This is a genomic window from Aquiflexum lacus (assembly GCF_015476655.1).
Taxonomy (GTDB): domain Bacteria; phylum Bacteroidota; class Bacteroidia; order Cytophagales; family Cyclobacteriaceae; genus Aquiflexum; species Aquiflexum lacus.
Genome location: NZ_JABFHF010000021.1, coordinates 1 through 56419 on the forward strand (window position 1 = coordinate 1; position 56419 = coordinate 56419).

Below are 56419 nucleotides of genomic sequence, written 5' to 3' on the forward strand. Positions count from 1 at the left end.
TATATAGGTTTACAATTTTAAATTAAATTGTGTCAACCTATTTCAGTACACGACCTGCGAAGCGAGAGACAAAGCCTGTCCCGATGCATATCGGGGAACCAAGAACCAAGAATTACAACAGGTCCGAAAATCAGGGATACAAGAACTGCTGTTGACATTTGATCATTGTGGAGTTTGGAATCCTTGGATTCCTGCATTCGAAACGAACATAAACCTTTAATTACCATGAATCAACAAGAACAGGAAAAGATCAGGTTGATTATTGTTGAGAAAATCAAAGAGTTGGAGTTGGAGACAGAGGGTCTGCGTGAATCGACCAAGCCCCAAGGTCTGGATTCTGCAATTGGTAGGATCAGCAGGATGGATTATATCAACAACAAATCGATTAATGAGGCGCAGATCAAGAAAAATGAAAACAAGCTCAGAGGGCTCAACAATTGGTTGGGTAAATTGGGAACCTCTGATTTTGGGAAATGTATCCGTTGCGGTAATGAAATTAACATCAACCGTCTTTTGTTTTTGCCGGAAAGCAATCATTGTATAAATTGCGCATCAAGAAGATAGGGGAATATTTTATTGTAGATTTGTATCTGATTTAGAAATATTCTTTTTCATCAATCTATTTGCCATTGAACTATCTTCAGTTTGTCAGAAAAAATACTGTTATGGTCATTTTTGGGATCATCATGACAGCCTTATCGAGCTTTGGGCAGACATTTTTATTGGCGCTGTATGTACCTTTTCTGATGGATGAGTTCACACTTTCCAATGGGCTGATTTCCACATTTTACGGCGTAGCGACCATTGTCAGCGCAGCCATGTTGCCCAAGGTTGGCAAACTGATCGATACCATTCCATTAAAAACATTCACTTTAGGGACAACAGGATTATTTGTCCTGTCCCTATTGTTTTTAAGTGCTTCGCAGGCTTGGTGGTATATTCCTGTGGCTTTTTTTGGGCTTAGGTTGGCCGGGCAGGGTTTATATTCCCATATCGCGATTACTTCCATGTCTCGTTATTTTGATGTGAACAGGGGAAAGGCCATCTCCTTGGCTTCCTTGGGCCATCCTTTGGGACAGGCTATTTTACCTGCCCTTATTCTGATTTTGATTGGGATTGTGGGATGGAGGGAATCTCTTTGGCTTAATGCAGGATTGGTGTCCTTTGTGGTCATATTGTTCACGATTTTTGTACTAAAGTCTGAGCATTTGAAACCTGAAACAGATGAATTGTCTCGGGATGATGTGACAGAAAATAAGGTGATTAAAGTCCGACAAAGGGATATTATGAGGTCCAAAGAGTTTTGGCTGTTGGCCCCGAATATTTTTTTTATTCCCTTTGCCATCACCGGACTTTTCTTTTATCAATTCGCCATTGTCGAGTTTAAAGGATGGAGTCAGGGGATCATTGCAGGAGGGTTGACTTCCTTTGCTTTGGCGAGTGCCTTCAGTATATTGACGGCGGGACCGATGATCGATAAATACAACGCAAGAACATTTTTCCCTTTTTACCTGATTCCCTACTTTGTCGCCATAATGGTGATTTGGCTAGTCCCCAATACTTGGGGCATGTATGTGTATATGGTGATGATGGGCCTATCTGTGGGATTTGGCAGTGCTACTGTGGCAGCCTTACAGGTGGAGTTTTTTGGTAAAAAATACATCGGTACGGTTAGAAGCCTTTTTACTTCCGTGATGGTGTTGAGTTCTGCAGTGGGTCCGGCTCTTTTTGGGATAATATTAGATGCGGGTTGGGGATTTCAAACAGTTTTTCCAGTATCATTGGTGATGTTGGCTTTGATTATTTTCCAGTCCATGCGGTCAATTCCAAAGTATTCAAGGGCCAAGTGGAAGTTCAAGTTGAAAAGAATCGTGAAAAAACAGAATCTTAAAAAGCCCAAAGAGGAATGAAAATAATAACAGATGATCTGTACACTTTGCAATAGTAAACTGACCATTAGGCTGGGCCAAAAATATTTTGCCTGTCAAACCTGTGATGCCAAGTTGATGGACAGTAAATTCTGGTCTTCCAAAAAAGAGGAAAAAAAACATTATGAGAGCCATAACAATGACATCGATGATCCTAGATATCAAAAGTTCACTTCTCCGATTTCAAATTATGTATTGAAGAATTTCACCACTGATTCACTTGGGTTGGATTTTGGTTCGGGCACGGGACCTGTGATTTCTAAAGTACTGCAGGATTTGGGGTATCGAATATGCCAATACGATCCGTTTTTTGCAGTGGACCCTGCTGCCCTTCAAAATCAATATGATTATATTGTTTCCTGTGAAGTGATTGAACATTTTTACAAACCTCAAAAGGAATTTGAGACTTTTAAAAAACTGTTAAAACCCTATGGAAAATTGATCTGTATGACCTTGCTTTATAAGGAAGGAGTAGATTTTGAAAATTGGTACTATAAAAATGATCCAACCCATGTTTTTTTTTACAGCGAAAAGACAGTGGAATTCATCAAGAATAAATTCAAGTTTGAATCTTATGAAATCTATAGTGATAGAATGGTTGTTTGGGAAACATGAAGAAAGGGTGTATTTAGCTGTGGTTTTTCCCCAACATTCTGGCTTAATTTAGGGAAAGAGGCTAAAACTCCTTTTTCTTCCGTCTTCCGTCTCCCGTCTCCTGTCTTAAAAACTCCACCTCTAAGGAAAGTACATCCCCAAATCACAAATTCCCCCTGTTCAACATCTGAATAACCTTCAAGATTTCCTCATCCATTTCTTTGTTTTTATCAGCATATTTTTCTTTTGAAGTCACACCACCTTTGATACTGATGTAATAGGTCATCTTGGATTCTGTAGGAGCAAATGTAACGGACAGATTATTGGTCGATTCCATTTTCAGTACATTCTCTTTACTGCCTGGGAAGGAGTTGACCTTATCGGTCATGATGCTGACTTTACTTCCTTTTCTGTAATCAGTGATGGTATTCAAAGGAAAAATGGACTCTAGGTATTTTGGATTTTTCCTTATTTTGTCCATGATAGAAAGAAGATGAGATTTCTGGGTTTTTGAACTGATATCAACCGTGATGGTTTTTTCTTTATAAAAGCCGAATTCCTGATAGATTTCCAAGAGGTAATCAAATAGAGTCAATCCGGATTCCCTCAATTCAAGTTCTTTTTGGGCAATTGAAATGATGATATCTGAAAATTCAAGATCGGTATGAAAAACCTGTTGGTCAATATTGAAACCGCAAATCGGTTCATTTTCAGCGGTTTTCTGTACTTCCCTGACAGCCTCTTTCAATTCTCCTGGTTCAATGATTTCATTGAAACAATTTAATCCTGATTTGATGGCCATATATTCAATCAGGTCAGAAGTGTGAATAGATTTGACACAGATCAGATTTTCATATTTGCCCGAATCCATCCATATTTTCAACAAAATGGCTGCTACTTGATGGCTGTTCAATACCATAAAAGCACCCTTTTTGTATTTTCTTACTGCCAAAGCAATCCTTTCGATACTGGGTTCCACTCCAATAATCAAACCATGTTCTTCCTCCATGGCTTGGTTGATGGCTGGTTTTAAGGTCAAAAAATTGAATAAATTGTCTACTTCATCCTCTTTTCTTTCCAAATATGTCCAATCTGATTCCAATCCGGAGTCATTAATTTTGCCAGTCAGATTCTTATCTTTAAGATATGAGGCTATTAATACTCTATTATTGACGGGAGTTTGTTCTTCTTCCAGAAGCTCGTTTATTTGTTCCATTTGAGGTTCATTCATAGTTTTTTTTCAGTAAAGTGAATAAATGTGCGGTTACCACATGATTACCAAGTCAGTAAATTTTGAAGGATATTCGGATAGCCTAAAAAGTTATTATCCCAACTAACCGTTACAATCAAAAAATATGTTCAGATCTTTACATGCCACAAAGATATTGAAACAAAGCCTGACATAAAAGGAAAAATAGATGTTTGGAAAATCAAATGGTATAATCTTGATGAAAAAGGCCTTTTTTTCTGTGTTTGATGAGATAGTTCTGGCAATTTGCCTAAATCAAAAAATAATTCAGGGTTTTGATTTTCTTTTTATTGAACTTAGGAGGTGTACAGAACCTGAAGAAGCCCTTTAAGATTTCTATCATATACAATTTTATACTGCATTCTTCCAAATGAGATTATATTTTTGAGCTTTGTTAATATCCATAGGCTTTTGCTGTTGGGATAGCGTTTTTAAAATTGTATTTTCAATCTTAAATAATATATTCTATGTCTTTATTCCCCACCAAAGCCAGATTGGCTCATATCGTTTTTGAGCACAATGACAAGGCCTCTAAGAATTTCGATTTAGCTGTCCTTGTTTTGATTTTGGCAAGTTTGATTGTCGTAATTTTGGATTCTGAACCAAGCCTCAACATAAAATATCATAGGGAATTTTTGATTTTGGAATGGGTATTCACCATTATGTTTGCCGTAGAATATGGCTTGAGACTTTGGTTGAGCAAGAAAAAATGGGGATATGTTTTCAGCTTTTATGGGGTCGTAGATTTGTTGGCCATCATACCGACGTTTTTGAGTTTATTTTTAGCAAATACCCAATTTTTGGTAGTCATTAGGGGACTAAGGCTGTTGCGTGTTGTAAGAATTCTAAAGTTGGGCAGGTATATGAAAGAGGCGGAAACCCTGAAAACTGCCATGAGAAACAGCCGAACTAAAATTCAACTTTTTTTGGGGTCAGTGATGACTATTGTTTTGATTATGGGTACTGTAATGTTTATCGTGGAGGGACCGAGTAATGGATTTACAAGTATTGGGATGTCCATGTATTGGGCCATAGTCACACTCACGACAGTTGGATTTGGTGACATTACTCCCATTACTCCTTGGGGCAAATTTTTTGCATCGGTGATCATGTTGCTTGGTTATGCTATTATTGCCGTGCCGACAGGCATAGTAACTTCTGAACTGACATCCGCAAGATTTAAGGAAGATAAAATAAGAGAAAAAGAATGCAAGTCATGCAACCAATCCGGACATGATAAGGATGCAGCTTATTGTAAGTATTGTGGGGAGAAATTATAAAAATGCTTTATGATTTATTTTTTTATTCTTCTTCCAAAGCCAAAAACACCATTCGCTCATTGGCGGTGTTACCATATAAGTACAATTTGTTACTTTCAATATGGTAAACTTTTGTGTTGTTCAGGGAATTAATCAAATGTTCATTGAAGGACAATACCGGCAAGACAGAAGAACCTGCCAAATATTCAATGGACTCCTCCAAAATATATAGGGATATTCCGTCAAAACCGTCCTGATAGCATCCTGAAAACCTACTTGAAATACTTTCCACCTGAAATGTCAATGCCTGTCCACAGGCATCTGACTTTAGGTCCTCGCTGAAAATCAGGGTGATTTTTTGCATGTCTTCCAATGCTTCTCCCTTCTGTGATAAATCCGCGGCCCTTGCCATACAGGTCAATTGATCAAATTTTTTGGTGTTGACATGTTGGAACCCAACAAACTCCCATGTGGTAAACAGACTGAAATCCCCTGCTACATCCGCAAGGTCAAATTCACAAAAATCAACCTTTTCGGTTTCACCTGGATTTTCAATAATGATTTCTTCCACTTCTGCCAAATCCTCGCTGAGACAGGAAGAAAAAAATACCAAAGAAAATACAATTAGGAATCGTTTCATGACAAGGGAAATATGAATAACAACGTCAAATTAAATCTAAATATTTTATCCAGCAACCCTATCCTTAAATAGCGTTTTCAAACACTCAATCCAACCTTGGCAAACTTAATTTATATTTGACCGCTATCAACCGGATACTGATGATGACTGATATTGAAATCAGCAAATTGTAATCCCGCTCCAGTCCAAAATAGTTTAAAACCAAATAAAGAATCGCCCCTGTCAGGCAGGCAGAGGCATATATTTCTTTGCTGAACAAAATCGGAATTTCATTGGTCAGCGTATCCCGAATCACCCCGCCCATCACCGCGGTAAACATCCCCATAATGGCGGCAATTTCTGGCCTGACACCCAGACTGAGCGCTTTTTCAACTCCAAGAACCGTGAAAAAAGCAATCCCCAAAGTATCAAACAAAAACATGGTTTTCCTCAGTTTGAGCAAAAATCCTGGAAATATAAATGCCGCCAAAACCCCCAACAAAATCGCATACAAAAAATGGATGTCCCCGATCCAGACCAAAGGATAAGATCCCAGAAGGACATCCCGCAGTGTACCGCCACCTATGGCTGTAATAAACCCGGTGAAGCCTGCCCCAAAAAGGTCATGTTCCCTATCCCTGACGGCAAGGGCACCGGATATTGCAAACACAAATGTCCCGATCAGTTCAAGCGGATATTGTAAATCCATATAATAATTTTATCCATTCAAAGGAAATTGTTTTTTGAATGCTATAAAAGCACATCCCTCTTTTTTGATATTCTTTGCTAATTATCTATCTTATTGCAAAATATCACCATAGCACAACAATCTAATGAAAGAAAGATTAAATACTTCGATACAATCCCTAAGCCTAATTTTAGTCGCAGCAGGTCTTGCATGGGTAGTGTGGTCCAATGATACCACAATGAAGGATATGTTGACTTACCTGATTTTTGTGACATTGGTGATTGAGGCATCTAGTCTCTATCTCATCGGTAAAGTTTATCCGGAAAGTCATACCACTTACAAAATTGGCATCATTGCCTCATTACTGATTTTACTGGGGGTTAAAAGCATGCTTCCTGACTTTTTCATTCCACTGACCATTTTGGTTTTTGCTGTCAATTTTATGTATAATTTCTATACCAACAACAAAAGACGGAAAGGAGCTTTTAAAAGAAGAGATAACAAAAAGTTGAGGTCTAGATAGGGTTTGTTTTTTCGGCATGTATTTTGAAAAGATAATATTGAATTGGGTAAAATTTGATAGAACTAGTCCATGTTGTTTTTTTGATAAAAAAATTGGAACAAAGGCATAAAGTTCTTTTTCAATTCATATTACCTAAATCTTCAAAATATCAAATGTTTCAAGAAATCATGTTCAAGATATACTTTATAGCGCTCTTGTTTATTATCCCCTCAATGGCTTTTGGCCAAGCAAAGTTGGATAGAATGCTTCAAGAGCGAGAAAGCATGCACAGAGAATGGAAAGCCTCAGAATCAAAAAAAACGGGGATTTTCGGTAACAGAACCAAGAAAGACATGATAGAAACCAATGAATGGATGCAACGCATCATTCAAAAGGATAATCAAATCATGGAGGAACTCAGGTTGATGAGTGAAATCGAAAAGACAGAGATCACTTACGAAAAGAATGATTACAAATTCATTTCTCAAAAACAGGAAAGAGAAATTGCCTTACTCAAAAGGGCATTGGAAGAAAAAGACCTTCAGGTAGTCGAAAAGAAATCGGGCCAAAGAATCTTTGAATGGACCACTTTTATTTTTGTACTCAGCACTTTAGGCCTAGGATATTTGTATTGGAAAAAAGTCAGGAGCTGATTTGCTGCTGTTGCCGCTATTCGCCATTTGTAATGGCGAATCCAGATAGACAGGTTTTGTAATCCTGGTATCAGTTCGGTTTGAGAAACTGGAATTACAAATTCCATTCATCTGTCCTCGCGATTACAAATCCCGAGGAGCATTGATCTAAATACCCATTAGTTTTGAACAGTTAGATTTTTAAATAAAAATCCCGAAATTGGAAGGATGCATCCCTTACTTAGGCAATATTTTAAGCAACATACCAATGCCGATGACTTGGCTTTAGAAAAAATTGCGCCATATTTTGTAGAAGAGACCTTTAAGAAAAACACCTTTCTACTACGTGAAGGAGAAGTATGTAAATACAACTACTTTGTTGTTACCGGATGTATGCGGCTTTTTTCTACCAATAAAGATGGTGTTGAAAACACAAGATACTTTGCATTTGAGGGGAAATTTGGAACCAGTTTCACGAGCCTGATTACAGGTCAGCCCGCTTTTGAAAATATTCAAACTTTGGAAAAAACTACAGTACTAAGAATTTACACGGAAGACTTTTATCACTTGGTAGAAACTGAACCTGCGGTCAATAAAGTCTACAGGAACATTTTGGAATCAGCCTATATCACTACCCAAAAGCGGATTTATGACTTTCAGGGTGCCGACAGTTTGGAAAGGGTAAAGTGGCTGTTAGAACATCAGCCGAAAATCCTCAGCAGACTTTCGAATAAGGTAGTGGCAAGCTACTTAGGCATCACGCCTTATACACTGAGTAGGCTTAAGTCAAGTCTATAAAAGTTAAAACCTTGACATAGAGCAATATTTAATTTCTTAAGAAGCCTGAGATTTGTAGAAATAAAACCATACAAGTCTCATGAACATTCTTAAATCATTAAAATTCAGGCAAATTCAATTTTTTCTGGGTATCAGTATAGCAACAGGCTTTACCTCCCAAGCATATTCCCAAACCTCTGCCCCCAAAGTACCCACTCCTATAGAATTGATGGCCGGTCACCAAAGGTTGTTTTTCCAAATGGTGGTAAAAAAGAAATTTACCCCTGACAGCAAATTTGGATTTTTGTCAGTATCCACTTTTTCTTCGGATTATGGGAATGACTTAGATGACCTGGATTTGGTGATGCCGGTGCTGATCAATTACAATTTTTATAAAAACTTCAGTGTTGTAACCGGAACTACCATTAATAACAATGTTGGACTGTCTCCATTAGTAGGTTTGCAGCATTCGATTGCTACTAAAGAATGGGTAGCCGTTTCTATTGCATCACTTTTTCTCAATTCAAGTCGGAATATTGAGCTTTTTGGCATTTATGAATACAAACCACAGATCAGTGCCAAACTTAACATCTACAGCAGGCTTCAGTACCTATATATTCATAATACAGCAGAAAACCTTCACGCAAGAAGCTTCCTACAATTGCGGGCAGGATTAAAGAAGGATGCTTTTAGTTTCGGCTTGGGTGCAAATTTAGACCAATATGGACCCGAAAAAGAGTTTAAGCCTAACTATGGTATTTTTGTGGGTTGGGCTTTTCAATAAAAAAAGACCATTAAGTGCTGTGGAATTTGTACTGAAATTACAAATTCCATTCATCTGTACCCGAGATTACAAATCTCGAGGAGCCACAAGTCTCAAAAAATTACTTTAACCTTGCAATCGGTGTACTTCCACCCTTGGTTTTTTCATTTATGGTTACCAATACTTCTGCATCCAAAGGAAGAAAAACATCTACCCTGGATCCGAATTTGATAAATCCGAATTCTCCACCTTGTGCCAGCGGAGTACCTTCTTTTACATACCATTTGATTCTTCTTGCCATCGCTCCTGCGATCTGCCTGACCAAGATTTTAACACCACTTGGATGCTTCAGCACCATGGTTGTCCTTTCGTTTTCGAGACTGGATTTTGGATGCCATGCCACCAGGTATTTTCCGGGGTGGTATTTGAAATATTCCACTATGCCTTTGATGGGGGAGCGATTGACATGGACATTGATGGGGGACATAAATATGGATATCTGTTTCCTTCTTTCGTTAAGATATTCATTTTCGTTAGTTTCTTCTATGACCACTACCTTTCCGTCCGCCGGTGCAAAGACTAGTTTATCTTCATTAGGAAGCTGAATGTACGGATTCCTAAAAAACTGAAGGATAAGAATATAAAACACAACGCTTGTCAGCAGTATAATATTCAATACGGTTTCCTGGTCAGGAATGATCTGTGAGAGTCCAAAGTTGATGGCCGTAAGAATAATTAGCAGCCAAAACAGTATTTTTCTTCCTTCTTTATGTATAGACATGATGGTAAATTTAAAGGGCTGTGAATGTTTCCATCCACAGCCCAAATATAAGAAACTTTCTTTTCAGGCCGGATTAGAATCCTCCCCTGAAGGTATAGGTTTTCGCAACTTTGTCAATGGCAACGATATAAGCGGCAATTCTCATTGGCACATCATATTTGACTGAGGCTTCATAAACATGGTCAAAAGCATCCTTCATGATCCTGTCTGACCTTCTGTTCACCCTTTCTGCAGTCCACTTGTAGCCCAATCGGTTTTGCACCCATTCAAAATAGGAAACAGTCACTCCACCTGCATTGGCCAGAATATCGGGTACTGCCATGATACCTTTTTCATTGATGATGGCATCCGCTTTCGCAGAAGTTGGTCCATTGGCACCTTCTACAATTAGCTTGGCTTTGATTTTATCAACATTTTTTATGGTGATTACATCTTCTACAGCTGCCGGTACAAGTACATCCACATCCAACTCCAACAATTCCATTGGATCAGAAAGAATTTCAGCACCCTTGAACCCTTCTAATGTCCCTTTATTACTATCTCTGTAGGCAATGGCATCTTGAATATTGATCCCATTTTTATTGTGATATGCACCTGAGATATCAGAAATAGCCACAATTCTTAAACCTCTTTCTTCTAAAAGTTGTGCGGCCCAAGATCCCACATTTCCAAATCCCTGAACAGCACAGGTCGCTTGAAAAGGGTTGATTTTAAGTTTTTGCATTGCAGCAAGGGCAGTGACCATTACTCCACGTCCTGTGGCCTCTGTTCTACCCAATGAACCGCCCAAAACCAATGGTTTGCCAGTGACTACCGCATTGACAGTCATGCCATGTGCTTTGGAGTATTCATCCATCAACCAGGCCATTTCCCTAGGTCCTGTGCCCATATCCGGTGCAGGTATATCCTTGTCCGGTCCGAATACATCAATCATGGCCAAGGTATAAGCCCTCATCAATCTTTCAATTTCACCGGCAGACATTTCTCTTGGATTGCAACGCACACCTCCTTTGCCTCCTCCATAAGGTATATCCACCACAGCGCATTTCCAAGTCATCCAAGCCGCAAGCGCCCTTACCTCATCAAGATGGACATCAGGGGCAAATCGGATACCGCCTTTTGCTGGTCCAAGGATATTGGAGTGAATCACACGAATCCCCTCAAATACCTGAATTTTGCCATTGTCCATGGTGATTGGCAATGAAACGATAACTTGCTTTGCAGGATTTTTCAGCACATTGTACACCTCGCTGGAGAGGCCAAGTTTTTCTGCTGCGATGTTAAATCTTTCCATCATTGACTCCAAAGGATTTTCTTTGTCTTTGATGGGTGCCGGTTCAATGTAAGCCATATTGGGTTTATTTAGTTGACTTTGATATCTAGTACAATATTAAGGAGTTTTTATAATAACCAAGGGTTAATTTTAGAAGATTTTCAAAAACGCAGCTATAAATGGGGCTGATAATAACAAACCGTCAAAACGATCCATAAAGCCTCCATGGCCGGGGAGAGATTTGCCCGAATCTTTGATCTCTATACTTCTTTTAAACAAAGATTCAATCAGGTCTCCATAGGTCCCAGCAATAATAATAATTGTGGCCACCCCTAACCACTGCCATTCGGGTATTGAGTTAAAATATTTACCCAGAAAATAGGCAATCAGATATGCTGAAGCCGCTCCGCCTAAGAACCCTTCCCATGATTTTTTTGGTGAAACCCTTTCAAACAGCTTTGTCTTACCAAATTTGGTTCCTGCAAAATATGCTCCGGAATCACTTGCCCAAAGAATTAAAAGTGACCCTATGATGATCTCATAATGAAAGGATCCATCAACAGAGAAAGCAGCAACATTTAGTAAAGAGAAAGGCACCGCAACATAAAAAATTCCTAAAAAGGTAAATGCAATTCCCGTAAATGGTTTCCTGTCTGATTTGCGATAAAGCTTGATGAAAAAAACCAATGAAGCTAAGGGAAAAATCAGGAAGTAATATTGCTCTTCCAAACGTTCCATTCCGATAAAAAAGGAAAGTGTAAATATGGTTACGCCTAGAAAAGTCCCAAAACTTTTAAGAGGCAACATGCCATCCAACCCGGATAATTTATAAAATTCCATTTGGGCAAAACCCAAAATCAGTGCAAAAATGATAAAATACAGCCATGGGCTGTAATATGAACCTGCCACAATAGCTCCCGCTCCAATCAGACCTGTAATGACCCTTTGGCCCAAATTACTGTAATTGTTGATATTGAAGCGTTCCCTCATCCTAAAAGGAGATCTCATACTTTACGATGTTTAGCGCTTTAAGAAATTCGTTTTTTGGAACCATCACTTCATATTGGCCATGAATCTGATATACAGATTCTTTTTTATTCAAGACCACCGCGGCAATTTCATTTTCTTCCAATACCGACTTTACGATCTCAGCCCTTACAGGGGAACCATCGGAAAACACTTTTTGCCAATTACTCATGAGCAGGAATTTTTTTGTTTTTTTCTTTGAAAACTTGCATGCCGACAATCAATAGCACCAATCCTAACAAGGCAAAAGGTAAAGAAACTTGCTCTGACTCTTCAATGTTGAATTCAATTTTTCCCAATTTATTCAAATAAACCAACATTACAGTAAATGCATTGTTCAGGATATGGGCAATGATGGGATATAGTAAACTGCCCGAATAATAATATAAATACCCGAAAATTGCTCCCAGCAACATTCTTGGAAACAAGCCATAAAACTGTAAATGTATGGCTGAAAATATAAAAGCCGCCAGCCAAATTCCTACATGTGCATTGCCAGTGTAAAATTGGAGCTTGGGCTGCAGTACTCCTCGAAAAAGGAATTCCTCTCCCAATCCTGCAAGGACACCTATGACCAACAATCCCATCAAAAATTCTGCGGGATTGTCAAAATCAGTCAAGTATTTGGTCATCACCATAAGTTCATCCTCCTTTTCCCTCATGGTCCTCTCAATGTCGCTTAAAAAATCCGGGAACTTGATTCCTGCATTCCATTCGATCAAGATGCCATTGAATAGTATTCCCCCGATCATCACCACAATGGTAATTGCAAAGCCTATGAACTTAAATCGATCTATTTGTTGTTGCCATCCAAGGTCTGCTTTGTCCACCAATTTGGCAATGACTAGGGCAGCAACAAAGAAACCCAAACCACTGCCCAGACCTTGTACAAAAAGAAAAGCCATTCTCCCATTGGGGTTATTTGATTGTCCTGTTAACAGCGCCATCAATTCATCAAGAGGAATGCCAAAAAGAGGATTGATCAGTAAAACACCAATGCCTTGTAACAAGAAAAGTACTCCAATGGTGATCAAAACCATTACAACAAAAGACAAAAGCCAATTACTTTTGGAAGCAATGGGGGTTTGGGTTTTATAAATCTGCATAATTGCGGTAAATTTACACGAAAATTATAATTACGAAGTGGTAAAAATAGGAAACTTGGATTTAGGTGAATTCCCTTTGCTTTTGGCACCGATGGAAGATGTCAGTGATCCACCGTTCAGAGCAGTCTGTAAAGAAAACGGTGCGGACCTGATGTACACTGAATTTATCAGTTCAGAAGGACTGATCAGGGATGCTGTCAAAAGTGTGCAAAAGCTGGATATTTTTGAATATGAAAGGCCTATAGGCATTCAGATTTTTGGAAATGAAATCGAATCCATGCGTGAAGCTGCAAGCATTGTAGAAGAAGCAGGACCGGATATGTTGGATATCAACTATGGTTGTCCTGTCAATAAAGTTGCCTGCAAAGGGGCGGGTGCAGGGATTTTGTTGGACATTGACAAAATGGTCAGAATGACTGCTGAAATTGTCAAAAGTGTAAATATTCCTGTAACTGTGAAAACCCGGTTAGGATGGTCCCAAGATACCATCAGGATTGTGGAAGTGGCAGAAAGGTTACAAGATGTGGGTATTCAGGCCATCAGTATTCATGCCCGTACACGTCAACAGATGTATAAAGGAGAAGCAGATTGGTCTTATTTGAACCTGGTCAAAGACAATCCCAGGTTACATATTCCTGTTTTTGGAAACGGGGATATTGATACGCCGGAAAGAGCCAAGGAATACCGTGAAAAATATAATGTCGATGGGATGATGATTGGAAGGGCTTCTATAGGATATCCATGGATTTTTAATGAAATCAAGCATTACTTTGAAACAGGTGAAAAGCTTGCAGGACCCGATCTTGCAGAAAGAATCCGTGTGACAAAAAAACACCTTGATTTTTCAGTGGAATGGAAAGGAGAAAAGCAGGGAATCCTGGAAATGAGAAGACACTATACCAACTACTTCCGAGGGATGCCTAATTTCAAACCATTCCGTACACAGATGGTTACAGCAGAAAGTTATCAGGAAGTAGCTGCGCTTTTGGAAGAGGTGGGAGCGGTCTATGCTGATTATCAGTTTTGAGGAGAGGCGAGATAGGTTAGAGGCGAGAAGCGAGATACGAGAGTTTAGAGCCAAGAACAAAGAACCAAGAATCAAGAGACGAAGCCCGTTTAGTGTCTCACAATGAAAAATTTGAAAATTGATAGTTTAGAACTGCAAATAGCATTGAAGACTTGAAAGAACCTTGCCTTGTCACCTCGATCCCCCCGATAGCTATCGGGGCTATCGTGGAGAGAGGTCTGCTGCCCGTCTTGATGTCATTCCTTTTCTGAACATTTTCAAAATGTTGGGGGCTACCGATGACAGAATTTGAGATTTATACCCTTGAACTGAAAAATGCATTCAAGACTATAAAGAACTTTGCCTTGTCACCTCGACGTCAGGAGAGGTCTGCAGCCCGCCTTGATGTCATTTTCCTTTCTGTAAATGCGAAATTTTAATTACTACCAATGACGGCTACCTGCCTTAGATAGGAAAAACCCAATTTCATTAACATTTCTGAACATTTAATTAACGTATTGATAAAATGCAAAAACAATCACCCAAGGCCTAAATGGATAGAGACATACAATCAGAGAGTGCCCTGAAAGCATGGGGATTTCTTGTAATTTTGGCTTTAGTTTGGGGTAGTTCTTTTATTCTGATCAAAAGAGGATTGGAAGTCTATTCACCGGGTGAAGTCGGTGCCCTGAGGATTGTATTTGCAGGCATGGTCTTGTTGCCGCTTTCATTGCCTAGGCTGAAAGGTTTGAATAAGCGACAGGTCAAAAATCTCATTATTGTAGGTTTGGTGGGTAGTTTTATTCCGGCATTTTTATTTGCCAAAGCCCAAACCCAACTTAGTAGTTCACTTACAGGTGTATTCAATGCCATGACTCCGCTTTTTGTGGTGATCATTGGAGCTTTGTTTTTTAATTCCAGGATTACGAGAAGAAATGGAATAGGGCTGATTATAGCATTCATTGGGGTAGTAATCCTATTGATGGTCAAAGAAGGCGGTCTTGGGAATTTTTCCGAAATAAATGCCTATGCACTATTGGTATTATTGGCTTGCGCCTGTTATGGGCTTAACCTGAACATCATCAAATTTCGATTTGTGGAATTAAAACCTGTCGCAATCACGGCCATTTCTTTATCCATAGTACTGCCTTTGGCCCTGATTTATCTTTTCACTTCCACTCAATTTTCTTTCAAATTGCTGCATGTAGAAGGTGCAGTTCAGGCAGCGGGATATATTGCCATATTGGGAATTGTAGGCACTGCATTGGCCTTGATTCTGTTTAATGTGATGGTGAAAGTGGCCACTCCTGTATTTGCAAGTTCGGTCACTTACCTGATCCCCGTTGTTGCCATTATGTGGGGATTGCTGGATGGAGAAGTTTTGTTGGCAGGACACTATTTTGGGATCATTGCTGTTATTTTTGGAGTTTGGGTGGGGAATAGGAGGTGAAGCAATCTATACTCTTGTGGGAATTTAGCCCTCTTCCCTATGAGACAGAAGACGGGAGACGGGAGACGGAAGAGGAATCGTATTATCTAAAATTGGGAAGTAAATTCAATTGGATTTTGAAATTATCTTGGATTCGATTCATGTATAGAACCTCAGGTAGTGTTATTTCAAGTGTTCGGTCTCCTGTTTTCCGTCTTCCGTCAATCAAAATTGAATTTACGTTTGAATTATATTACTTATAATTATTCAAGACAAAAACCATGAAACTCAACTTTAAAAAATCCGGTAGCGGCGTACCCCTGATTATTTTACATGGTCTTTTTGGTTCTGCCGACAATTGGTTCAGTGTAGCCAAAGAACTGGAAAAATATTTTACCCTTTATCTCATAGACCAAAGAAACCATGGAGATTCTCCACATAGTGGGGATTGGAATTATGAGGTAATGGCTGAAGATATCAAAGAATTGATGGATGATGAAAAGCTTGGGTCTGCTAACCTGATGGGGCATTCCATGGGTGGTAAGACAGTGATGAAATTTGCTTTCAAATACCCTGAAAAAGTCAATAAATTGATTGTAGCGGATATAGCGCCGAGGTTTTACCCTGTGCACCATCAAGGAATCTTGGCAGGCTTGAATGCCATTCCCATCAATGATCTGAAGTCAAGAAAAGAGGCGGACGACATTCTTTCTGAATATATTGAGATAACAGGTATTCGTCAGTTTTTGCTTAAAAGCCTTGGAAGAAATGAATCAGGTGGATTTGTGTGGAAAATTAACCTTCCTGTGATTACAGAGAAAATAGATAATGTAGGAGAGGAAATTGTTTCAGATAAGACCTTTGACAAACCAACGCTTTTTATGGGAGGTGAAAACTCTGATTATATTACCGATAAGGACAAAGAAGAAATTTCAGAAATGTTTCCAAACAGCCACATCATTTTCATCAAGAATGCTGGACATTGGCTACATGCCGAGCAACCTGCTGCAGTCGTTGAAACGGTAAGGTCTTTTCTACGTTAATCTTTGAGATTTTTTTGATCCCGAAGGTGTTTTCTGGAATCAGTAATAATGATTTTTTTACCACATATTCCGGTTGCATACATAGATCTATGGGAAAATAAATTAGACTGAAAAACTATTTGCTCTCCTATGATTCTATGTGGTAAATGATAGATCCAACCCTAAAAAACCTTAGAGTCCGCCGCCGCGGACCCTAAGGTTTAAATGCTTCTATTTAAGGTTTAAAACCTTCGGGGTCAAAAAAAGACCCAAAAAGGTTTGCCGAAGATTTACTGTCCGACAAAGAAAACTGCATTGGAAATCAAGAGCTTGCCGCTTTCCCAGAAGGAACGGAACATGGGGTTATCTGCCATGTAGACGATTTGTCCGCGTCCTTGATTCTCTACACCATAGACCATGGATTGGGCCATTTTAGGTTTGATTTTGTTACCAATGTACCCGAACCTATAAGCTTCGTTGTCAGGGATAATTCCCACATTGACTCCTTTGTTAAGATAAGAATACCTGGAGCCGTTGTTTTTCAGCGTATAGAACTTTCCGCCCAAACCAAATCCAAGCGGATGGGATTCATCGATTTTCAATTCATAAATAGCCCCTGCTGCTGTGGTGGAAATGCCCATCCTTTCTCTTTCCTGATAGGGCTCCAATCTTTCTACGTTTATGATTTCTTTTTGCTCTTTTTCAGCCGCCTTTTTCTCCTCCTCGGTATCATACCTGCTTAGGTCGAAACCGTCTTTGTCTGCAAAAGCATTCAGTGCATTTTCAAATGCGATGAGTTTTCCACCTGCCTTTACCCATTCCATCACTTTTTTAAGGTTGTTTTCAGATATGGAGCCACCACGGCTTGAAGGCATCATAATGACATCGTATTTGCTCAAATCAAATCTAACCAAGTTGTTGGCATCCAGAATACTGATCGGATAATCAAGTTCCTGTTCAAAGAAATACCACAGTTCCCCGAAGTTCAATGAAGAAACCGCATCACCGCCTAAAAGTGCCACTTTAGGTGCAACAATTGCTTTGACATCAGAGGAACCGAAATCTTTCCCTTTGTCCACCAAAGCGGAATTGGTTGGATTTAAACGGATTTCAAATTTGTTTGCAGCAGCTATGACTTTACTGTCATAATCCGGTACATATTGATTTCCATTTCTATGGATAATCAAGGTGCCGGATGGATAACTTTTCCCTTCCAATTCAAAAGCATATTCCGCAAATCTTACACGAATACCTTCATTCAAAAGGGCAGCCAAAAACTTTGAATGTTTGGTGGCATTCCAAGGAGCAAGGTATGCTAATGGCTTTCCAGAGACTGTATTGGCATTGAAGGCTGTTTTTTCATATTTCTTGGCAGCATCCAATCGGGTCTCAAGTGCATAAGCCTGTAAACCATAAGAATAAGGCAACGCCCAACTCGTAATGTCATAGGTAATGCTGTCCTGAAGCGTTGCCTCTGGCTCAAACAAGATCTGGGTCAATACAGATTTAGGTTGGTAAGCATTCACTATGATGTCCTTGTCAGTAGTGGAGAAGGTAGCGGTTTTTCCACTGGAATAATCGAGCCCTTTGAGTCCTGAACGGTTACCCGCAAAACCATACTGGATTTTGTTTTTGTCCAAAAGTTCCAAAAGCGCATTCACCCTTTCCGGATTTTGGTCTCCTTTGATGACAAAGCTTTTGTATTTAGCGCTTGGGCTGCTGCTGTTTGATTTGAAGTAATTGGTAAATTCGTCGGCCAATCTACTAGCGTTTTGAGCGGTGATTTCCACTGCGGAAATACCTGCAACATGCTGATGTTCTATTCTTTCTTTTAAAGTGACGGTATCACCAAGGGAATTTAACATGCCCAAACCTGCACGGCCCGAACCGCCTTTTTCGATCGTCATCCCAATGGCACCATTATAAGTTGGCCAGGTATCTCCATAAGCGGGATAAAGCAGGTCAAATCTTTCTTTGGTAAAATAAAACCATCCTTGTTCGTCAAACTTAGCCGCTGTATTTTTGCCGTAAAGTGTTTGAAATTCAAGTTGGAATGGAGAAAGTTGCTCATGCAATGGCTTTGCAGCAGGAGCAAAATAAAACGGTGAGTCAATTCCTTGCTCATGGTAGTCCACAAACAGGTGTGGCATCCATTGATGATATAGTTCGATACGCTGTACAGTTTCTTTTTGGGTCTGCCAAGCCCAATCACGGTTCAGGTCCATCATATAATGATTTGGTCTTCCACCCGGCCAAGGCTCAAAGTGCTCCATAGACTGTGGGTCAGGCTGCAATCTTGCGTTTTGCTTTTGGTTGTACCAAACCGTATATCTGTCTTTTCCATCAGGATTGGCGCAAGGGTCAATGATCAATACCTGGTTTTGAAGCCATTCTTTGGATTGGTTATTGGAGGGATCGGCAATTTGCCAGAAAGTAGTCATTGCCGCTTCAGTCGCCACAGCCTCATTCCCATGCACATTGTACTGCATCCAATTCAGGGCAACTTTGGTGGATGGGGTTCCTTCTACCATTCCAGTTCTCATGAGGTTGTCCATTCGGATATTTTCCAGATTTCCCATGTTTTCGGGAGTGGATACGATGGCTATAAAAAGCGGTCTGTTTTCATAAGTTTCACCATAATAAACTAATTTGACATTGGGCAAGGTAGACGCCAAATGCTCAAAATAATCCACTACCCGGTGATGTGGGGTAAATCGGTCTCCCATATTATAACCCAGAAATTCTTCCGGGCTTTTTTGGGCAAAGGTTGTCACTGCCATAAAAAGGGCAAAAACCAAGCTGTATATTTTTTTCATAGAATTAGATATTTGAGTCCGGAAGTTAAGAGTATTTGCCAAACCCTCCAAGGTATTTGAAGTGGGGATGGATGGATTGGGGGATGGGTGGTGGTTTAGGTAGATTTGGCTTGGGGGTTATGGAAGTGATTTGATTTAATAATAAAGAACTTGAATTGCTCAAACTCTGCACTGCACTTATACTTGATCATTTTGGCTCAATTTACCAAAGAATGCAAATCAATTCCATGAATTTTTGAGCCAAATTAATTATATTATTGAGCCATAAATTAGATATGATTTCCTAATCCAAAGAGAAACATAAATATCAATGAAGAAAGACACAGAAATAAAAGTTTTTGAAGATAAAAAAGTCCGGACCCTCTGGGATGCTGAAAATGAAAAATGGTATATGTCCGTTGTTGATGTGGTGGCTGTTCTAACAGAAAGGGTTGATCCTAATGCCTATTGGAGAAAGCTAAAGCAACGCATTAAAGAAGAAGGAAATCAAATCGTGACGAATTGTCACGGTTTGAAAAGCCAACTACTAACGGAAAAATGAGAATGACAGATGTTGCCGATAATGAACAACTTTTTCGCTTGATACAATCCATCCCATCTCCTAAATTAGAACCCTTTAAATATGAAAGACAATCCTGAGGACATCCAGAATTTCTTAGAAGGAATTCCTGACAAGTTTGACATTCTGGAAGAGGGAGTCGACCTTCAAACACAAAATGAATACCTAGACTACTCCCATTCATTTGACCTTGGTGAACTGACCGAGGCTGAGACCATCAATCTGGGTAACATTCTCTGTGACACCCGGACAGAAATAGATGGAAAGAAAAAAGTATTGACGCTGTTAGCCCATCTGGGGACAATTACTGCCTACCGACAAATTGAGAGATATTACCAGCATCCCGACCGAGAGCTGAGAAAGTGGGCTGTTATGGCAATACAAGAATGCAGAATGCTACTTGAAAGCATGTTGACGGATGAAAACACAGGCTTTATCATCAGTGGACTCGGTGGACTAAAAGACAAACTGAGATTCTATTTCCTCATGCTGCCAGCTTCGGACAAACCTTTTACCACCGCACAAAAGAAAATAATAAAAGAAGAGGTAACCAATGTGGCAAGAGACTTAAACTGCATTGTGGAAGCCGTAGACCCGGAAGACACTTTTGTAGGGCTGACCGTGTTGGTGCCAATGGACGTTGCCGTGGGAACATTCATGGAAACAGGAATAAGAAAGTGCAATGATATGGGTGAGTTTGTGTTTGAACATTACTATGCTACAAACATGGACATTCCAGACTTGAAAGAAATTGAGGATATCATTAAAATCGTGCGGGAATGAAAATTACCCAGCAAAGACCTTTTCAATTTTTGACATGGATAAAAACATTTTACCGGAATCTGGAAGCAAAGTGAATCCATACTTCTCATAAAAGTTTTTGGCTTCTTCATCCAAAGGGTCTACCACAACAGCCATTGAACCAAGAGCGCTTTTTGATATTTCCAGCGCTCTTCTGAGTGCGTCTAATAATAAATATTCTCCATATCCCTTTCCTTTTAATTCTCTATCTAAGGCCAATCTGCCAAGTAAAGTAACCGGAATCCTAGAATAAGATTTTGGAAGTTTTTTAGCATATTCCACTGGTATTTCTTCCTGCTGAATACTATAATTGGATAAGGTATTGTAGGCTTTTACCTCGTTAGCATCATTAACGATCACAAAACATACTGTTAGGTTTCTTTTGGAATCCTGGCCTACTTGGGTTTTAATGTAATTATCCAACAGTGGTTTGCCACAATTAAATGCTGCTTTCTGGTGCTTTTTTTCCAAAAGTACAATTTTCGAATACTTCATTGATTCGATATTTCTTTATAGCGTGATGCAGCTTCTTTTAACTTTTGATTGGGTTCCATATTTGTGAGGATAGCTTCAAAAAAAATCTCCTTATCCCTATCTGAAACCAATATCCTTTCATTTTCCTTTATGATTTCCTGTGCTTCTTTCTTTAAAGTGGCAGATACAAATCCAGCCAATGATGAATATCCTTTTATTTCGGAGGCTTTTTCAAATAGTAATTTATCCTCATTTGATAACCTCATCTCAAAACGGGATTTTTTTACATTTTCCATTTTATTGTTTTTTTTGGAGAAACTTACTGACCCTATATGTAAATGTCCGTAATTATTACGTACAAAAAAAAATTCAACCAACTTTTAAAATTATGATGACGGTATTAATCTCACCATCTCATTTTTTCCTCAGAAATCAAAAGTTTACACGATAGGGGCCCAAAGGTCCATAATATCTCGGGGTGAATTTGTCACCAGTTTTTTTAAGAAGATAATCTTTGAGTTAAAAAATTTAAGATGAATCGTGGGAGTCAAATCTGAAATCTAAAATTTCACATCTAAAATCAAAAAACGTGGGACCTAAGGGATTCGAACCCATGACCTCTGCTCTGTCAAAGCAGCGCTCTAAACCAACTGAGCTAAGATCCCGATAATAAATTTGCAGCACTCTTAAACCATTTGAGGATGCTAAATTCAGGAATGATTTTGGGATTTCAAAGGGTGGAGGAGCCAATCTTCCAATTTTAAAATTTTCCAATCCGCCACGGCGGACAAGTTCTTCCAATCAATCGCCCAACTTCCTTCCCAATCATCCCTTCTCCCAAACAAAAACCCCCATCGCCCTCAGCCCATGAACAAGAACAGACTTGGGTGGTTCGAGATAGGTTAGGTTATATTTTGCAACAATCTTTCTTTCCAATTCGGATGTCAAAAGAAACCTTTCTGTCCCATCCGGAAGCAGGTAAACCCCTTCACCTAAGTCAGGCGACTTTTCCAAAATCCCTCCCTGTGCAGTTGTCATTCTTAGAAAGAAGATTCCTCCAGTTTTCAATACCCGCATCATCTCATCCATCATTTTATAGAAATGCCCCTCACTTTTGGCAAAATGCAGCACTGCCGAACTGATAAGGGCATCAAAGGCACCTTGATGAAAGGGCATATCTTCAATGATGGAAGTTTGAAACCGATAAATATCATAATCCTTTTTAATGGTCTGTGCATAGATTCTTGCCATCTGTATGGCTATTGGATTGCTGTCCACACCGAATATTTGATAGCCCTCATTCAAAAAATAAATTATATTCCGGCCTTCCCCACAACCGGCATCCAGAATTTTCATTGATTTGTTGAACCTCCCTTTCAGGACCTGATCCAAAAGGTAGATGTCCACATTCCCTAGAAGTTGATTCAGTTCTTTAATGTTCATTTTCAAATCGCTCTAGGGCCTTTAGGGTTTTTTGTTTCCCAATTTCAATCATTTCCGATGCCCTATGGAATTCAAGGGTCTTGGCTTGGATTCTTGAAATTTCTACAATAATATCCACTTGGTGTTTTTCCAATACCAATTCGGAAAATTTATCTTGTAAAATATCAAAGGAATAGTTCATCAAGTCTATAAAACCCATCCCTTTGGGTTTTTCATCTTTTTCAAATGTGGAAAAATAAGCTGAAAATTTCTTTTGGTAATCTATCATCCAATTTGGCATTTTGCTAAATGTGGAGGGCAAGACTATTTTATCTTTCTCCTCCATTAAATCTACAAATGCCTCTTTTGGACCATTAAGGTCTACAGCTAACACTATTTCCCCGCGTTTTTCCTTTGGCAAAAGGCTCAGGGGAATGGGGTTCAAAATGCCTCCATCTATATATTCCTTTCCATGGATTTTTGCAGGAGTGAGTACTGTAGGAATTGAAACTGAGGCCCGAATTGCGGCATATAAGCTTCCTTTTCTGAACACATGTTCTTTTCCGGAAGGAATTTCCACCGCTGTACAGACAAAAGGAATGCTCAAATCTTCAATATGGCAATCTGCAATCAGTTTTTTGAGTTCTCCAAAAACTTTCTCCCCTTTGATAAAACCCCGGCTTGAAATGGTGAAATCCATCAGAGAAAAAACATCAATTCGGTCCAGATTGCATATCCAATCCTTAAACTTAGGAAGGTTACCGGCAGCATACATTCCGCCTATCAAGGCCCCTGCTGAGCAACCTGCAATGGAGATAATTTCATAGCCTGATTCTTCCAATGCCTCGATCACACCTATATGCGCCATTCCCCGGGCACCACCACTCGATAATACCAGTGAAACTGTTTTTTTGGTCATGGTTTGAAATTAATAGTTAGAAGTCCGAAGTATGAAGTCCGAAGTAGCGTGAAATCTGGTGTTTGAGAAATAGTCAGTTGGTTTTAGCATTTAATAGTATCATGACGGATAATTATGAAAATAATTATTAAAACCCGATCTTTCCAATTCAACCGCAATACGAAATTAATCAATTATGAGTCAATTCAAGCCTTTTCATCTTGCATTTCCCATCAGGGACATTGAGGAAACCCGAAAGTTCTACGGAGACCTGTTAGGTTGTGATATCGGTAGAAGTACTGAAAAATGGATAGATTTCAATTTTTTTGGGCATCAGTTGTCCGCACATGTCAAACCTGAAGAATTGAATTTGGCCAAGGCAAATGAAGTAGACGGCAAAAATGTTCCTGTGAGGCATTTTGGAGCGATCTTACCTTGGGAAGAATGGCATGCCTTGGCAGATAAGCTGAAAGACCATGGAATGGAATTTGTCATCGAACCTTACATCAGGTTCAAAGGTGAAGTAGGGGAGCAGGCAACCATGTTTTTTCTCGATCCTTCGGGCAATGCACTCGAATTCAAATCCTTTCAGGATCAGGGGCAGATTTTTGCGAAGTGAGGGCTTGTTTAGTCACAGCAACAGTCAAAAATGGATAAAGTTAAAATGTGCTTTTGAATGCTTTTGATGGACAATAGGGCTCAAGGCTTCTCTTTGTCATATCGAACGTAGATAGATATCTGTTCTGGCATGGAGGGTTTTTAGACCTCTCTTCCCGTCGAGGTGACAAGGATAAGTTTTGTTAGTAATTGATTGCTTTGATGGATAATAGTGTCCCTAGGCTTTTCCTTGTCATATCGAACGTAGAGAGATATCTGTTCTGGCATGGAGGGTTTTTAGACCTCTCTTCCCGGCGAGGTGACAAGGGTAAGTTTTGTTTGTAATTGATTGCTTTTGATGGATAATAGTGTCCCTAGGCTTTTCTTTGTCATATCGAACGTAGAGAGATATCTGTGGAGGGTAACCTCTCCTGCCTTGAGGTGACAAAGTAAAGTTAAAATTTGCTCTTATATTTTTTTGAGGGCTATCGGGGGAGAAATCTATTCTGCCTTGGAGGTTTATCAGACCTCTCCTGCCGTCGAGGTGACAAGGACAAGTTCTGTTTGTAATTGATTGCGTTTATTGGATCGATAGTTTTAAAAGCTCCTACTTGAAGAGCTTCTCTCCTAAGAATTAGGAGAGTCTTCAATTCCCGTTAGCTAACGGCATAGGCAATACCTAGGACTCAGGATGACGCATAGCCAAATAGTCAACTCCATTTTTTTACTGAAAAGACTCCCTCAAATACTTCCCGGTAAAATTCCCTTCGGTTTCCATTAGGGCTTCGGGAGTGCCTTCGAAGGTGACATGACCTCCTTTTTCTCCACCCTCAGGGCCTAGGTCAATGACCCAATCGGCTGCTTTGATTACTTCGGTATTGTGCTCGATGATAATGACCGAGTGACCCTGTTCTATCAATGCATTGATGGAATGTAGGAGTTTACGGATATCATGGAAGTGTAGTCCTGTGGTGGGTTCATCAAAAATGAACAGGATATGGTCACCGGATTTGGTTCCACCTTTACCTAGAAATGAAGCCAATTTAACCCGTTGTGCTTCACCTCCTGAGAGGGTATTGGAGGATTGACCCATACCAATGTATCCTAGACCGACTTCCTGCAGGGGCTGAAGTTTGTTGATGATCTGGGTTTTGCCTTTAAAAAAGTCCATGGCTTCATCAATGGTCATGTCTAGGATGTCAGCAATGTCTTTGTCCTTGTATTTGACTTCAAGGATTTCATTTTTGAAGCGTCTCCCTTTGCAGGACTCACAGGTCAAATGGATATCGGCCATAAATTGCATTTCCACAGTTACGGTGCCTTCTCCTTGACAGGCTTCGCACCTGCCTCCATCCACATTGAAACTGAAAAATGCCGGTTTATATCCCCGTTGTTTTGAAAGTGTCTGATCAGAATATAATGTTCTGATGGCATCGTAAGCTTTGACATAGGTTACGGGGTTGGATCGGGAGGATTTTCCGATTGGGTTTTGATCTACAAATTCCACTTGAGTGACTTTTTTGTAATCCCCATCCAATTTGTCAAACTTCCCGGTTTCGTCTATCACAGTACCCAAGGTTTTTCCCAAAGCTGGATATAGCACCTTTTTGACCAAGGTGGATTTACCGGATCCACTTACTCCTGTAACCACCGTCATGGTATGCAGCGGGAATTTAACGGTCAGATTTTTAAGGTTATTTTCACGGGCGCCTTTGACCGAGACCGAGTCTTTCCATTTCCTATTGAAATCCTTCGCCTGAATTTTTTCTTCTCCTTTTAAGTATTGAGCTGTATAACTTTTTCCATGAATCAGTAATTCATGAAGGTCTCCTTGAAAAACCAAATGCCCACCTTTAACACCTGCATCGGGACCTATGTCAATGATCTGATCTGCGGCTTTCATGACTTTTTCCTCGTGCTCGACCACAATCACGGTATTGCCAAGATCACGTAAAGTTTTTAACACCTCAATCAATCGGTCTGTATCTCTCGGATGCAGTCCTATACTCGGTTCATCCAAAATATACATGGAACCCACCAAAGCGGAACCCAATGATGTTGCCAATTTGATTCTTTGGAATTCGCCTCCTGAAAGCGAAGAGGTCAAGCGGTTTAAGGTCAGATAACCCAAACCTACCTTGTCTATATATTCCAATCTGTTCAGGATTTCTTTCAAAAGCCTGTTGGCCACTTTCTTCTCGGAATCTGAAATCTCGATTTCCTGAAAGAAGCTTAAAGCTTTTTCGATAGGAAGTAGTACAATGTCCGTGATGGACCTGCCATTAATTCTTACAAATGAGGCATCTTTCCTCAACCTAGTTCCTCTACAATCCGGGCAAGTCGTCCTTCCTCTGAACCTGGATAGCATGACCCTGTATTGGATTTTATGGGTTTTGGTTTCCAGGTCAGCAAAGAAATCATTCAGTCCTTTGAAATGTTTGTTTCCTGTCCAAATGAGTTCCTTTTGTGCTTCATCCAAATCCTCATAGGCCCGATGGATTGGGAAATCAAAATAGATTCCTTTTTTGACTAAAGGTTCCAGCCATTTGGAAGAACTTTCCCCTCTCCAAGGGGCGATGGCACCTTCATAAACAGACATGCTTTTATCAGGAATCACCAAGTCGGGGTCGATTCCCAAGACAGAACCAAACCCTTCGCAGGTTTTACAGGCACCATAGGGATTGTTGAAACTGAAAAAATTAACCGTTGGCAACTCGAAACTCATTCCATCGAGTTCAAAGCGATCTGTAAAGGTTCTTTTGGTTTTTTCAGGGATCAAAATGGTGCAATCTCCATGACCTTCAAAGAAAGCTGTTTGGACAGAATCAGCTATTCTAAACTGATTGTCTTCGTCTTCCTTTTGAATGGAAACCCTGTCAATCAAAATTTCATATTCACCTTTTGGCAAATCGGGACTTCCTACCAGGTCTTCCAGAAAATAGGCATCTCCATTGACCAAGACTCTGGTAAAGCCCTTTTGGAGCAATAATTCCAATTCCTGTTTCTTTGATCTGCCTTGAGTCAAATGAAGTGGGCATGAAATCATGACTTTATCCCCTTCCTCATAACTGTGGATATAATCGACAACATCTGTTACCGTATGGTGCTTCACTTCATCACCGCTGACAGGGGATATGGTTCTGCCTATCCTACTGAACAGTAGTTTGAGGTAATCATATATTTCAGTAGTAGTCCCAACTGTTGAGCGGGGATTTTTAGTGCTTACCTTTTGTTGGATGGCGATGGCTGGAGAAACACCTTTGATGTATTCTACGTCGGGCTTTTCCATTCTACCCAAAAATTGACGGGCATAACTACTGAGGCTTTCGACATACATCCGCTGTCCTTCTGCAAAAAGTGTATCAAATGCCAATGAAGACTTTCCTGAACCCGAAAGTCCGGTAATCACTACCAGTTTATTCCTGGGGATGGCCACGCTAAGGCTTTTGAGATTATTGACCTTGGCATTTTTGATGATAATATATTCCTTGGGATCAAGGGTATCTACGGAAGGGGACTCGAATTCAGTGCTTACACTCATAACCTGCAAATTTACCCAATCAACAGATGAAATGGTAATTTGTTGGAAAGATTAGGCTTCAATTTTGTATAAAACATAAGCGTAAACAAAAAACCTTACGATTCTGAGTAGGCTGTACCATAGATACTTTTTTTTGTCCATCCCGCCTGCACCGGCAAGTAGAGAGATGGCTGAGAAGGGAAGAGGACTAACACAGGCAACAATAACCAGATGCGTCCCATATTTTTGAAAAAGTATCCTGTACTTTCGAATGATCTTGTTACTGCCATTTAGAATTCTACTTTTATCCTTTGCAAAAGTTCCAATGGTGAAGTTGGTAAAACCCGCGAGGTAAGAAATAATTGAAAGTAGTCCTATACTCACGAAATAGCTTCCTATCAAACCTGTTTTAAGAGACCAAAGCATAAATACTTCAGGAGGAATGATGCCAAAGAGAATCTCTGAAGCAATAAAAATAGACATGACCAACGGCACATTGTCATAAATATCCCCAAACCATTCCATTCGTTCCTGTTCTGAAAAATAGCTTTTGATGAGTAAAAAAATAACTATCAAAATGGCCAGATAAAGAAATCCTTTCAGAATATTCCTGATCAAAAAGCGTGTTTTATCGTCTAAAAATACTTTCTTTTCCATAGAGTAGGTTTTGTAAGTTAAATATAGAAGAAAGTTGGGGCCTATCCATTTAAGGAACTTCGATTCTTAAGATTTTTGGAAATCCCTATAAAATATTGGTGAACAGGAACTCAATGATTCATTTTTCACTTTCTTTGAATACCAATTGTCAACCGAGAAAATCATGAAAATAGAGAAAAATAAAGTAGTCGCGATCAGCTATGAACTGCACGTAGATGATGGAGAAAATGGAAAAGTGTTTTTTGAAAGAGTAAAAAAGGATCAGGCATTCTATTTTCTTTTTGGGACAGGTCATGTACTGCCGGCCTTGGAAGCGGCATTTCAGGGTAAGGAAGCGGGAGATCAGTTTGAGGTGTTTATTGATTTTGAAAATGGCTACGGCGATTATGATGAGAGCAAAAAAGTGATTGTGCCTAAGGCCAATTTTAAAGAAGATGGCAAAAAGGCAAAGGACTTGTTGAAAGTTGGAAAGGTAATCACAATGAAGGATGACCAAAGGAATCAGATGCGAGGGGAAATCCTAAAGGTAGATTACAAGGGAGTTCACATGGATTTCAATTCACCATTGGCCGGATTTGACTTGTATTTTTCTGGTGAAATAGTCTCTGTAAGGGATGCAGAACCTGAAGAAATCGATCATGGGCATGTGCACGGAAAAGGGGGGCATCAGCATTAAAAAGGCAATTGAGATTTGATATTATCTTTAATGGCTGTTCAGTCTTTGTTAAATTTTATTCCATAGGAATGATTTTCCATTGAATTATTGTAAATTTCTAAAGTTCAAAAATTGAATCATGATCTCAGAAACCCAAAGACGTAAAAGACTTGCAAAGAAAATTCAGGAAGTTTCAACAGACAAACTTGTTGAAATAGAAAGGTTTGTTTTATCCTTGGAGGCCAGTCTAGATAAATCTAAAGAAATTTTATCTTTTGCAGGATCGTGGAAAAATATCGATGATGAATTGTTTTTTGATTTAACAGAAAATTTGCCTTTGAGAAGAGAAAAGAATAAAAGAAGATCTGATGAATAAAGCACTTTTTGATACAGACATAATTTCATTTTTTCTTAAAGGGGAAGAGTTGGTCGTAAAGAATGTGAATCTTTACCTTCGCCATTTCGGATACCTTAATATTAGTATCATAACTTATTATGAAATTGTAAGTGGGCTTCTCGCTAAGAAAGCAGTTCAACAACTAAATATTTTTGAAAAATTCATATCGAAAAACCGAATAATATTTCTCACAGAAAGCTCTGCAAATATTGCATCTGAAATTTATGCTTCTTTAAGAGTTTCTGGGAATACTGTTGATGATATAGATCTTCTGATTGCTGGAATAGCAATTGAGAATGAATTGGTTTTAATAACAAATAATGAAAAACACTTCAGCCGTATTCATAATTTAAAGATTGAAAATTGGAGGAAGATTGAGATCCAAGAGTAATGATTAAAAGCTGTTTTTAACCCTAAAAAGGCAATTTCCCCAAATCTACATTTCCCCCCGAAAGTATAATCCCTACTTTTTGACCTTTGAACTTTTCTTTGTTTTTCAAGAGAGCGGCTAGCGGTACGGCACAGCTAGGCTCGATTACGATTTTCATTCTTTCATAAATCAAGCGCATGGCTTCAATGATTTCCTGGTCACTGACAGTCAGAATATCATCTACGTACTGCATGATGATCTCAAAATTGATTTTTCCTACAGAAGTCAATAAGCCATCTGCGATGGTTTTAGGGCCTACCATGGGGATCAGTTTTTTGGCTTTGAAAGAGCGGGAAGCATCATCAGCGCCTTCAGGTTCCCCTGCGATTACTTTGGTATTTGGTGAAATATATTTAGTGGTCAATGCCGTACCTCCCAATAAGCCTCCGCCTCCGACAGGGGCCATGATGGTATCAAAAGCTATCCCTTCTTCCCACATTTCCAATGCACAAGTGGCCTGTCCCTCTATCACATCCAAAAAATCGTAAGGCGGAATAAAAACAGCACCTGTTCTATCAACCACTTCTTGAAGTGTTGTTTCCCTCGCTTCCAGGGTTGGTACACACTCGATGATTTCTCCGCCATAGCCTTTTACAGCCTTCTTCTTGATCTCCGGGGCATTGGATGGCATGACAATGTAGGATTTGATGCCGGCTACTGATGCTGCCCTTGCCAAAGCAGCGGCGTGGTTTCCACTCGAATGAGTGGCTACTCCATTGGCTTTTTGGTCATCCGTCAGTTTCATCACTGCATTGGCAGCACCCCGGGCTTTGAAGGCGCCTACTTTTTGGAAGTTTTCGCACTTGAAATAAATCTGACATCCTGCAATTTTATCAATAGCTTCTGAAGTCAATATGGGTGTTTTATGGATAAAGGGCTGAATGCGTTGCTGTGCCGCTTTGATATCTTCTAGGGTAGGGAAATTCATTTTTTCATTCATGGATTTAAAGATAAGGGAAGGTATGAAAACGGACAAAATATTTAACTTGCAAGCCATGAAAATCAGACCTTCTCTTGAAATACTCCTTGAGGGAGTAGCTATTTTTCCTTTGATGGGAGAACATTTAGATCAGTCCAATACGTTAGACATGGATTTTACTCCTGCCAATCTCGAATTGAAGCATATCAAGCTTTCAGATACCGTGGAATTCAACCAATATGTTTTTGAAAAACTGGCCAACTCCCAAAAGAAATATGGCATTGGTGGATATTTTGAACACCGTGCCATCTATCAACGGAGTGAGGTTTTTGCGACTGATCTCGAGGATTTCAGAAATATTCATTTAGGAGTGGACGTATGGGCGGAGGCGGGAACAGCAGTTTATGCCCCATTGGAAGGAAAAGTATATTCCTTTCAAAATAACCATGGTTTTGGTGATTATGGTCCTACCATCATTTTGGAACACCAACTCAAAGGGGAGACGCTTTACAGTTTGTATGGCCATCTCAAACTTTCCGATTTGGATAAACTGGAAGTTGGAAAGACAATTGCTAAAGGAGAAAAATTTTGTCATTTGGGACCTTTTCCTGAGAATGGAGATTGGCCACCACATATACATTTTCAGTTGATGTGGGATTTATTGGGAAATTGGGGGGATTTTCCTGGTGTCTGTTCCCATAGGGAAATCGAAAAATTCAAAAATATTTGCCCGGACCCGAATCTTATGGTTGGATATTCTTCAAGGTAATCAATCTGATTCCCTCCAAAGTCAGGTTCCTGTCCACGAGTTCGAAAGAATCTTTTAAAGTTGTCAGAATTGAAGACAAACCACCTGTTGCAATCACCCGACATTGATGGCCTACCTCCTGTTGGATGGTTTCCAGCATACCTTTGACTAATCCTGTATAGCCATACAATATCCCGGCCTGAATCGAATGGATGGTGTTTTTGCCCAAAGCTGATTGCGGCATTTTCAATTCGACCTCAGGAAGCTTGGAAGTGTTGGTAAATAGCGATTTGATGGCGGTTTTAAGCCCGGGAACTATATTTACCCCAAGAATTTTTCCGTCATTTCCTATTACTGTAAATGTCAAAGCAGTCCCAAAATCGACAATGATACAACCAGTTTGAAATTTTTCATATGCAGCGGCAACATTACACATCAGGTCAGACCCGATTTCGTTAGGCCTTGCGGTAGAAACTTTGAGTTTGCTATAACTCCTGCCACTGATCAGGTAGCAATCTTTTTCCAGATATTCCTTACAAAATTGTTGAATAACAGAATTGATCTCAGGCACTACAGAGGATATTCCGACATACAGGATTTCATCGGTCTTAATGTCATTTTCCAAAAAGAACAGATGGATATCCTTTTCCAGCTTTAAAACAGAAATCCCTTTTTGGGTATTGATTCTGAATTCATGGATCCACTTCCTCTGATTTTCATCATAAAAGCCGAAAACAATATTGGAATTACCAGCATCAATTGCTAAAAACATATTTTCTCAGTATAGTCAAAGGTTCGGGAAAGAAGGGGTTTTGATCTTTCTTGATTGTGCCAAATATATAAATTGATTTTTTGCTTTTCTGTTTTTTGGTAATTTTCCATTATGTATACAATTAGAAAGGGAAAAATTGAGGACTTGCCAAGAGTATTGGAATTGGTGAGAGAATTGGCTGTTTATGAAAAAGCACCGGAACAAGTCACGAATACCGTTCAAATGATGGAAGAGGATGGCTTTGGTCCAAATTCAGTATTTGGTTTTTTTGTGGCGATTAAGGACAGCACGGAGAAAATCATTGGCATTTCAATTTATTATTATCGATACAGCACCTGGAAAGGTAGGCGACTTTATTTGGAGGATATTGTCGTGACTGAAACAGAAAGGGGCAATGGGGCCGGTAAACTGCTTTTTGACAGGACCATGCTCAAATGTCTTGAAGATGGCTGCACCGGAATGATGTGGCAGGTTTTGGATTGGAATACACCGGCTATCAATTTTTATCAAAAATACGGTGCAGACCTTGATGAGGGATGGATCAATTGTAACTTACAAGCTGACGAAATTAAGGAGATTTTGGGAAAATAATTGCAAATGCAATATTAATATATTGCGAATAAGATAAAATATATATATATTTATGTGGTAATTAATAATCCTCGTTATGGCCGTCAAGTATTCCATCAAAAAACTGAATTCCGAATATCACCCTGCGATTCTTGATATTCAGGAACTTCAATATTTCTTTAAGACCCGGACTGACATAGTTTCAGAGCCTAATCCATATCTGGATGGTACTATGTCGTTTTCTGAGACCAAGGTTTTGTTTGATTTTTTGGGTTACAGTCAGCATGATGTGGCGGAGGTGATGGAGGTGGATCCAAGTACGCTTTTCCGTTGGAAAAAGGAAGACAAATTATTGACCAGATTATTGACCAAGACCATCAAAGATATGGATAAAGTGATTGCCAAAGGTGTCAGAATATTTGGGACAGAGGCACTGTTTTCAGAGTGGCTTTACATCCCTAATCATGCCATGGGTCATAAGAAGCCGGCTGATCTGATGAGAGATCCTTATGGTCTTGAATTGGTTGACCAAGCTTTGGAAGCCCTTTCATGGGGTAATTTCCTTTAACCCCGAACAGTTTGAAAGTCTTCAGGTTGATTGAAAACATTGCAGGGAGATCCTCATTGGGTTTTGGGATGGGTGCAGGAAGGTGGAATCTTTATGGGACTCCAATGATTTACTGTTGTAGTGTTGCCTCCCTTAATTTCTTGGAACTACTTAGCATCAAAGGTCCGGTTGTCAGCAAATCAGCATGGATATTGGTCACATTGGAAGTCATTGATGATATTCCATTTCTGGATTCAGCTGAGCTACCCCAAGAATGGAAAAGAAGACCATATCCAACTTCTACACAACAGATTGGTACCGAATGGGCCAAAGCGATGATTTCCCCGATATTAAAAGTACCTTCTTGTAGAATCCCATTAAACAACTATTCGGAAGAATATAACCTATTGATCAACCCTCTTCATCCGGGATTTCATAAATCTATCAAACTTTTGAAAACAGAAGATGTGAGTTTTGAAGTTAACCATTAGAATTGAAATATGAATATCGACCTAAAAAACCAAAGAATTCTTGTCACCGGTGCATCCACAGGAATCGGCAGGGCCATATCGGAACAGTTGTCCAAGTCGGGGGCTGAAGTGCTGATTCATTTTAACAAAAATCTAGAAGAGGCAAAAAGTCTGCAATTGAGTTTACCGAACCCTTCTCATCTGACGCCATGTGATTTATCCAATCTGGAATTGGTTTCAGGATGGATTCCAGAATTGGTGAATACTTATGGAAAAATTGATGCGGTGGTGAATAATGCAGGCATTGCAATCAGTGTAGCAGATAATGCACCGACTTCTGATTGGTTGGAAGTCTGGAATAAAACCATGGATGTCAACATCAATGCATTGGCCATCATCTCCAAGGAATTTATAGAACATGCCCGCAAAAACAAAAACGGCAGATTGGTCAATATTTCATCCCGGGCAGCATTTAGGGGAGACACACCTGATTATTTGGCTTACGCTGCTTCCAAAGCTGCTGTTGTTAGCTACACGCGATCCATTGCCAGATATTATGGAAAAGAAGGAATCAAGGCTTTTATTATCGCCCCCGGTTTTACAAGGACAGATATGGCACAGGACTTTATGGATCAGTATGGCGAAGAATACGCCTTAAATGACATTGCGCTCAATCAATTGACAGAACCAAAGGATATAGCCCCAATGATCACATTACTTTGTTCAGGATTGGCAGACCATGCCACGGGATGTACCATCGACATCAATGCGGGGTCTTATGTGCATTAATAAATCTTTATCTGCTTCTTTGCCAGTAACCCTATATTCTACTACAGGCAGGACGCCTGCCTGTCCGGTAGGCAGGGAAGACCGAAGTACCTCAAATGTCAGTTTCCAGCCAAGAATTATATTGATTGTCAATTTACTGGCATCATTGCCTACATACATTAATCTTAATGGCAAATAAACAAAATGATACCTTTTCCCCTGAAATGAAAAGAATCCTAAAAATCTTTGGGATAGGGTCATTGGTTTTTGTGTTGATCATGTCATTTTTTAATGAGAGAAGGGCCAATAATTCTGGTAAAGAAGAAAGTCCAATGAGTATCACTGATGCGGACAGGTTGTATTTCAAAAATGTTAGGGCAGCTTACTATGATATTGAGGATCGAAAAGATGCAAAAATGACCATTTACCGACATGGAAAAAGGGCTAATACGGAAGATGTTATTTCAGTCGGATTGTCCATTCTTCTGAACAGAGTCAAAGACGAAGCGTATATATTTGTCGAATCCACTACTGAAGCCTTGCCTATAAAAATCCGATGGTCTAACTTGGAAGAAGAAAGTAGAAACGGGGAATTGGTCTTTGAAGGTGGTGATAAATATTCACACTTTGCATTTGTAGAAGAATTGTATCCTTTATTACTTGAAAACACCATACTTGAGTTATGGCATGAAGGTAAATATGTTCCGATATTGGAAGGAGAAGTCGATAAAGATGCGCTTAGGATTACCATTATTGACTATTATAAATTGATCAACAACCCAAAATAAAACCAAATGGAACTCCCAAGGATAGACAATTTATGGAAGTTTCTCGGCATCAAAAACAACCTTAAAGTCAACACTTTCTTGGAAAATGGCATAAAATACCATTTTGTAGAAGGAAGCCAAGAACTAATCCACCATTTCAATCCAAAATTCCTGCAACAATCCACCTTGTGCATTAGGGAAAGAAAATTTCAAAACCATTTGGTTTCCAATAATTTCACAGCTCAAAAACAGAGGTTTGGAGTGAAAAAAAAGCATTATTCCCCGGCAACTTCTGTGATTTTTTTTCCTACAGCGTTGTTACCGCTTCAATATTCTTTTGACCTTAAAATAGAAAAGGACCAAATGGGTCATTTTCAAGTGCTGATTTCTCCCTTCAACCCCAAAAGTGTTTATGACATTTTGAATTCGGTCAATCTTATACACAGGACGCTTTGGGGCAAAAATTTTTTTGCAGAAGGAATTAGAAATTGATTTTATTATTTTTCCAAAAAAATGACCCTATGACAAATTTTATCATAGGGTCTACTTATGCATCCTTATTAGGGGAATACAGAATAGATTTTTAACTGAAAATTTTAAAACCTCACTTTTACCCCCGCTAAGAAATTGGTCCCTGCTTGTGGATAATAGAAGTTTTCAGTCACAAGTTCTCTTCCTGAGGCCCCTTCACCTGGAAGGAAGTAGCTGAAAGTATATCCATTTGGTTCATACATCTGATTGAAGATATTGTTGACCAAAACGGTGAATTCAAGATTTTTTACAAACCTTGGTCTCAGGGAATAATTTAACCTGATATCGTTGGTAAAGAAGGCATTCAGCTTTCTGTTGTCATTTTGGGTGTTATCCATAAACTGATCCCCCACATATTTATTCAGAAGACTGATTTCAAAATTTTTGAAAGGCCTGTAATCGATAATGGCTGCCGCAATCACATTTGGAGAGAAAGCGATATCAGTATCTGTATGGACGATTACCTCTTGTCTGAATTCAGGCGCTGCATAATCATCAATGTACTCTGTGAATTCTGCAATTTTGTTTCTGCTTAAGGCCAGGTTACCGCCAAAAGTCCATTTATCTGAAACCCGATAGGCACCGTCCAACTCGATCCCAGCCCTGTAAGAATTAGCCACATTTTCACGGATATATGCTCCCACATCATTCAACTGTCCGGTAAGGACCAATTGATCCCTATAATTCATAGAGAAGAAATTGGCATTGTAAGTCAGATTTCCTTTTTGGGTTCTGATACCTGCTTCTATGTTTTGCAAGGTTTCGTGTCTTGGTGTTTCCAAGATGGGGCTGTCTGTGAAATCCCTTCTAACAGGTTCTCTATTGGCCACTGCATAGGACGCATACCATGTTTTTCCTTTTTCTGTTTCATATGAAAAACCAAGCTTGGGATTGAAGAACCTGTATTGATGCTCTCCGCTGACTTCTCTGAGGTCGTTGTTGATCCCGGCAATGGAATAGTCTATCCCCCTGTACTGCATATCTGCAAATAGGAAGAGCCCTCTTGTCGCTTCAAAGGTTCCTTTGGCATAAAGGTTCAAATCGTCCTTGACAGCATTGTTGTCATAATATCGGTCCCTGATTTGGGTTCCACCACTTGTTCCCATCCAGATGATTTCTCCAAAATGGTCACCATCATACCTGTTGGCGCCACCGCCAAATACAGCATCCCATCTACCATCGTCAGAAATGTAGTTCAATGAGAACACAGCACCAAAAAAGTCATTGTCCAGCCATCTTCTTCTGATGATATCTGTTCTTGCGATGGTTTCTTCGCCGATAACAATTGGTTGTAAGGCATAATTCGATAGTCGGTCATTTTCTCTGAACTGTTCAAAATAGCCCCTTCCATAAGTATAATGTAATGCGCCATTGGCCTTCCAGTTTGGATTTATGTTACCGGTGTAGATAAATTGATAGTGGTCTTGAGTATAGTTATCAACCTGATTGTCGTAGGTATAGGGGTTGAAAGTCCTGTTGGTTTGAAGTAGTGCTTCGGGAACTCCCTCCCAAGCCTGATAGGTCTGTTGACTTCCTGAAAAGATATTCAGCTTGAAGTTATGGTTTTCTCCAAAGTACCCTCCGGACAAGAAATAAGATCTCATATCCGAAGAAGCCCGGTCTATAAATCCATCTGATGTGATCTGTGATAATCTTGCATCCACTGACCACCTGTTATTGATCAATCCTGTCCCTACTTTGACCATATGTCTATTGGTATTGAATGATCCAAAAGAGTTGTCAACCTCAGCAAAAGCTTCTTCTTGATGGGTATCCGTTTGAATATTCAAGCTTGCTCCAAAAGTAGCAGCCCCATTTGTAGAAGTACCTACACCACGTTGGATCTGAATGTTGTCTACTGATGAAGCAAAATCAGGTTTGTTGACCCAAAAAACCCCATGTGATTCTGCATCATTGAGTGGTATCCCGTTAACAGTGACGTTGATACGGGTCTGATCAGATCCCCGGATTCTGAGTCCTGTATAGCCAACACCCGCACCTGCATCAGAGAAACTGACCACAGAAGGTGTGAAATTGAGCAATACAGGGATATCCTGTCCCAGATTAAGCTTGGCGATATCTGACCTGTCTATCATCTTGAATGTGGTTGGGGTCCTGTCTGTTGCTCTTGTTGCATAGACGATAAACTCCTCAGTCAAAAGACTGCTAGGATTTAATTCGATCTGAATTCCATCAGTAGATGGCACATTAATTTCGGTAGTGAAACTTTCAAAACCTAGGTATGTAGCCCTCAGTGTGTAAGATCCTGTAGGAATATTTCTGATCTCGAAATTACCGTTTAGATCGGCTGTCGCTCCGCGACCTGTACCGACCAAAACTATATTGGCACCGACCAATTCCTCATCGGTATTTGCGTTTTTGATGCTTCCGCGAATACTGCTTTGGCCATAGGCCATCACTCCAACCAGCCACAAGGCCAGTAATAAAATTGATTTTTTCATGTTGATTGTAAATCTGCCATTTGCTGGCCTTTGGTTAAACATCAGAAAATCAGGGGAGATTTTCTGTTTGAAGTTTACCCGTTACCGATAAATATAAAAACCAATGATGATTGCATGCATTGCCCGGAATTAATCCCGGTGGACTTAAGTCCTCATGGTAATTGTATTATATTGGCTACTCATTTCCCTTCGCCGGCACTACCCGGATCAGGTATTGTGGGTATGATCTCAGCCCGTTGTTTTAAGGCACCCCTAATGATCTTGACGCAAATGTAAATGGAAATGGCAATGAAGCAAAAAAAATGGCCAAAGAATTAATTCTTTGGCCAAAACTTAGTCAGGATTATTGGTAAATCAAGGTCTTTTCCCCAACTCCCTTAAGTGGTTGATATGGGATGCAAAAGCCAATCTCATCTTTGGATGTTCCAAATAAGGAATTCCGTATTCCCTACATGTTTCCTTGATGATTTTACTAATCTCAGGGTAATGAATATGAGAGATGTTTGGAAAAAGGTGGTGTTCTACCTGAAAATTCAATCCTCCCACAAGCCATGAAAGGACTTTATTGTCTGTAGCAAAATTTGCAGTGGTTTTTAATTGATGTATTGCCCAATCATTTTCCAATTTATTTTTTTCATCCGGCAGTGGAAATGAAGTTTCCTCTAAAGAATGTGCAAGTTGGAATACTACGCTGAGGAAAATTCCGGTTGATACTCCAAAAACCAAGAAGCCTACCAACCATGGCAAAAAGCCCACCATATAAATCGGTAAAGCAACAAAAAGAAGCAGGTTTGTCACTTTGAATCCCCAAAATGAAGTGTGTTCTTTCCAACCCATTTTTTGAATAGGCACAGAACCTACTCTTTTTTGTACATATTTCTTATAATCTGTTACAAATACCCAATACAGATATAATAATCCATAAACAAAAAGAAAATAATGATGCTGGTATTTATGAATTTTAAAGTGCTTTTGTGTTTGGTTCAATCTTAAGAAAGGCCTGGCATTCATGTCATCATCATGGTCTGCTACATTAGTGAAGGAATGATGGGCCACATTGTGCTTGGTCTTCCACATAAATACATTTGCTCCAAGAAAATTGATAGAAGAACCTGCAAGTTCATTGACCCAACTTTTCCTGCTAAAACTTCCATGCGCACCATCATGCATCACATTAAATCCTATCGCTGATGCGAGACCCCCGAGAAGGATTGCCTCTAGAACTCCAATGGCCCAAAATGGTGTAAAGAAAACCAAATGGACATATACCGCAATAAAAGCAATCACAAATAGGATTGCTTTGAAATACAGGGAAGAATTTCCTGTTTGTTTTACATTTTTTTCAGTAAAATAATTTTTGATTCTTTCCTTCAACTCTGAATGGAAAGTAGTGGCATTGTTAAATCTTGGGGCACGCATCATTTTGATATTGAGATTACTATGATTTTATTTAGATTGTATGACATATCGGGTGATTAGCATACAGTCTAGCTACAAAGGTAGCTTAAATTAAATATCTATGATTGTAATATGTGAAGTATGGTATAATTAAAGTAAGAATTAACATATTTTAAAATGCTATACCCAATTGAAGCGCTAATTTTAAGGAAGTAGGATTGTCATTACCAAACCTGATTGGCACAGGAATGGTCATGAACCAAGAAGTAAACTCGCCGACCCTTAAAGTCTTGCTGATTACAGGCGTCAATCCGTATCTCCCTGAAGTTTCAAATGACAACAATTGGTTGAAATTCCACCCTTTAGGGAAGTGAAACTGAATTCCAGGGTTGAAAACAAGATTGTCCATCCTGCTGCTACCTTCCTTGAAAACTATGATGGGCACTAACTCAAATATAAACCCATAGCGGTTGCTATTTGTTCGATAAATCAATCCGGTAGGAAAACCCATGGCATAGCCGTTACTGAAGTTGTTGATAGTTTCGCCTCCACTGAATTTTACAAGGGGATTGAGGTAACTGAAATACCCGATGATTTTGGCCGGGTCATCTTCATTGGGCTTGTCCTGTGCTTTGGATATTGAAACTAAAAAGAAAAGGAACAAGAAGGAAAATACACAAAATTTTTTCATGCTGTGTTGGGTTTATTATCGTTGGAAAATTCCTAAAAAATTATGTAAAGAAAGCCTGAATTCAAAATTGGTAAATGAAATAAATGTTAATTGAAGAGGGGGATTTTTTCTTCTATAAATTGAACTGAATCATTCAATCTTTCCCCGATTGATCCCGAGATAACTTTAAACGGTAATCCTGAATCCATCACAATGCTTCTATAGATTTCAAAAAAGTGGTTTCGCTGCTCGGGTTCCGGATGTTCTCTTAGAGGATCATTTTCCCATGGAATATCAATGTCTGTCAATAAATACAAGTCATATTTTCTTTCTGTTATTTGTTGCGCTATCCAAGGATGTACTTTCCCGAATTTGTGTTCGCTCCATACCTTGATGACATGTAGGTCAGTATCGCAAATTAGAAGGTCTTCAGATATCACTATTGCCTCTTCCTCTTCATTAATTTGACCTTTGGCAATTTCAAGCAAGTCGTCATATTCGTAAGGTCTGTCCAATCTTTCAATATATTCCCTGGCATATTCTGGAACCCAAGGGCAATTGAAATATTCTGCAAGACTTTTTGACAAAGTGCTCTTTCCGGTTGATTCAGGACCTAAGACTACGATTTTATGCGGCATATTGCTCCTCTTTTACTTTTGCGGATTTTATCCATTCTATCAATCCAATGGTTGCCAGCACTGTAAAAAACAAGAATTGAAATGAGGTAAGCATCAAGCCTTTGTAAAAATATAATGGCACAGAAACAATGTCAGTGATAATCCAGGCTATCCAGTTTTCTACTTTCTTTTTAGCCATCAGCCACATCCCCACAAAAGCCGAAGCAGTGGTGAAAGAATCCCAATAGGGTACGTCGCTATCCGTGAAATTTGCCAACACAAGGTAAAGGGTGCCATAAGAAGCTAAAAAAAGCAACAGTGCCTGAATAATGCCTTTATTGTTCAACCAGGTAACGGGTAGGTCGGGGCTACCATTGGTAGGGCGGCTCCATAAGTACCAACCATAAATGGACATCGCAAAATAATAGGCGTTGATACCCATGTCTGCGTAGAGCTTGTATTTCAGGCAGATATAAACATAAATGATGGTGCTGATCATTCCGGTAGGGAAAACCAAGATGTTTTTCTTGATTGAATAAAATACGCTTGCAATGCCAAAAAAAACTGCCACAGCCTCTAGCCAACTCATTGCTGCCACTCCTTCTTTAATGCCTTCCCATATCCATTGTAAGTCCATAATTAATTTTTCTTAGGATATTTCCTTATTTCTAGCAGGTTTTCATGAATAAGGAATTCCGAAGCCACTTTTTGGATCCTTTCCTGATTTACAGCTTGAATATTTTCAGTTGCCTCCAAAATGACTTCCCAATCAAATCCATAAGTCCGGACTGCCGAGAGCTGCCCATTCCAATATTGGTTTCTTTTTAGATTTTCGGACAAAGCAATTCTTCTTTTTTCTTTTACTTTATTGAGGTCTTCTTCAGTAGGTCCGTTTTCCTGTATTTTTCTAACTTCAGCCCATGCAGCTTCTATCAACTGATCCACCATGTCAGGACTGCAAGGGAATCCAATTGAAAAAGAAAAATTTCCGACAGGTTGTATGCCCATACTGCCATTTGCGCCGACGCCATACACCCCCCCAATTTCTTCTCTGAGTGTCTCTATCAGCTTAATGGTCAGTATTTCTCCCAAATAGGAAATATCAGTGGCTTTTTTTCTATCATATTTTGTTTCTCCGGAAAAGTACAGGATCACCTGACTCTTCTCGTCGGTGCCTACTTCTATGGTCTCTGTTTTGCCTCTTGGTGCCCGGATTCCTAAATCTACAAATTGGTCAATATTTGATTTATCCGAAGGCAAGCTTCCTATATATTGTTCTAATAGTGGCTTAAAGATTTCGAGGTCTATGTTTCCGGTAAAGAAAAATTCAAAATTGGCAGCGTTGCCAAATCTATCTGTATAAATCTCCAAACCCCTTTCCATATCCACTTTGTCCAAATCCTCTGGGTCATAAATACTCATGGCCCTGATGTTATCATTGGCAATAATCCTGTTCAAATGCTTGGAAAACTGAAAATCTGGGTTGGCTTGTGCAGAAGCCAATTGTGTTTTTTGGTTGTTCATATATACATCAAAAAGTTCCTGATCTTTTCTAGGTTGGGTAAAGTAGAGGTGTATCAACTGCATGGCTGTTTCCAGATCTTTGGGAGAAGAGGAGCCTGCTATATTCTGAGAATAGGTGCCGATATTGGGAGTTACAGACACGCTTTTTCCGGCTAATATTTTTCTCAGATCAGAAGGAGAAAAGTCACTGATTCCCATGATATTAACTAAAACGCCGGCATAACTAGCTGAATAATGATCTTCAGTACCATATAATGAAACCCCACCTTTTCCAGTAGCTGAAAAGACGATTTCATCATTTTTGAAATCTGTTGTTTTTACAAATACTTTGACGCCATTGGATAAGGTAATTTCGGATACATCAATGGATTCAATCTTTGAAATTTTCTCGATTTTACCTGGATTCGGTAAGTCTTCAATCAGATTCTCTGCCAATAGCTTCTCTTCATAAGGGCTGAGCATCATGTTGTCCACTTCGCCTATCAAGGCGAGGATATTTTCCTCGGAAGGCAGATTGTCTTTTTCAGCATCTGGGCCAGTGACTATGATAACCCTATTTTCACTTCGAACAAGTTGTTTTGCCAAGTCATTAATTTCCTGTAAGCTAATATTAGGAAGGATTTCTTTGTAGAATTCGTATTTCCAAGCCTCTCCTTCAGCAAATTTCCCATCCAGAAAATGATTGACATATCTGCCTACTATTGTACGGGATTCTGTTTTATCCATTTCTTTGAATGCTCTTTCTGCATTATTCAATACTGCTTTTTTTACCCGCTCCAATTCCGGTCCTGTAAATCCAAATTGGGCAACCCTTTCATTTTCTACGATCAATGATTGAATGCCTGCCTCGACCTTTCCGGGGGCAACGACTCCTGAAGCTGAAAAATAATCCAAGTCTCTGACAAAATTTCCATATCCTGTGCCCGCAAAAATAAATGGTGCATCAGGCTTCTGTCTGATTTCATCCAACCTCTGTGTTAACATTCCCCCATACAAAGTTCTCAAAACAACATTTCGATAATCTTTTTGGGTTTGGCTGGGAAGGGCTTTGTGCTTATAAAACAATTGAATCTGAATACCGGGAGCTTCCTCATCGGTAAGTATGCTTACAAAGGTCTCTTCATGTTCAGGTACTTCAAAATATTTTCTTTCAGGATATTTTTTAGGGTTTTCCAAAACCCCGAAATATTCGTGGATCAGGTCCTGAAGTTTATCAGGGTCTACATCTCCTACAGCAATTACCGCCATATTGTTGGGTCTATACCAGTCTGTGTAGAATTTACGGATGGTTTCGTATTCAAAATTTTCAACAATATCCATTTTCCCAATGGGCAGGCGTTCGGCGTACTTACTGTTGTAAAGCATCAAAGGAAGATATTTATCCTGCATCCTTTGGCTGTAGCCTTGCCCGGTTCGCCATTCTTCGACAATGATTCCTCTTTCCCCATCAATGTCAGCTTCCTCCATCAAAATCCCTCCTGCCCAATCACTCATGACCAGAAAGCCACTTCTCAACTTTTCTTCATCTTCAGATGGGATTGGAAGGATATAGACAGTTTCGTCAAACCCAGTGTAAGCATTCAGATCCCTTCCAAATGACACCCCAATAGATTGCAGATAAGAAACCAGTTCGTTTTTTTTGAAATTTTTGGTGCCATTGAAGGCCATATGTTCTGTGAAATGCGCCAATCCCTGTTGGTCATCCCCCTCCAATATCGACCCAGCATTCACCGCCAACCTGAGTTCCACCTTGTTTTCGGGTTTGGGGTTTTGCTGTATGTAATAGGTAAGTCCATTCTCCAATTTTCCCATTCGGACCCGTGGATCAAGGGGTACTTTTTGGTCTAAATCTGTTTGGGCAAGACCGGATAGGATAAATCCTATTATGAAAAGAAAATTGAGAAAAATCCTGGGTAGCGTCATTGTAGTTGGTTTTGAATTCTAATAATGTCAACAAATTAAAATCAATTTTAAGCAACTTGTTCGGGTAATCTGGAAATTTATATAAATATTAGCCCTAGTCAATTTTAAAATAACATAAAAAAATCAAAAAGAGATTTCATCAATCCATTTAAATATGAAACAAATCATCTTGGTTGGGATAGGGGGGGGAGTTGGTAGTATATTAAGATACCTCGTCAAAGTAGCGACAGATAAATTTTATGGAAGTAGTTTTCCATTGGCCACATTCACTGCCAATATGGTAGGTTGCCTTTTGATAGGTCTTCTATTGGGATATTTCACAAAAAATCAAAACATCCCCGCTGATTGGTCGCTTTTATTGATTACAGGTTTTTGTGGTGGTTTTACCACATTCTCAACCTTTTCTTCTGAAAACCTTGGCCTGATTCAATCAGGAAACTATTTTACTGCATTGGCATACATATTGGGTAGTTTGATGCTTGGAGTCTTAGCGGTATTTGTTGGTTTTGAGTTGGTCAAATAAAAAGATCTTCAACCTATTTGGGAGCTCTTGGTTATAACATAAAGATTTGATGATGAAAAAAATATTGATTACAGGTGGTTCGGGATTAGTGGGAAAGAAAATCACAGGCTTGTTGGAAAAAAACGGCTATGAAGTCGCATGGCTTAGCAGAAGTCCGGAAAAGTACAAGCAAAAGTCTTTTGCCTGGGATGTGGATAAACAAAGCATTGATTCGGAAGCCTTACAATGGGCAGATGGAATTATTCATCTGGCAGGGGAGGGAGTCGCTGATAAAAGATGGACAGCTGAGAGAAAGCAGGCAATCCTGCAGAGCAGGACACAAAGTACATTACTCCTGAAACACGCCATTGAAAAATCTGATAAAAAGCCTGATGTATTCGTTTCTGCGTCAGCCGTTGGTTATTATGGTTTCAATACAGGAGAGAACTTAATGGATGAAAACGGAAAACCGGGCAGTGATTTTTTGTCGCAGGTAGTAGCGGCATGGGAAAGTGAAGTGGAAAATATTGCAGACCATGGAATACGAACAGTAATGCTACGAATTGGGATTGTTTTGGACAATAAAGGAGGCGCTTTGGTAGAAATGCTAAAACCACCTGTTGCCGCACCTCTTGGAAAAGGACAACAATGGATGAGTTGGATTGCTATTGATGATTTGGCGCAGATGTTTCTCTTTACCATTGAAAATAAGGAAATGAACGGTATCTATAATGCAGTAGGGCCAAATCCCGCTAGAAATGCTGACCTTACAAAAGCAGCTGCTAAGAAAGCTGGGAAAATGTTTATAGATATAGGTGTTCCGGGATTAGCATTGAAAATATTTTTGGGTGAAATGGCCCAAATGGTACTCGGTGGAAATAAGGTCTCAGCCAAGAAAATCGAAAAAGCAGGTTTTGAATTCAGATATCCAGTATTAAAAGAAGCCTTAGAAAAAATCTACAATTCATAAAGTAGATTTCCGGCCAATCAAAAACCAGAGAATAGTTCCTAAAAACGGTAAAAAAATTACAACCAAAACCCATACGATCTTATCATTTTGTCCACCAAAATTACTGGAAACGACATCATAGATAGTGTATGCATAAATGGCTAAGCCAATGATTCCAAGTCCAAACATTATCTCCTTAGGTTAAAGTATTTTCTCTGATTTATTTTTTGTCCTTTAGATATTATAAAATAAATAAAAGGGCCAATGGGATTGGCAAAAACAACCACAACCGCCCAGATTAATTTCATGTTAGGATTTTTGAAATCAGATTTGAGAAGGTCAATAAGTGCCCAAATCCAAAGCACAGCGTAAAGAAATCCGAATAATAAAAAGATAAAATTTGGAATTGATGATAGCATAGTGGTTTTTTAAATTTGCCCTATCAACGAAAGTAATAAATTATTTTTTAAACTTAAGACATAAATGAATTTCAATTGAAAAGCAGGCGCTTATTAAGCTTGGGTTTTGGTGGATAACTTCTTAGTTTATGGAAGGCATTAATATGAGCAATTTCGAAGATTTACTTATAGTTGACAAGTGATTTTATTTTTAGTAGCATCTGGGCAAAAAAAGCTAGAAAGGGGATTAATCAATCATCTCAGACATGATTTTTGCAGAAAGAAGACATAGTGGGATTCCCCCGCCTGGATGAACACTTCCCCCGCAAAAAAAGAGGTTTTTAATATTTGAGGAGTAATTTGCATGTCTTAAAAAGGCAGCATATCTATTGTTGGAACTGTTTCCATATAATGCCCCGTTAGCGCTTGATGTTTTGCTTTCGATGGTTCTTGGTTCCAGGATTTCTTCAACTTCAATCAGAGACTCGATATCGGTTTTTAGGATGCGGTTTACTTTTTGGATTATAGATTTTCTTGCTTCAAGGATAAGTTTGTCCCAGTCCTGACCTTGGTTATTGGGGACATTGATCATCGTAAACCAGTTCATGCAGCCTTCGGGTGCATCATCAGGTTTGTAAACGGAGGTAATATTTATATAGACAGTAGGATCGTTGTAAATGCTTTTATGGTGGAAAATATGATCAAATTCCGCTTTATAGTTATCCGAAAAAAGTATATTGTGAAGGTCCAATTCAGGGAAAACTTTTTTGACCCCCCAATAGAAGATCAAAGCAGAACTTGATTTGGGCTGGTCAAGTAGTTTGGTCGGTTGCTTTTGTTTTCTTAAAATGGTCTTGTAGGCATTGACCATGTCCATATTGTTGACTATCAAATCTGCATAGACTTTCTGGCCATTTACAAATACCCCGATAGCCTTGCCCTTTTCAACCAAAATTTCTTCGACATTGGAATTAAAATTAAATTTTACTCCCAGTTCTTTTGCCAAATGAAACAAACTTAAGGTAATATCATGCATGCCTTTTTTAGGAAAGAAGGCGCCAATATTAAATTCAAGGTGGGGGATAATATTTAAGGTAGCAGGGGTTTCATAAGGATTTGACCCATTGTAGGTGGCATATCTGTTAAAAAGCTGTACCAATTTCGGATGTTCAAAATTCTTGGAATTGGTATGATGCATGGTGCTGAAAATCCCAAGTTTCCCCATCTTTAGGTAGGATTTTAATGCCTCTTTGTTTGTCCAGGTTCCAAATTTATGCAGTGACCTATGCATAAATAGCGGTGCCAGATGGTCGTATATATAAGATGATTTTTTTAGTGCCTTTCTGATATTTTCTGCTGGTTCTCCGAGTTTGGTTTCTACTTCATCGGCAAACTTATTGATATCTGCCCAAGTCTTTATATGTTTTCCATCTTCCCAAAAATAATGACAGGCCACCGGAAGTTTGATATAATCAAAATGCTTCTTTGGGTTTTTTCCGGAAAGGAGAAACAATTCCTCCATTTGCTCAGGGAGTGTAAATAATGAAGGGCCTGCATCGAAGCGGTAGCCTTTGAGGGTTATTTCTGAGAGTTTTCCTCCTGGGTACGGATTAGCTTCAAAAACGGATACTTCAAAACCTTTATTGATAAGCCGGATGGCAGCTGCGAGTCCTGCTATTCCTGACCCAATGACGATGGCATTTTTGGACATAAATTAATAACTGATGATTGATATAGATGTTGGAAATTAATCTTTAATAAGAATCATATCCAAGGTTATCATTATTCAATGTCAATTTAAAATGTTTGGGAAGAATTTTTCATTATTGAAAAGATAGGTATGGTATATTTCATATTTAAATATTTAAAATATAAGTTTTCAATTTTACTTTTATTTTACTGATTTATATTACTTGGGTGGAAGCTAAAAATAGATTGAATTACCTAAAAAATATATTAAAATGAATTTCATAAATAAAAAATTGTATTTCATTTGCTTTTTTATTTTTGAGTGTATACTTTTACAAAAAACGTATTTACGTATATGAAAAATAATTCACCCTTCACCCTAGCCTTAGGAATTTGGCTATTTGCGATTTTGATCTTGGTACTTTCTTGAGTTTTAAAAAGAAACAAATTTTGTTGGTAGATATCGGCTATCAAGAATTACCATTTTTTTATCTCAGATTTAAATGGCAAAAATTCAATTTTCACAGATTTTTGGAATCAACAGAGTTGATTTCAAACCAATAGGCTAAAGCAGATAACCCCAAGAACTTTTTTTTCTTGGGGTTATCTGCTTTAGGATTTAAATCTTTTCGAATATTCTTCTAAAGCTACATTCCTTACTCAACCTTCCATGAAGGTCCGAAATGGCTACTCTTTCCTGTTTGGTAGTATCTCTGTGGCGGATAGTAACGGTATTGTCCTCGAGTGTCTGATGGTCTACTGCAATGCAATAGGGTGTACCGATCAAATCCTGTCGTGCATATCGCTTCCCAATGGAAGCTGAATCCTCATAAATGATATTGAAATCATATTTCAAGGCATCAAAGATTTCTTTTCCTTTTTCAGGTAATCCATCTTTTTTGGTCAAAGGTAGAATAGCAGCTTTTACAGGCGCTATAGCAGGGTGTAGTTTCAGATAAACCCTTTGTTTGCCATCTACCTCCTCATCTACATAGGCATTGCATAGCGTCATTAGAAAAAGCCTGTCAGCACCGATTGATGTCTCAATTACATAAGGAATATAGTTTTGATTGATTTCAGGATCAAAGTATTGCTGTTTCTTTTTAGAGAATTCCTGATGGCTTTTTAGGTCAAAATCTGTTCTTGAATGGATTCCCTCCACTTCTTTGAAACCAAAGGGGAATTGATATTCTATGTCCATGGCGGCATTGGCATAGTGGGCCAACTTCTCGTGGTCGTGTCGTCTCAGCTTTTCTTCAGGAATTCCCAAGGCCCGGTGCCATTTCGTTCTGGTTTCTGCCCATTCCTTATACCATTCTAACTCAGTGCCAGGCCTGACAAAAAACTGCATCTCCATCTGTTCAAATTCTCGCATCCTGAAGATAAACTGACGGGCAACAATTTCATTTCTAAAAGCCTTTCCTATCTGTGCAATGCCAAATGGAACTTTCATTCGGGCTGTCTTCTGAACATTCAGGAAATTGACAAAAATTCCCTGTGCTGTTTCAGGTCTAAGATAAATCGTAGAAGAATCTTCTGCCACTGATCCCACTTGCGTTGAAAACATCAGGTTAAACTGACGGACCTCTGTCCAATTGGAAGTGCCACTGATCGGGCAAGATATGTTTTCATTGACAATCAATTCACGAACCCCGGCAAGATCTTCTGCTTCCAGTAGTCTTGCCATGGCATTCAGGAGATTTTGGGCAGTGTCTTTGTCTCCTGAGTTTTCATAGAAAGCAGCTTTTTCCTCTATCAGGACATCCGCACGATAGCGCTTCTTGCTGTCCTTATTGTCAATCATCGGGTCATTGAAGCTATCCACATGGCCGGAAGCTTTCCAAGTGGTGGGATGCATAAAAATGGAGGCATCAATTCCCACTATATTGTCATTGAGACGGGTCATAGTCTCCCACCAAAGTCTCTTGAGGTTGTTTTTTAGTTCCACCCCATAAGCTCCATAATCATAAACTGCCTGAAGGCCATCATAGATTTCGGATGAGGGGTAAACAAAGCCATACTCTTTGGCATGGGCGATAATATCTTTTAATTGCGCATTCTCTGCAGTAATGTCATTTTTTGCCATGGGCGCAAAATTAAAGAAATAGATCGAATCACAAGAATGTAAAGTGATAATTAATGTTTTTTATATCGTCTTTGCCCTAGGCACTTTAGGCCCCAATCCTTTAAATCCGGCAATAAATTATCGGGTTATTTTCCTGGTCATGCCAACTTACGGGAGGAAATCCTAAGGCATTTTTACCCCTAGATCCAAACTGTCACTTTTCATCTGTCGATTCTTCATCCCTCCTTCTTCATCCCTCCAATTCCACCCTTCTCCCTTCCTCATTGCTTCTAAATGCCGCTTCAATGATCTGAAGAACCAGGATGGCTTCTTCCATTTTTACTTTTAATGATGCTTTTCCGTGAATAGAATCGGCAATGTTTTGATAAAAAAATCTGTAATCACCTCTCTCAGTTGGGTATGAACCGGATGAATTTTCTAGGTGCATTTGACCCCATGCTTCTGAAGCTTCAAGACCCCAATTGACTCCCTGAGGTATTTCTTCTGCCTTGAAGGCTTTTTCCTGTACATCCAATCCATATTTTATATAACTGCCCTTTTCTCCAAGAACCAAAAATTTTGGAAGAGGTGCATTCACAAGTACACTTGCAGTCAACCTGGCTTTGATGCCTTCATACATCAGCGTGATGTCAAAAAAATCATCCGCCACGGCATTGCTTCTTTGCTTGAGGATCTCGGCATAGACCCATTTTGGTTTGCCAAAAAGCATCACAGCCTGATCAATAAGGTGTGTACCCAAATCATAGGTAATCCCATTTCCGGGCACTTCTTTCTCTCTCCAATTATCAGCTAAATGAGGCCTGAAGCGGTCAAAATGGGATTCAAAATGAACAATTCTCCCCAAGACATCCTCAGCCAGTATTTTTTGGATAGTTCGGAAATCCCCATCCCATCTCCGGTTTTGATAAACAGATAGTACCAAACCCTTTTCATCTGCAATTCTCTTCAGTTCGAGGGCTTCCTTGGAATGAACCGTGACAGGCTTGTCCACCACTACATGCTTTCCTGCTTCCAATGCTTTTTTTGCCTGTGGAAAATGATACTCATTTGGGGTAACGATGACTATCAGTTCAGCAATATCTGATTCAAGCAAATCATCGAAACTCCTGAATATTTCAATATGGGGGTATTTTTCCCGCGATTTTTCATTGTTGCGTTCTACCACGGCGACAAATTCCAGGTCTTCACATACTGAAATCAACTGGGCGTGCATTTTTTCACCCACTGACCCAAATCCTACAAGAGCCGTTTTTATTTTTTTCATAATTTCATGTCGACTGCTTTTTTGATCAATTCCGCTATTGAGCTGACCCCAAGCTTATGATGAATTTTTTTTCTATGGGCCTCCACGGTATGTATACTCAAATGAAGATTTAGAGAGACATCTCTATTGGTCATCCCATTTTTTATCATTCTAAGGATCTGTAATTCTCTTTTGGACAGCTTGAATTTCTCTTTATAAATGTCAGCGTATAGATCGTCTTGATTTTGCTGAAGGACTTTTTGGAAACTCATGATATGGGAACCATCAAAAACTTCTCTGATAGTATATATAAGTTCATCGGGATCCACATTTTTGAGTACATAGGCACTTGCTCCGAGTTTTTGACACTTTTGAAAAATGGCTTCATCATCATACATGGACAAGACAATGATTTTTGGGTATGGCCTTAGTTTCCTGACGGCTTCGATCACCCCCGCACCATCCATGATCGGCATATTCATATCAGTCAGGATTACATCTACAGTTTTTAATTTCAAAAAATTCAACAATTCCAATCCGTTTGAAAAAACGCCAAGGATATTGAAATCATCCTCTTCTTCCAAAAGACCTGCGATACCCTTGGCAAACATTTTATGGTCATCAGCTAAAGCTATATTGATCATTTCTTTGATTATTTATTCAATTGGTTGATGTGGTAATACTAATTTTATCTCAGTTCCTTTTCCAATTTTTGAAAGGATCTGGAGTTCTCCTCCTATTGTGGTCATTCTGTTTTTCAGATTATACATTCCTGAGCCCTCAGAATTTTTACTGACATCAAATCCCTTACCATCATCTTTTATCATTATTTCTGATTTTGATGCGTCTGAACTGACCCTGATATCAATCAGGGAAGGTTGGGCGTGTTTGATGGCGTTGTTCAAACATTCCTGAATAATTCTGATCAACACAAGCTTTTTTTCCTTGTTTAACTGAAGGGGCTGCCCATTACTTTGATAGGTGACTTCACAAAACTCAGCATTTTCAAGCTTACCCAGTTCTTTTTTGATGAATTCCTCCAAAGTGATGGATTCCACCCAATCCAAATTCAATGATTTGGACAAAGATCTTACCTCCCTGATGATTTCATTGATCAAAACTTTTCCTTCGTGGACTTTTTCTGTTTTGCTGCTAGAAAGGTTCAGCTTCGCCAAAGAAAGCAACTGCCCAACATTGTCATGAAGTTCACGACCCACATGACCAAGGATATCTTCCCTGATTTCTTTCTCTACATTCAAGATGGTATTTTCATAAGTGGCTTTTATGGATTCCACTTTTTGCTGGTTTTGGATTTGCCGCTGCCTATGGTAGATGACCATGATGATGATGAATGACACCATGAACAGCATCAGGAAAAAACCTAAAAGGATGATTACAAACAGGTCAGATCCGTTGTTCTCCATTTAATTAAATACCTATAGTTATCTGGTTGAAATTCTTGGGATAGCTTTTGGTGACAGGCCAAGAATGGACTAAGATACATGAATGATCCAATAATTCCAGCCTATGCCATCAATTTTGCTTTTAGGTATTTTTTTTGCTGCATTTTAAAATGAAGAGAATGCTTTGTCATTCGACTTCGCTTCTAAAAATATGTGGTGCATAAAATGCCAAACCCATCACTAAATACATGACACTACCCATAATCTTGATCAGAAAATTCAATTGCAGGTATAAAGCCATGTCCATTCTTTCTTCATAAAAGGTGAAAGAGATGAAGTATAGAAATGAGCTTGCATAGAAAAACATCAAAAAGGAAACGATCCAAAACTCGGGAATGGAAATCAGGTTTTTATTTTCAAACTGACTTTTTGAAAAAAGGCCAAAAAAGAAATATAAGCACATTCCGATAATCAACAAACTACCCAATGCCCATGAATAATTTTGGAAAGTAGTTGCTATGGGCTGGAAAAAAATTGAATTGATAATGATCCATCCCATGTAGATAATCCAAAAGTAAAGCGGTTTTTTACTTTGGTTCAGGGTCAAATAGAAAAAAAGGAATAAAAGGGATATACCTATGATGATATAACCTGTGTTGACAACCAAAGTATTGTTGATTTTCAAAAGTTGAAGTTGCCTGGCCCTAACTTCCACAACGCTTGTACAAACCAAGATCAAAAAGATGAGAAGGTGTTTTTTTTGGTACTCCTTCTCCGATAAAAAGAAATATGGGATACTTACCAGCATCCCAATAGCGATCAATCCATTATACCATGTAATCGCTTCCATATCTTAAAACTCAATGAAATTGTAAGATAAAAATCGAATTCAGTAAAACCAATCTGAATTTTCAATATGCAGTTTCTTTAAACAATCGCGGCGCATAAAATGCCAAGCCCATTACCATGTACATAGTGGCCCCAATAATCTGAATCAAAAAATTAAGTTTGAGTAAAAGTTCAATTTCCATTCTTTCTGTTAAAAAGCTAAATGAAATAAAATATAAAAGTGAAGCAGAATAAAAAAACATCAAAAAAGAAATTATCCAAAACTCAGGCACGGCGAGCAAATTCATTTCAAGATACCAATTTTTAAAAAATATTCCGTAAAAATAAAAAAAACAAAGGGCAATAATCATTAAGCTTCCAAAAGCCAAAGAATAGTGATGGAATACGTCAAAAGTCTGGTAGAATAGAGAATTTATGACACACCAAATGATAAATGATGTCATCAGGAATAAAACTAACCGCTTCACCTTTTTTTCTTGGAATACCAGATAAAAGAAAAATATTTTCAAGGAAAGGCCAATTAACACATAGCCAATATTGTAAATGAAGGTATTGTTCTCACCTAAAAGTTGTTTATACTTACCGAATATTTCCACAATGGTTATCAGCAGCAAAATCAGAAAAATAATCAAAAACTTTTTTTGGTTTCGATTATCTCCAACAAAAAAATAAGGAATGCTTAGCAACATTCCTAAAAAAATCAAACTATTATACCAAAAAAAAGGCTGCATAGCGATTACTTATGGGACGCAAATTGGTGGGCAAACACTCCCGGCATTTACTGGACTATCACCATTTCCACTACTCATCAGCATCATTTTCGAAGCATCCTGCGTTTCATTTGAACGGGAATAGATGTCTTCGAATTCGGTCTCAGTTTTGTTGCATGCCATCAACGCAAGGGAAACCCTGCCCACGAAATCATGTTTTTTTCTCATATCTTCTGGCAGCATTTCTACATTTTTCTGGTCATATTGGCCAAAATAGATTTTAATTCCGCCTTTTTCAGGGTCGGTCATTTCCAATAGTTTTTGGATGGTATCACGGTCAAACCAAACCCAATCAGATTGTTCGTTGATAAGTTCTCCTTTTTTGTTTTTGGCTTTTTTACTTTTTTTTGCAGATTTTTGATAGGCCGCTCTAAATGCTTCTAATTCGTCTCTTGTCATTTTTTAAATGTTTATGTGTTCAAAAATATAAAGGAAATATTTGAAATTAATAAAAGGAATACCAATCCTATTTTCAGAATATTGGAATTTTTTGATAAATGGGGGAAAATAAAGGATATCCCAAAGAAGATATACATCAAACCGGCCATAAATTTATTGAATGCAAATAAAACAATTACGTTTTCTACGACAAATTCCGGATTAAATTGATAGGTTCCAAACAGTAACAGGGCCTCCAAGTAGAAAAACAAAACCGTACTACTGATCCAAAAATGTGGTATGGCCATCAGATTTTGGTCTGGGAATAGTTGAAGATTCAATAAGTTTTTTAATAGGCGGATTGCCAGAAAAATGATAAATGCTGCAAATGGCAAAAGGGAGTAATATTGTAAGGAAAGGGCAATGGGTTGTAAAAATATACTGTTGACAACACCCCAAGCTATAATTATCAAACTGGTTTGAATGATTCTTTTTTTGAATTGTTGACTTTTTTCAAGAATGTAAAAATAGGAAATCAAGAGGAGTGATTCGACATTCACCCACGATACATTATACAATAGAGAGTTGTTGATTCCCTTTCTTGAAGTGATCAGACCGTAAGACTCAAAAGCCAATACCCAAGCTAGAATAACCAAGATCAAAATGTGAATAGATCGGACTTCCTTCTTAGTGACAAACACACTAATAAAGGAAATGAATAAACTTAAAGCTATCACGGTGTGATAAATACTTCCTAACATTTATCAGATTTTTGAACTTGCAAGGTATCCTTAATAAAAGAGCAAAAAAATCCCGTAAACAGGGTATTTTTTCAGAAAAAACACAAAAAAAGGGAGATGTTTGGCACATCTCCCTTGATTTTTTCGAAAATAATTGAATTATGCTGTCTTTTTTGCCGGATCTTGTAAGTTTTCGGCTTCCAGTTCTTTCTTCATCAAATCCACTACAATTGGTGAAGCAATATAGATGGAAGAGTAAGTACCGACCAATACACCGATGAACAAGGCGAATGAAAATCCTCTTAAAACTTCACCACCGAATACCAATAATACCAATACAACTATCAAAGTTGTGGCAGAAGTGATCAAAGTCCGCGCCATGGTCTGATTGATGGCATCGTTGAACATAGTCACCAGTTTTGAGGTTCCTCTGTATTCCATGTTTTCCCTGATCCTATCAAATACAATCACGGTATCATTGATGGAATAACCTACCACCGTTAGCATAGCAGCAATAAAGACCTGATCAATCTCGAATGTTGCTCCAAGCGCACTCGCAATGGCAAATGCTGCGATTACAAAGAATACATCGTGAACCAATGCAATGATCGACCCCAAGGAGAACTGCCACTTACGGAATCTCAAAAGGATATATAGGAATATCGCAACCAATGCAAAGAACATGGCTTCGGCGGAAGACTTTTTGATATCATCTGCCACTGTAGCACCTACTTTTGAGGAACCTCTGATGACAAATTGTCCATCACCGATTTCAGTTCCTGTTGTAAGTGCTAACCCTGTTATCTTGGCAATTCCCTCCTTCACTTTGTTTTCAACTTCTGCATT

At 39.0% G+C, this 56419-nt stretch carries 61 protein-coding genes, 1 tRNA gene and 1 riboswitch (1 of these 63 cut by a window edge); of the genes, 27 read left to right on the forward strand and 35 right to left on the reverse strand.

Annotated elements, in window-relative coordinates; genetic code table 11:
• Positions 1–225 precede the first annotated feature (225 nt).
• The 3 genes from HMJ38_RS17250 (at position 226) to HMJ38_RS17260 (ending at position 2543) form a co-directional block, all read left to right on the forward strand.
• A complete protein-coding gene (locus tag HMJ38_RS17250; RefSeq protein WP_194975677.1) occupies positions 226–564 on the forward strand; it encodes a TraR/DksA family transcriptional regulator in 339 nt (112 codons plus the stop codon).
• Positions 565–629: 65 nt separating this feature from the next.
• Positions 630–1910, forward strand: a complete 1281-nt coding sequence (locus HMJ38_RS17255) for an MFS transporter (RefSeq protein ID WP_228780112.1) — start codon at positions 630–632, stop codon at positions 1908–1910.
• Between the two features lie 12 nt (positions 1911–1922).
• Positions 1923–2543 carry a class I SAM-dependent methyltransferase gene (locus tag HMJ38_RS17260; RefSeq protein WP_228780113.1) on the forward strand — a complete coding sequence of 207 codons (621 nt, stop codon included), beginning with the start codon at positions 1923–1925 and terminating at the stop codon, positions 2541–2543.
• Between the two features lie 142 nt (positions 2544–2685).
• Here the strand turns inward: HMJ38_RS17260 and HMJ38_RS17265 are convergent, their stop codons facing one another.
• A complete protein-coding gene (locus HMJ38_RS17265) occupies positions 2686–3738 on the reverse strand; it encodes a hypothetical protein (RefSeq protein WP_228780114.1) in 1053 nt (350 codons plus the stop codon).
• A gap of 500 nt (positions 3739–4238) precedes the next feature.
• Between HMJ38_RS17265 and HMJ38_RS17270 the strand changes: the two genes are divergently transcribed.
• Complete coding sequence (locus tag HMJ38_RS17270) at positions 4239–5051, forward strand: ion transporter (protein ID WP_194975679.1); 813 nt, start codon at positions 4239–4241, stop codon at positions 5049–5051.
• Positions 5052–5073: 22 nt separating this feature from the next.
• Here the strand turns inward: HMJ38_RS17270 and HMJ38_RS17275 are convergent, their stop codons facing one another.
• A complete protein-coding gene (locus HMJ38_RS17275; protein WP_194975680.1) occupies positions 5074–5670 on the reverse strand; it encodes a hypothetical protein in 597 nt (198 codons plus the stop codon).
• An 85-nt stretch (positions 5671–5755) separates the two neighbouring features.
• Positions 5756–6358 carry a trimeric intracellular cation channel family protein gene (locus HMJ38_RS17280; RefSeq protein ID WP_194975681.1) on the reverse strand — a complete coding sequence of 201 codons (603 nt, stop codon included), beginning with the start codon at positions 6356–6358 and terminating at the stop codon, positions 5756–5758.
• Between the two features lie 124 nt (positions 6359–6482).
• Between HMJ38_RS17280 and HMJ38_RS17285 the strand changes: the two genes are divergently transcribed.
• The 4 genes from HMJ38_RS17285 to HMJ38_RS17300 all read left to right on the forward strand — a co-directional run bounded on the left by HMJ38_RS17285 (position 6483) and on the right by HMJ38_RS17300 (position 9032).
• Positions 6483–6860: a hypothetical protein gene (locus HMJ38_RS17285; protein WP_194975682.1), complete on the forward strand. Its 378-nt coding sequence runs from the start codon at positions 6483–6485 to the stop codon at positions 6858–6860.
• Between the two features lie 167 nt (positions 6861–7027).
• Complete coding sequence (locus HMJ38_RS17290; protein WP_194975683.1) at positions 7028–7492, forward strand: Clp protease ClpB; 465 nt, start codon at positions 7028–7030, stop codon at positions 7490–7492.
• 207 nt (positions 7493–7699) lie between these two features.
• Positions 7700–8269 carry a Crp/Fnr family transcriptional regulator gene (locus HMJ38_RS17295; protein ID WP_194975684.1) on the forward strand — a complete coding sequence of 190 codons (570 nt, stop codon included), beginning with the start codon at positions 7700–7702 and terminating at the stop codon, positions 8267–8269.
• 79 nt (positions 8270–8348) lie between these two features.
• The gene (locus HMJ38_RS17300; RefSeq protein ID WP_194975685.1) at positions 8349–9032 is read left to right on the forward strand and encodes a hypothetical protein; all 684 of its coding nucleotides are present in this window, start codon (positions 8349–8351) and stop codon (positions 9030–9032) included.
• 100 nt (positions 9033–9132) lie between these two features.
• Here HMJ38_RS17300 and HMJ38_RS17305 read toward each other — a convergent pair whose 3' ends face one another.
• The 5 genes from HMJ38_RS17305 to HMJ38_RS17325 form a co-directional block, all read right to left on the reverse strand.
• On the reverse strand, positions 9133–9792 hold the full coding sequence (locus HMJ38_RS17305) for a phosphatidylserine decarboxylase family protein (protein WP_194975686.1): 660 nt from the start codon (positions 9790–9792) through the stop codon (positions 9133–9135).
• Positions 9793–9865: 73 nt separating this feature from the next.
• Complete coding sequence (locus HMJ38_RS17310; RefSeq protein ID WP_194975687.1) at positions 9866–11143, reverse strand: Glu/Leu/Phe/Val family dehydrogenase; 1278 nt, start codon at positions 11141–11143, stop codon at positions 9866–9868.
• Between the two features lie 72 nt (positions 11144–11215).
• Positions 11216–12073 carry a phosphatidate cytidylyltransferase gene (locus HMJ38_RS17315; protein WP_228780115.1) on the reverse strand — a complete coding sequence of 286 codons (858 nt, stop codon included), beginning with the start codon at positions 12071–12073 and terminating at the stop codon, positions 11216–11218.
• Complete coding sequence (locus HMJ38_RS17320; RefSeq protein ID WP_194975688.1) at positions 12057–12263, reverse strand: putative signal transducing protein; 207 nt, start codon at positions 12261–12263, stop codon at positions 12057–12059. The genes HMJ38_RS17315 and HMJ38_RS17320 overlap by 17 nt, the downstream gene beginning before the upstream one ends.
• Entirely contained in the window at positions 12256–13197 is a 942-nt protein-coding gene (locus tag HMJ38_RS17325; RefSeq protein WP_194975689.1) for a CPBP family intramembrane glutamic endopeptidase, read from the reverse strand. The genes HMJ38_RS17320 and HMJ38_RS17325 overlap by 8 nt, the downstream gene beginning before the upstream one ends.
• A 37-nt stretch (positions 13198–13234) precedes the next feature.
• Between HMJ38_RS17325 and dusB the strand changes: the two genes are divergently transcribed.
• The 3 genes from dusB to HMJ38_RS17340 all read left to right on the forward strand — a co-directional run bounded on the left by dusB (position 13235) and on the right by HMJ38_RS17340 (position 16675).
• A complete protein-coding gene (gene dusB / locus HMJ38_RS17330; RefSeq protein WP_194975690.1) occupies positions 13235–14224 on the forward strand; it encodes a tRNA dihydrouridine synthase DusB in 990 nt (329 codons plus the stop codon).
• A 532-nt stretch (positions 14225–14756) separates the two neighbouring features.
• A complete protein-coding gene (locus HMJ38_RS17335; RefSeq protein WP_194975691.1) occupies positions 14757–15653 on the forward strand; it encodes a DMT family transporter in 897 nt (298 codons plus the stop codon).
• 260 nt (positions 15654–15913) lie between these two features.
• Complete coding sequence (locus tag HMJ38_RS17340) at positions 15914–16675, forward strand: alpha/beta fold hydrolase (RefSeq protein ID WP_194975692.1); 762 nt, start codon at positions 15914–15916, stop codon at positions 16673–16675.
• A gap of 269 nt (positions 16676–16944) precedes the next feature.
• Here HMJ38_RS17340 and HMJ38_RS17345 read toward each other — a convergent pair whose 3' ends face one another.
• Complete coding sequence (locus HMJ38_RS17345) at positions 16945–19470, reverse strand: M14 family metallopeptidase (RefSeq protein ID WP_194975693.1); 2526 nt, start codon at positions 19468–19470, stop codon at positions 16945–16947.
• Positions 19471–19780: 310 nt separating this feature from the next.
• Here HMJ38_RS17345 and HMJ38_RS17350 point away from each other — a divergent pair, with 310 nt between their 5' ends.
• Both HMJ38_RS17350 and HMJ38_RS17355 read left to right on the forward strand, forming a co-directional pair.
• Positions 19781–20011 carry a hypothetical protein gene (locus HMJ38_RS17350; RefSeq protein WP_228780116.1) on the forward strand — a complete coding sequence of 77 codons (231 nt, stop codon included), beginning with the start codon at positions 19781–19783 and terminating at the stop codon, positions 20009–20011.
• Between the two features lie 81 nt (positions 20012–20092).
• Entirely contained in the window at positions 20093–20812 is a 720-nt protein-coding gene (locus HMJ38_RS17355; RefSeq protein ID WP_194975694.1) for a hypothetical protein, read from the forward strand.
• A 3-nt stretch (positions 20813–20815) separates the two neighbouring features.
• On the opposite strand, the gene HMJ38_RS17360 is transcribed toward HMJ38_RS17355, so the two are convergent.
• The 5 genes from HMJ38_RS17360 to HMJ38_RS17380 all read right to left on the reverse strand — a co-directional run bounded on the left by HMJ38_RS17360 (position 20816) and on the right by HMJ38_RS17380 (position 23645).
• A complete protein-coding gene (locus tag HMJ38_RS17360) occupies positions 20816–21325 on the reverse strand; it encodes a GNAT family N-acetyltransferase (protein ID WP_194975695.1) in 510 nt (169 codons plus the stop codon).
• Positions 21322–21600: a type II toxin-antitoxin system TacA family antitoxin gene (locus HMJ38_RS17365; RefSeq protein WP_194975696.1), complete on the reverse strand. Its 279-nt coding sequence runs from the start codon at positions 21598–21600 to the stop codon at positions 21322–21324. The genes HMJ38_RS17360 and HMJ38_RS17365 overlap by 4 nt, the downstream gene beginning before the upstream one ends.
• 294 nt (positions 21601–21894) lie before the next feature.
• Positions 21895–21969 (reverse strand) — tRNA-Val (locus tag HMJ38_RS17370).
• A gap of 160 nt (positions 21970–22129) precedes the next feature.
• Positions 22130–22747: a class I SAM-dependent methyltransferase gene (locus HMJ38_RS17375; RefSeq protein WP_194975697.1), complete on the reverse strand. Its 618-nt coding sequence runs from the start codon at positions 22745–22747 to the stop codon at positions 22130–22132.
• Entirely contained in the window at positions 22737–23645 is a 909-nt protein-coding gene (locus tag HMJ38_RS17380) for a patatin-like phospholipase family protein (RefSeq protein ID WP_194975698.1), read from the reverse strand. Before HMJ38_RS17380 ends, HMJ38_RS17375 begins: the two co-directional genes overlap by 11 nt.
• 175 nt (positions 23646–23820) lie before the next feature.
• On the opposite strand from HMJ38_RS17380, the gene HMJ38_RS17385 reads away from it, so the two are divergent.
• Positions 23821–24243, forward strand: a complete 423-nt coding sequence (locus HMJ38_RS17385; protein ID WP_084119280.1) for a VOC family protein — start codon at positions 23821–23823, stop codon at positions 24241–24243.
• 702 nt (positions 24244–24945) lie between these two features.
• Here HMJ38_RS17385 and uvrA read toward each other — a convergent pair.
• Both uvrA and HMJ38_RS17395 read right to left on the reverse strand, forming a co-directional pair.
• Positions 24946–27762, reverse strand: coding sequence for an excinuclease ABC subunit UvrA (gene uvrA / locus HMJ38_RS17390; protein ID WP_194975699.1), 2817 nt, complete (start codon positions 27760–27762; stop codon positions 24946–24948).
• 51 nt (positions 27763–27813) lie between these two features.
• Entirely contained in the window at positions 27814–28398 is a 585-nt protein-coding gene (locus HMJ38_RS17395) for a YqaA family protein (protein WP_194975700.1), read from the reverse strand.
• Positions 28399–28561: 163 nt separating this feature from the next.
• On the opposite strand from HMJ38_RS17395, the gene HMJ38_RS17400 reads away from it, so the two are divergent.
• From HMJ38_RS17400 to HMJ38_RS17410, 3 genes are all read left to right on the forward strand, one after another.
• Complete coding sequence (locus HMJ38_RS17400) at positions 28562–29074, forward strand: FKBP-type peptidyl-prolyl cis-trans isomerase (protein ID WP_194975701.1); 513 nt, start codon at positions 28562–28564, stop codon at positions 29072–29074.
• Between the two features lie 118 nt (positions 29075–29192).
• Positions 29193–29429, forward strand: a complete 237-nt coding sequence (locus tag HMJ38_RS17405; protein ID WP_194975702.1) for a hypothetical protein — start codon at positions 29193–29195, stop codon at positions 29427–29429.
• Positions 29422–29841 carry a type II toxin-antitoxin system VapC family toxin gene (locus tag HMJ38_RS17410; protein ID WP_194975703.1) on the forward strand — a complete coding sequence of 140 codons (420 nt, stop codon included), beginning with the start codon at positions 29422–29424 and terminating at the stop codon, positions 29839–29841. The genes HMJ38_RS17405 and HMJ38_RS17410 overlap by 8 nt, the downstream gene beginning before the upstream one ends.
• Before the next feature lie 22 nt (positions 29842–29863).
• On the opposite strand, the gene HMJ38_RS17415 is transcribed toward HMJ38_RS17410, so the two are convergent.
• On the reverse strand, positions 29864–30820 hold the full coding sequence (locus tag HMJ38_RS17415) for a pyridoxal-phosphate dependent enzyme (protein ID WP_194975704.1): 957 nt from the start codon (positions 30818–30820) through the stop codon (positions 29864–29866).
• Positions 30821–30875: 55 nt separating this feature from the next.
• Here HMJ38_RS17415 and HMJ38_RS17420 point away from each other — a divergent pair, with 55 nt between their 5' ends.
• Positions 30876–31568 (forward strand): peptidoglycan DD-metalloendopeptidase family protein, encoded by a 693-nt coding sequence (locus HMJ38_RS17420; protein ID WP_228780117.1) that lies wholly within the window; start codon positions 30876–30878, stop codon positions 31566–31568.
• Here the strand turns inward: HMJ38_RS17420 and HMJ38_RS17425 are convergent.
• Positions 31543–32319 (reverse strand): type III pantothenate kinase, encoded by a 777-nt coding sequence (locus HMJ38_RS17425; RefSeq protein WP_194975706.1) that lies wholly within the window; start codon positions 32317–32319, stop codon positions 31543–31545. The two genes, HMJ38_RS17420 and HMJ38_RS17425, sit on opposite strands and share 26 nt — an antisense overlap.
• A 111-nt stretch (positions 32320–32430) precedes the next feature.
• Here HMJ38_RS17425 and HMJ38_RS17430 point away from each other — a divergent pair, with 111 nt between their 5' ends.
• The 7 genes from HMJ38_RS17430 to HMJ38_RS17460 all read left to right on the forward strand — a co-directional run bounded on the left by HMJ38_RS17430 (position 32431) and on the right by HMJ38_RS17460 (position 35933).
• The gene (locus HMJ38_RS17430; protein ID WP_194975707.1) at positions 32431–32910 is read left to right on the forward strand and encodes a GNAT family N-acetyltransferase; all 480 of its coding nucleotides are present in this window, start codon (positions 32431–32433) and stop codon (positions 32908–32910) included.
• Positions 32911–32986: 76 nt separating this feature from the next.
• A complete protein-coding gene (locus HMJ38_RS17435) occupies positions 32987–33457 on the forward strand; it encodes an antitoxin Xre/MbcA/ParS toxin-binding domain-containing protein (RefSeq protein ID WP_194975708.1) in 471 nt (156 codons plus the stop codon).
• Positions 33458–33468: 11 nt separating this feature from the next.
• Complete coding sequence (locus HMJ38_RS17440) at positions 33469–33927, forward strand: RES family NAD+ phosphorylase (RefSeq protein WP_194975709.1); 459 nt, start codon at positions 33469–33471, stop codon at positions 33925–33927.
• Between the two features lie 9 nt (positions 33928–33936).
• On the forward strand, positions 33937–34695 hold the full coding sequence (locus HMJ38_RS17445; RefSeq protein ID WP_194975710.1) for an SDR family NAD(P)-dependent oxidoreductase: 759 nt from the start codon (positions 33937–33939) through the stop codon (positions 34693–34695).
• Positions 34685–34873, forward strand: a complete 189-nt coding sequence (locus HMJ38_RS17450; protein WP_194975711.1) for a hypothetical protein — start codon at positions 34685–34687, stop codon at positions 34871–34873. The genes HMJ38_RS17445 and HMJ38_RS17450 overlap by 11 nt, the downstream gene beginning before the upstream one ends.
• A complete protein-coding gene (locus HMJ38_RS17455) occupies positions 34863–35462 on the forward strand; it encodes a hypothetical protein (RefSeq protein ID WP_194975712.1) in 600 nt (199 codons plus the stop codon). The genes HMJ38_RS17450 and HMJ38_RS17455 overlap by 11 nt, the downstream gene beginning before the upstream one ends.
• A 6-nt stretch (positions 35463–35468) precedes the next feature.
• The gene (locus HMJ38_RS17460) at positions 35469–35933 is read left to right on the forward strand and encodes a hypothetical protein (RefSeq protein ID WP_194975713.1); all 465 of its coding nucleotides are present in this window, start codon (positions 35469–35471) and stop codon (positions 35931–35933) included.
• 104 nt (positions 35934–36037) lie between these two features.
• On the opposite strand, the gene HMJ38_RS17465 is transcribed toward HMJ38_RS17460, so the two are convergent.
• The 6 genes from HMJ38_RS17465 to HMJ38_RS17490 form a co-directional block, all read right to left on the reverse strand.
• Entirely contained in the window at positions 36038–38434 is a 2397-nt protein-coding gene (locus HMJ38_RS17465) for a TonB-dependent receptor (protein WP_194975714.1), read from the reverse strand.
• A gap of 167 nt (positions 38435–38601) precedes the next feature.
• Positions 38602–38698: riboswitch (TPP riboswitch) on the reverse strand.
• Positions 38699–38788: 90 nt separating this feature from the next.
• Positions 38789–39853, reverse strand: a complete 1065-nt coding sequence (locus tag HMJ38_RS17470; protein ID WP_194975762.1) for a fatty acid desaturase family protein — start codon at positions 39851–39853, stop codon at positions 38789–38791.
• Positions 39854–40004: 151 nt separating this feature from the next.
• Positions 40005–40523, reverse strand: a complete 519-nt coding sequence (locus HMJ38_RS17475; RefSeq protein ID WP_194975715.1) for a hypothetical protein — start codon at positions 40521–40523, stop codon at positions 40005–40007.
• Between the two features lie 86 nt (positions 40524–40609).
• Positions 40610–41140 carry an AAA family ATPase gene (locus tag HMJ38_RS17480; protein WP_194975716.1) on the reverse strand — a complete coding sequence of 177 codons (531 nt, stop codon included), beginning with the start codon at positions 41138–41140 and terminating at the stop codon, positions 40610–40612.
• On the reverse strand, positions 41130–41756 hold the full coding sequence (gene pnuC / locus HMJ38_RS17485) for a nicotinamide riboside transporter PnuC (protein ID WP_194975717.1): 627 nt from the start codon (positions 41754–41756) through the stop codon (positions 41130–41132). Before pnuC ends, HMJ38_RS17480 begins: the two co-directional genes overlap by 11 nt.
• A gap of 2 nt (positions 41757–41758) precedes the next feature.
• Positions 41759–44566, reverse strand: a complete 2808-nt coding sequence (locus tag HMJ38_RS17490; protein WP_194975718.1) for a M16 family metallopeptidase — start codon at positions 44564–44566, stop codon at positions 41759–41761.
• Positions 44567–44720: 154 nt separating this feature from the next.
• Here HMJ38_RS17490 and crcB point away from each other — a divergent pair, with 154 nt between their 5' ends.
• Both crcB and HMJ38_RS17500 read left to right on the forward strand, forming a co-directional pair.
• A complete protein-coding gene (crcB, locus tag HMJ38_RS17495; protein ID WP_194975719.1) occupies positions 44721–45089 on the forward strand; it encodes a fluoride efflux transporter CrcB in 369 nt (122 codons plus the stop codon).
• 52 nt (positions 45090–45141) lie between these two features.
• Positions 45142–46038, forward strand: coding sequence for a TIGR01777 family oxidoreductase (locus HMJ38_RS17500; RefSeq protein ID WP_194975763.1), 897 nt, complete (start codon positions 45142–45144; stop codon positions 46036–46038).
• Here HMJ38_RS17500 and HMJ38_RS17505 read toward each other — a convergent pair.
• From HMJ38_RS17505 to secDF, 11 genes are all read right to left on the reverse strand, one after another.
• On the reverse strand, positions 46033–46206 hold the full coding sequence (locus HMJ38_RS17505) for a PLDc N-terminal domain-containing protein (protein WP_194975720.1): 174 nt from the start codon (positions 46204–46206) through the stop codon (positions 46033–46035). The genes HMJ38_RS17500 and HMJ38_RS17505 overlap by 6 nt on opposite strands.
• The gene (locus HMJ38_RS25560) at positions 46206–46436 is read right to left on the reverse strand and encodes a PLD nuclease N-terminal domain-containing protein (protein WP_194975721.1); all 231 of its coding nucleotides are present in this window, start codon (positions 46434–46436) and stop codon (positions 46206–46208) included. Before HMJ38_RS25560 ends, HMJ38_RS17505 begins: the two co-directional genes overlap by 1 nt.
• 226 nt (positions 46437–46662) lie before the next feature.
• Entirely contained in the window at positions 46663–48126 is a 1464-nt protein-coding gene (gene crtD, locus HMJ38_RS17515) for a 1-hydroxycarotenoid 3,4-desaturase CrtD (RefSeq protein WP_194975722.1), read from the reverse strand.
• 597 nt (positions 48127–48723) lie between these two features.
• Entirely contained in the window at positions 48724–50190 is a 1467-nt protein-coding gene (locus HMJ38_RS17520; RefSeq protein WP_194975723.1) for a glycine--tRNA ligase, read from the reverse strand.
• 229 nt (positions 50191–50419) lie between these two features.
• Complete coding sequence (locus HMJ38_RS17525; protein ID WP_194975724.1) at positions 50420–51454, reverse strand: Gfo/Idh/MocA family oxidoreductase; 1035 nt, start codon at positions 51452–51454, stop codon at positions 50420–50422.
• Positions 51451–52077, reverse strand: a complete 627-nt coding sequence (locus HMJ38_RS17530) for a response regulator (RefSeq protein WP_194975725.1) — start codon at positions 52075–52077, stop codon at positions 51451–51453. Before HMJ38_RS17530 ends, HMJ38_RS17525 begins: the two co-directional genes overlap by 4 nt.
• A gap of 12 nt (positions 52078–52089) precedes the next feature.
• The gene (locus HMJ38_RS17535) at positions 52090–52857 is read right to left on the reverse strand and encodes a sensor histidine kinase (RefSeq protein ID WP_194975726.1); all 768 of its coding nucleotides are present in this window, start codon (positions 52855–52857) and stop codon (positions 52090–52092) included.
• A 166-nt stretch (positions 52858–53023) separates the two neighbouring features.
• On the reverse strand, positions 53024–53686 hold the full coding sequence (locus HMJ38_RS17540) for a hypothetical protein (protein WP_194975727.1): 663 nt from the start codon (positions 53684–53686) through the stop codon (positions 53024–53026).
• Positions 53687–54425: 739 nt separating this feature from the next.
• Positions 54426–54854 carry a hypothetical protein gene (locus HMJ38_RS17545; RefSeq protein ID WP_194975728.1) on the reverse strand — a complete coding sequence of 143 codons (429 nt, stop codon included), beginning with the start codon at positions 54852–54854 and terminating at the stop codon, positions 54426–54428.
• Between the two features lie 11 nt (positions 54855–54865).
• Positions 54866–55594: a hypothetical protein gene (locus tag HMJ38_RS17550; protein ID WP_194975729.1), complete on the reverse strand. Its 729-nt coding sequence runs from the start codon at positions 55592–55594 to the stop codon at positions 54866–54868.
• A 138-nt stretch (positions 55595–55732) separates the two neighbouring features.
• Positions 55733–56419, reverse strand: partial view of a protein translocase subunit SecDF gene (gene secDF, locus HMJ38_RS17555; protein ID WP_194975730.1) — the end only. Its footprint extends 2277 nt past the window's final position; only the last 687 of its 2964 coding nucleotides appear in the window; the start codon falls outside the window, past its right edge; it ends in the stop codon at positions 55733–55735.

Excerpts from the sequence above, each read along its gene's own strand:
- HMJ38_RS17250 (WP_194975677.1), top strand. The coding sequence starts at position 226 with ATGAATCAACAAGAACAGGAAAAGATCAGGTTGATTATTGTTGAGAAA.
- HMJ38_RS17260 (WP_228780113.1), top strand. The coding sequence starts at position 1,923 with ATGATCTGTACACTTTGCAATAGTAAACTGACCATTAGGCTGGGCCAA.
- HMJ38_RS17265 (WP_228780114.1), bottom strand. The coding sequence starts at position 3,738 with ATGGAACAAATAAACGAGCTTCTGGAAGAAGAACAAACTCCCGTCAAT.
- HMJ38_RS17270 (WP_194975679.1), top strand. The coding sequence starts at position 4,239 with ATGTCTTTATTCCCCACCAAAGCCAGATTGGCTCATATCGTTTTTGAG.
- HMJ38_RS17275 (WP_194975680.1), bottom strand. The coding sequence starts at position 5,670 with ATGAAACGATTCCTAATTGTATTTTCTTTGGTATTTTTTTCTTCCTGT.
- HMJ38_RS17280 (WP_194975681.1), bottom strand. The coding sequence starts at position 6,358 with ATGGATTTACAATATCCGCTTGAACTGATCGGGACATTTGTGTTTGCA.
- HMJ38_RS17285 (WP_194975682.1), top strand. The coding sequence starts at position 6,483 with ATGAAAGAAAGATTAAATACTTCGATACAATCCCTAAGCCTAATTTTA.
- HMJ38_RS17290 (WP_194975683.1), top strand. The coding sequence starts at position 7,028 with ATGTTCAAGATATACTTTATAGCGCTCTTGTTTATTATCCCCTCAATG.
- HMJ38_RS17295 (WP_194975684.1), top strand. The coding sequence starts at position 7,700 with ATGCATCCCTTACTTAGGCAATATTTTAAGCAACATACCAATGCCGAT.
- HMJ38_RS17300 (WP_194975685.1), top strand. The coding sequence starts at position 8,349 with ATGAACATTCTTAAATCATTAAAATTCAGGCAAATTCAATTTTTTCTG.
- HMJ38_RS17305 (WP_194975686.1), bottom strand. The coding sequence starts at position 9,792 with ATGTCTATACATAAAGAAGGAAGAAAAATACTGTTTTGGCTGCTAATT.
- HMJ38_RS17310 (WP_194975687.1), bottom strand. The coding sequence starts at position 11,143 with ATGGCTTACATTGAACCGGCACCCATCAAAGACAAAGAAAATCCTTTG.
- HMJ38_RS17315 (WP_228780115.1), bottom strand. The coding sequence starts at position 12,073 with ATGAGATCTCCTTTTAGGATGAGGGAACGCTTCAATATCAACAATTAC.
- HMJ38_RS17320 (WP_194975688.1), bottom strand. The coding sequence starts at position 12,263 with ATGAGTAATTGGCAAAAAGTGTTTTCCGATGGTTCCCCTGTAAGGGCT.
- HMJ38_RS17325 (WP_194975689.1), bottom strand. The coding sequence starts at position 13,197 with ATGCAGATTTATAAAACCCAAACCCCCATTGCTTCCAAAAGTAATTGG.
- HMJ38_RS17335 (WP_194975691.1), top strand. The coding sequence starts at position 14,757 with ATGGATAGAGACATACAATCAGAGAGTGCCCTGAAAGCATGGGGATTT.
- HMJ38_RS17340 (WP_194975692.1), top strand. The coding sequence starts at position 15,914 with ATGAAACTCAACTTTAAAAAATCCGGTAGCGGCGTACCCCTGATTATT.
- HMJ38_RS17345 (WP_194975693.1), bottom strand. The coding sequence starts at position 19,470 with ATGAAAAAAATATACAGCTTGGTTTTTGCCCTTTTTATGGCAGTGACA.
- HMJ38_RS17350 (WP_228780116.1), top strand. The coding sequence starts at position 19,781 with ATGAAGAAAGACACAGAAATAAAAGTTTTTGAAGATAAAAAAGTCCGG.
- HMJ38_RS17355 (WP_194975694.1), top strand. The coding sequence starts at position 20,093 with ATGAAAGACAATCCTGAGGACATCCAGAATTTCTTAGAAGGAATTCCT.
- HMJ38_RS17360 (WP_194975695.1), bottom strand. The coding sequence starts at position 21,325 with ATGAAGTATTCGAAAATTGTACTTTTGGAAAAAAAGCACCAGAAAGCA.
- HMJ38_RS17365 (WP_194975696.1), bottom strand. The coding sequence starts at position 21,600 with ATGGAAAATGTAAAAAAATCCCGTTTTGAGATGAGGTTATCAAATGAG.
- HMJ38_RS17375 (WP_194975697.1), bottom strand. The coding sequence starts at position 22,747 with ATGAACATTAAAGAACTGAATCAACTTCTAGGGAATGTGGACATCTAC.
- HMJ38_RS17380 (WP_194975698.1), bottom strand. The coding sequence starts at position 23,645 with ATGACCAAAAAAACAGTTTCACTGGTATTATCGAGTGGTGGTGCCCGG.
- HMJ38_RS17385 (WP_084119280.1), top strand. The coding sequence starts at position 23,821 with ATGAGTCAATTCAAGCCTTTTCATCTTGCATTTCCCATCAGGGACATT.
- uvrA (WP_194975699.1), bottom strand. The coding sequence starts at position 27,762 with ATGAGTGTAAGCACTGAATTCGAGTCCCCTTCCGTAGATACCCTTGAT.
- HMJ38_RS17395 (WP_194975700.1), bottom strand. The coding sequence starts at position 28,398 with ATGGAAAAGAAAGTATTTTTAGACGATAAAACACGCTTTTTGATCAGG.
- HMJ38_RS17400 (WP_194975701.1), top strand. The coding sequence starts at position 28,562 with ATGAAAATAGAGAAAAATAAAGTAGTCGCGATCAGCTATGAACTGCAC.
- HMJ38_RS17405 (WP_194975702.1), top strand. The coding sequence starts at position 29,193 with ATGATCTCAGAAACCCAAAGACGTAAAAGACTTGCAAAGAAAATTCAG.
- HMJ38_RS17410 (WP_194975703.1), top strand. The coding sequence starts at position 29,422 with ATGAATAAAGCACTTTTTGATACAGACATAATTTCATTTTTTCTTAAA.
- HMJ38_RS17415 (WP_194975704.1), bottom strand. The coding sequence starts at position 30,820 with ATGAATGAAAAAATGAATTTCCCTACCCTAGAAGATATCAAAGCGGCA.
- HMJ38_RS17420 (WP_228780117.1), top strand. The coding sequence starts at position 30,876 with ATGAAAATCAGACCTTCTCTTGAAATACTCCTTGAGGGAGTAGCTATT.
- HMJ38_RS17425 (WP_194975706.1), bottom strand. The coding sequence starts at position 32,319 with ATGTTTTTAGCAATTGATGCTGGTAATTCCAATATTGTTTTCGGCTTT.
- HMJ38_RS17430 (WP_194975707.1), top strand. The coding sequence starts at position 32,431 with ATGTATACAATTAGAAAGGGAAAAATTGAGGACTTGCCAAGAGTATTG.
- HMJ38_RS17435 (WP_194975708.1), top strand. The coding sequence starts at position 32,987 with ATGGCCGTCAAGTATTCCATCAAAAAACTGAATTCCGAATATCACCCT.
- HMJ38_RS17445 (WP_194975710.1), top strand. The coding sequence starts at position 33,937 with ATGAATATCGACCTAAAAAACCAAAGAATTCTTGTCACCGGTGCATCC.
- HMJ38_RS17450 (WP_194975711.1), top strand. The coding sequence starts at position 34,685 with ATGTGCATTAATAAATCTTTATCTGCTTCTTTGCCAGTAACCCTATAT.
- HMJ38_RS17455 (WP_194975712.1), top strand. The coding sequence starts at position 34,863 with ATGGCAAATAAACAAAATGATACCTTTTCCCCTGAAATGAAAAGAATC.
- HMJ38_RS17460 (WP_194975713.1), top strand. The coding sequence starts at position 35,469 with ATGGAACTCCCAAGGATAGACAATTTATGGAAGTTTCTCGGCATCAAA.
- HMJ38_RS17465 (WP_194975714.1), bottom strand. The coding sequence starts at position 38,434 with ATGAAAAAATCAATTTTATTACTGGCCTTGTGGCTGGTTGGAGTGATG.
- HMJ38_RS17470 (WP_194975762.1), bottom strand. The coding sequence starts at position 39,853 with ATGCGTGCCCCAAGATTTAACAATGCCACTACTTTCCATTCAGAGTTG.
- HMJ38_RS17475 (WP_194975715.1), bottom strand. The coding sequence starts at position 40,523 with ATGAAAAAATTTTGTGTATTTTCCTTCTTGTTCCTTTTCTTTTTAGTT.
- HMJ38_RS17480 (WP_194975716.1), bottom strand. The coding sequence starts at position 41,140 with ATGCCGCATAAAATCGTAGTCTTAGGTCCTGAATCAACCGGAAAGAGC.
- pnuC (WP_194975717.1), bottom strand. The coding sequence starts at position 41,756 with ATGGACTTACAATGGATATGGGAAGGCATTAAAGAAGGAGTGGCAGCA.
- HMJ38_RS17490 (WP_194975718.1), bottom strand. The coding sequence starts at position 44,566 with ATGACGCTACCCAGGATTTTTCTCAATTTTCTTTTCATAATAGGATTT.
- crcB (WP_194975719.1), top strand. The coding sequence starts at position 44,721 with ATGAAACAAATCATCTTGGTTGGGATAGGGGGGGGAGTTGGTAGTATA.
- HMJ38_RS17500 (WP_194975763.1), top strand. The coding sequence starts at position 45,142 with ATGAAAAAAATATTGATTACAGGTGGTTCGGGATTAGTGGGAAAGAAA.
- HMJ38_RS17505 (WP_194975720.1), bottom strand. The coding sequence starts at position 46,206 with ATGTTTGGACTTGGAATCATTGGCTTAGCCATTTATGCATACACTATC.
- HMJ38_RS25560 (WP_194975721.1), bottom strand. The coding sequence starts at position 46,436 with ATGCTATCATCAATTCCAAATTTTATCTTTTTATTATTCGGATTTCTT.
- crtD (WP_194975722.1), bottom strand. The coding sequence starts at position 48,126 with ATGTCCAAAAATGCCATCGTCATTGGGTCAGGAATAGCAGGACTCGCA.
- HMJ38_RS17520 (WP_194975723.1), bottom strand. The coding sequence starts at position 50,190 with ATGGCAAAAAATGACATTACTGCAGAGAATGCGCAATTAAAAGATATT.
- HMJ38_RS17525 (WP_194975724.1), bottom strand. The coding sequence starts at position 51,454 with ATGAAAAAAATAAAAACGGCTCTTGTAGGATTTGGGTCAGTGGGTGAA.
- HMJ38_RS17530 (WP_194975725.1), bottom strand. The coding sequence starts at position 52,077 with ATGATCAATATAGCTTTAGCTGATGACCATAAAATGTTTGCCAAGGGT.
- HMJ38_RS17535 (WP_194975726.1), bottom strand. The coding sequence starts at position 52,857 with ATGGAGAACAACGGATCTGACCTGTTTGTAATCATCCTTTTAGGTTTT.
- HMJ38_RS17540 (WP_194975727.1), bottom strand. The coding sequence starts at position 53,686 with ATGGAAGCGATTACATGGTATAATGGATTGATCGCTATTGGGATGCTG.
- HMJ38_RS17545 (WP_194975728.1), bottom strand. The coding sequence starts at position 54,854 with ATGACAAGAGACGAATTAGAAGCATTTAGAGCGGCCTATCAAAAATCT.
- HMJ38_RS17550 (WP_194975729.1), bottom strand. The coding sequence starts at position 55,594 with ATGTTAGGAAGTATTTATCACACCGTGATAGCTTTAAGTTTATTCATT.